Origin of the sequence: Pedobacter rhizosphaerae (genome assembly GCF_900111155.1) — a bacterium.
Taxonomy (GTDB): Bacteria; Bacteroidota; Bacteroidia; order Sphingobacteriales; family Sphingobacteriaceae; genus Pedobacter; species Pedobacter rhizosphaerae.
In genome coordinates this window covers 1-43,973 of record NZ_FOGG01000039.1, presented here as the reverse complement: position 1 = coordinate 43,973, position 43,973 = coordinate 1, and the positions used below count along the sequence as shown (strand labels likewise).

The 43,973-nt window shown below is 38.9% G+C and carries 41 protein-coding genes and 1 riboswitch; of the genes, 20 read left to right on the top strand and 21 right to left on the bottom strand.

Going from position 1 to position 43,973, the window contains the following annotated elements; all coding sequences use genetic code 11:
* A partial coding sequence (locus BMX11_RS20940) for a transposase (protein WP_139180240.1) occupies positions 1–334 on the top strand: 334 nt, incomplete at its 5' end.
* 225 nt (positions 335–559) lie between these two features.
* Here the strand turns inward: BMX11_RS20940 and ruvC are convergent.
* Entirely contained in the window at positions 560–1,147 is a 588-nt protein-coding gene (ruvC, locus tag BMX11_RS20935) for a crossover junction endodeoxyribonuclease RuvC (protein ID WP_090888428.1), read from the bottom strand.
* A 43-nt stretch (positions 1,148–1,190) separates the two neighbouring features.
* Here ruvC and BMX11_RS20930 point away from each other — a divergent pair, with 43 nt between their 5' ends.
* The 3 genes from BMX11_RS20930 to BMX11_RS20920 are packed head-to-tail and all read left to right on the top strand — an operon-like array spanning position 1,191 to position 4,421.
* The gene (locus BMX11_RS20930; RefSeq protein WP_090888425.1) at positions 1,191–2,168 is read left to right on the top strand and encodes a lysylphosphatidylglycerol synthase domain-containing protein; all 978 of its coding nucleotides are present in this window, start codon (positions 1,191–1,193) and stop codon (positions 2,166–2,168) included.
* Positions 2,146–3,279, top strand: a complete 1,134-nt coding sequence (locus tag BMX11_RS20925; RefSeq protein WP_090888422.1) for a glycosyltransferase family 2 protein — start codon at positions 2,146–2,148, stop codon at positions 3,277–3,279. Before BMX11_RS20930 ends, BMX11_RS20925 begins: the two co-directional genes overlap by 23 nt.
* A complete protein-coding gene (locus BMX11_RS20920; RefSeq protein WP_090888419.1) occupies positions 3,279–4,421 on the top strand; it encodes an ABC transporter permease in 1,143 nt (380 codons plus the stop codon). The genes BMX11_RS20925 and BMX11_RS20920 overlap by 1 nt, the downstream gene beginning before the upstream one ends.
* On the opposite strand, the gene BMX11_RS20915 is transcribed toward BMX11_RS20920, so the two are convergent.
* Positions 4,411–4,758 (bottom strand): TfoX/Sxy family protein, encoded by a 348-nt coding sequence (locus tag BMX11_RS20915; RefSeq protein WP_090888416.1) that lies wholly within the window; start codon positions 4,756–4,758, stop codon positions 4,411–4,413. The genes BMX11_RS20920 and BMX11_RS20915 overlap by 11 nt on opposite strands.
* A 425-nt stretch (positions 4,759–5,183) precedes the next feature.
* Here BMX11_RS20915 and BMX11_RS20910 point away from each other — a divergent pair, with 425 nt between their 5' ends.
* The 4 genes from BMX11_RS20910 to BMX11_RS20895 all read left to right on the top strand — a co-directional run bounded on the left by BMX11_RS20910 (position 5,184) and on the right by BMX11_RS20895 (position 9,082).
* Positions 5,184–5,792, top strand: coding sequence for a ribonuclease HII (locus BMX11_RS20910; RefSeq protein WP_090888413.1), 609 nt, complete (start codon positions 5,184–5,186; stop codon positions 5,790–5,792).
* 21 nt (positions 5,793–5,813) lie between these two features.
* Positions 5,814–7,016, top strand: coding sequence for a glycosyltransferase (locus BMX11_RS20905; protein ID WP_090888410.1), 1,203 nt, complete (start codon positions 5,814–5,816; stop codon positions 7,014–7,016).
* A 200-nt stretch (positions 7,017–7,216) separates the two neighbouring features.
* Positions 7,217–8,296, top strand: a complete 1,080-nt coding sequence (gcvT, locus tag BMX11_RS20900) for a glycine cleavage system aminomethyltransferase GcvT (protein ID WP_090888408.1) — start codon at positions 7,217–7,219, stop codon at positions 8,294–8,296.
* 69 nt (positions 8,297–8,365) lie between these two features.
* Positions 8,366–9,082: a 2-phosphosulfolactate phosphatase gene (locus BMX11_RS20895; protein WP_090888403.1), complete on the top strand. Its 717-nt coding sequence runs from the start codon at positions 8,366–8,368 to the stop codon at positions 9,080–9,082.
* A gap of 3 nt (positions 9,083–9,085) precedes the next feature.
* Here BMX11_RS20895 and BMX11_RS20890 read toward each other — a convergent pair whose 3' ends face one another.
* The 4 genes from BMX11_RS20890 to gldB all read right to left on the bottom strand — a co-directional run bounded on the left by BMX11_RS20890 (position 9,086) and on the right by gldB (position 13,029).
* On the bottom strand, positions 9,086–9,994 hold the full coding sequence (locus BMX11_RS20890) for a hypothetical protein (RefSeq protein ID WP_090888400.1): 909 nt from the start codon (positions 9,992–9,994) through the stop codon (positions 9,086–9,088).
* A 74-nt stretch (positions 9,995–10,068) separates the two neighbouring features.
* Positions 10,069–10,872, bottom strand: a complete 804-nt coding sequence (locus tag BMX11_RS20885) for a M12 family metallopeptidase (protein WP_090888397.1) — start codon at positions 10,870–10,872, stop codon at positions 10,069–10,071.
* Positions 10,873–11,161: 289 nt separating this feature from the next.
* The gene (locus BMX11_RS20880) at positions 11,162–11,932 is read right to left on the bottom strand and encodes a patatin-like phospholipase family protein (RefSeq protein ID WP_090888394.1); all 771 of its coding nucleotides are present in this window, start codon (positions 11,930–11,932) and stop codon (positions 11,162–11,164) included.
* A 62-nt stretch (positions 11,933–11,994) separates the two neighbouring features.
* Entirely contained in the window at positions 11,995–13,029 is a 1,035-nt protein-coding gene (gene gldB, locus BMX11_RS20875) for a gliding motility lipoprotein GldB (protein ID WP_090888391.1), read from the bottom strand.
* A 25-nt stretch (positions 13,030–13,054) separates the two neighbouring features.
* Between gldB and BMX11_RS20870 the strand changes: the two genes are divergently transcribed.
* Together BMX11_RS20870 and BMX11_RS20865 are read left to right on the top strand one after the other, a co-directional pair.
* Complete coding sequence (locus BMX11_RS20870; protein WP_090888388.1) at positions 13,055–13,729, top strand: porin family protein; 675 nt, start codon at positions 13,055–13,057, stop codon at positions 13,727–13,729.
* 50 nt (positions 13,730–13,779) lie between these two features.
* Positions 13,780–15,420 carry an NAD+ synthase gene (locus tag BMX11_RS20865; protein ID WP_090888385.1) on the top strand — a complete coding sequence of 547 codons (1,641 nt, stop codon included), beginning with the start codon at positions 13,780–13,782 and terminating at the stop codon, positions 15,418–15,420.
* Positions 15,421–15,823: 403 nt separating this feature from the next.
* Here BMX11_RS20865 and BMX11_RS20860 read toward each other — a convergent pair whose 3' ends face one another.
* The 5 genes from BMX11_RS20860 to rsmI all read right to left on the bottom strand — a co-directional run bounded on the left by BMX11_RS20860 (position 15,824) and on the right by rsmI (position 19,906).
* The gene (locus BMX11_RS20860; protein ID WP_090888382.1) at positions 15,824–16,240 is read right to left on the bottom strand and encodes an OsmC family protein; all 417 of its coding nucleotides are present in this window, start codon (positions 16,238–16,240) and stop codon (positions 15,824–15,826) included.
* A 79-nt stretch (positions 16,241–16,319) separates the two neighbouring features.
* On the bottom strand, positions 16,320–16,862 hold the full coding sequence (lspA, locus tag BMX11_RS20855; RefSeq protein WP_090888379.1) for a signal peptidase II: 543 nt from the start codon (positions 16,860–16,862) through the stop codon (positions 16,320–16,322).
* A gap of 9 nt (positions 16,863–16,871) precedes the next feature.
* The gene (gene lnt / locus BMX11_RS20850; protein ID WP_245738732.1) at positions 16,872–18,497 is read right to left on the bottom strand and encodes an apolipoprotein N-acyltransferase; all 1,626 of its coding nucleotides are present in this window, start codon (positions 18,495–18,497) and stop codon (positions 16,872–16,874) included.
* An 11-nt stretch (positions 18,498–18,508) separates the two neighbouring features.
* Positions 18,509–19,153 carry a PH domain-containing protein gene (locus BMX11_RS20845; protein WP_090888373.1) on the bottom strand — a complete coding sequence of 215 codons (645 nt, stop codon included), beginning with the start codon at positions 19,151–19,153 and terminating at the stop codon, positions 18,509–18,511.
* Positions 19,154–19,192: 39 nt separating this feature from the next.
* Positions 19,193–19,906 (bottom strand): 16S rRNA (cytidine(1402)-2'-O)-methyltransferase, encoded by a 714-nt coding sequence (gene rsmI / locus BMX11_RS20840; protein ID WP_090888370.1) that lies wholly within the window; start codon positions 19,904–19,906, stop codon positions 19,193–19,195.
* A 116-nt stretch (positions 19,907–20,022) separates the two neighbouring features.
* Here rsmI and serS point away from each other — a divergent pair, with 116 nt between their 5' ends.
* On the top strand, positions 20,023–21,294 hold the full coding sequence (gene serS / locus BMX11_RS20835; protein ID WP_090888367.1) for a serine--tRNA ligase: 1,272 nt from the start codon (positions 20,023–20,025) through the stop codon (positions 21,292–21,294).
* A gap of 425 nt (positions 21,295–21,719) precedes the next feature.
* Here the strand turns inward: serS and BMX11_RS20825 are convergent, their stop codons facing one another.
* From BMX11_RS20825 to fabV, 5 genes are all read right to left on the bottom strand, one after another.
* The gene (locus tag BMX11_RS20825) at positions 21,720–22,034 is read right to left on the bottom strand and encodes a hypothetical protein (protein WP_090888361.1); all 315 of its coding nucleotides are present in this window, start codon (positions 22,032–22,034) and stop codon (positions 21,720–21,722) included.
* Between the two features lie 95 nt (positions 22,035–22,129).
* Positions 22,130–22,825 (bottom strand): SIMPL domain-containing protein, encoded by a 696-nt coding sequence (locus BMX11_RS20820; protein ID WP_090888358.1) that lies wholly within the window; start codon positions 22,823–22,825, stop codon positions 22,130–22,132.
* Between the two features lie 285 nt (positions 22,826–23,110).
* Positions 23,111–23,563 (bottom strand): cold-shock protein, encoded by a 453-nt coding sequence (locus tag BMX11_RS20815; RefSeq protein ID WP_090888355.1) that lies wholly within the window; start codon positions 23,561–23,563, stop codon positions 23,111–23,113.
* 102 nt (positions 23,564–23,665) lie between these two features.
* Positions 23,666–24,199 (bottom strand): GNAT family N-acetyltransferase, encoded by a 534-nt coding sequence (locus BMX11_RS20810; RefSeq protein WP_090888352.1) that lies wholly within the window; start codon positions 24,197–24,199, stop codon positions 23,666–23,668.
* A gap of 66 nt (positions 24,200–24,265) precedes the next feature.
* Positions 24,266–25,456, bottom strand: a complete 1,191-nt coding sequence (fabV, locus tag BMX11_RS20805) for an enoyl-ACP reductase FabV (RefSeq protein ID WP_090888349.1) — start codon at positions 25,454–25,456, stop codon at positions 24,266–24,268.
* A 214-nt stretch (positions 25,457–25,670) separates the two neighbouring features.
* Here fabV and BMX11_RS20800 point away from each other — a divergent pair, with 214 nt between their 5' ends.
* A complete protein-coding gene (locus BMX11_RS20800) occupies positions 25,671–26,375 on the top strand; it encodes a DUF2490 domain-containing protein (RefSeq protein ID WP_090888346.1) in 705 nt (234 codons plus the stop codon).
* Positions 26,376–26,460: 85 nt separating this feature from the next.
* Entirely contained in the window at positions 26,461–27,348 is an 888-nt protein-coding gene (locus BMX11_RS20795; RefSeq protein ID WP_245738731.1) for a hypothetical protein, read from the top strand.
* 148 nt (positions 27,349–27,496) lie between these two features.
* On the opposite strand, the gene BMX11_RS20790 is transcribed toward BMX11_RS20795, so the two are convergent.
* The 4 genes from BMX11_RS20790 to BMX11_RS20775 all read right to left on the bottom strand — a co-directional run bounded on the left by BMX11_RS20790 (position 27,497) and on the right by BMX11_RS20775 (position 33,844).
* On the bottom strand, positions 27,497–28,228 hold the full coding sequence (locus tag BMX11_RS20790; RefSeq protein WP_090888439.1) for a head GIN domain-containing protein: 732 nt from the start codon (positions 28,226–28,228) through the stop codon (positions 27,497–27,499).
* 209 nt (positions 28,229–28,437) lie between these two features.
* Positions 28,438–30,093 (bottom strand): M1 family metallopeptidase, encoded by a 1,656-nt coding sequence (locus BMX11_RS20785; RefSeq protein WP_090888436.1) that lies wholly within the window; start codon positions 30,091–30,093, stop codon positions 28,438–28,440.
* Between the two features lie 4 nt (positions 30,094–30,097).
* On the bottom strand, positions 30,098–31,966 hold the full coding sequence (locus BMX11_RS20780; protein ID WP_090888339.1) for a CocE/NonD family hydrolase: 1,869 nt from the start codon (positions 31,964–31,966) through the stop codon (positions 30,098–30,100).
* 6 nt (positions 31,967–31,972) lie between these two features.
* Positions 31,973–33,844 carry a CocE/NonD family hydrolase gene (locus BMX11_RS20775; protein ID WP_090888337.1) on the bottom strand — a complete coding sequence of 624 codons (1,872 nt, stop codon included), beginning with the start codon at positions 33,842–33,844 and terminating at the stop codon, positions 31,973–31,975.
* Between the two features lie 199 nt (positions 33,845–34,043).
* Between BMX11_RS20775 and BMX11_RS20770 the strand changes: the two genes are divergently transcribed.
* From BMX11_RS20770 to BMX11_RS20740, 7 genes are all read left to right on the top strand, one after another.
* Positions 34,044–34,889 (top strand): DUF6515 family protein, encoded by an 846-nt coding sequence (locus tag BMX11_RS20770; RefSeq protein WP_090888334.1) that lies wholly within the window; start codon positions 34,044–34,046, stop codon positions 34,887–34,889.
* 643 nt (positions 34,890–35,532) lie between these two features.
* Positions 35,533–36,717: an esterase-like activity of phytase family protein gene (locus tag BMX11_RS20765; RefSeq protein WP_175474635.1), complete on the top strand. Its 1,185-nt coding sequence runs from the start codon at positions 35,533–35,535 to the stop codon at positions 36,715–36,717.
* A 595-nt stretch (positions 36,718–37,312) separates the two neighbouring features.
* A complete protein-coding gene (gene lpdA / locus BMX11_RS20760) occupies positions 37,313–38,719 on the top strand; it encodes a dihydrolipoyl dehydrogenase (protein WP_090888434.1) in 1,407 nt (468 codons plus the stop codon).
* Positions 38,720–38,889: 170 nt separating this feature from the next.
* Positions 38,890–40,413 (top strand): choice-of-anchor I family protein, encoded by a 1,524-nt coding sequence (locus BMX11_RS20755; protein ID WP_090888328.1) that lies wholly within the window; start codon positions 38,890–38,892, stop codon positions 40,411–40,413.
* A gap of 252 nt (positions 40,414–40,665) precedes the next feature.
* A riboswitch (TPP riboswitch) is annotated at positions 40,666–40,761 on the top strand.
* A gap of 49 nt (positions 40,762–40,810) precedes the next feature.
* Positions 40,811–41,758, top strand: coding sequence for a bifunctional hydroxymethylpyrimidine kinase/phosphomethylpyrimidine kinase (gene thiD, locus BMX11_RS20750; RefSeq protein ID WP_245738730.1), 948 nt, complete (start codon positions 40,811–40,813; stop codon positions 41,756–41,758).
* Positions 41,755–42,408: a TenA family protein gene (locus BMX11_RS20745; RefSeq protein WP_090888325.1), complete on the top strand. Its 654-nt coding sequence runs from the start codon at positions 41,755–41,757 to the stop codon at positions 42,406–42,408. The genes thiD and BMX11_RS20745 overlap by 4 nt, the downstream gene beginning before the upstream one ends.
* A gap of 107 nt (positions 42,409–42,515) precedes the next feature.
* A complete protein-coding gene (locus tag BMX11_RS20740) occupies positions 42,516–43,718 on the top strand; it encodes an MFS transporter (protein WP_090888322.1) in 1,203 nt (400 codons plus the stop codon).
* Between the two features lie 58 nt (positions 43,719–43,776).
* Here the strand turns inward: BMX11_RS20740 and BMX11_RS24570 are convergent.
* A partial coding sequence (locus BMX11_RS24570) for a hypothetical protein (RefSeq protein ID WP_217643890.1) occupies positions 43,777–43,973 on the bottom strand: 197 nt, incomplete at its 5' end.

Sequence of the window (43,973 nt, the reverse complement as noted above, 5' to 3'; positions counted from 1 at the left end):
CACTAATATCCTAGACTTAAGTGCAATAGATATTACCCTGTTATACAAAAGCAGATGGGATATTGAAGTCTTTTTCAAATTCCTCAAACAGGAATTAAATTTCAGCCATCTAATAAACAGAAGTGAAAATGGCATCATGGTAGTACTTTACACTACCATGATTGCCGCAACACTCCTATTAACCTATAAAGAAATTAATGGGCTGAAAGGATATAAAATAATGAAACAACACTTCTTGAATGAGCTGGAAAAATTATTGATGAAAGATATTGTGGCCTTATGTGGTGGTGATCCTAATAAAGTAGATTTATTACTTAAAATTCCCCCAAAGTGATCTTCCGAACACTTATGGTGTCCCACCGACCGAAACGATCGCCCTGATTAAAGAATCCTGTAGGCCTAGACTCCAACTATAAGATAGTGTACAGACCCTGAAATAAATTCAGGGTGACGAGTGTATTAGAGGTCTATATTCAGGGTGACGAGCGTGTTAGAGGTCTATATATCTATCGGCTTGTGTCCCACCGACCGAAACGATCGTCCTGAGCTACGCAGTAATTTATTTCTTCACCTTAACAGGTAGCCCTTTTACTTTGGTTTTATTGTCGCTAACAAAAGATTCCCAGCCCGAGTAGGTTTTTGATTTTCCTCCTGTGGTAATTTTCTGAAAAGAATGGCAAACTGCAACAGCTAATCCATCGGTAGCATCCAGGAATTCTGGAGTTTCCTTAAAATTAAGCAGTCTTTGCAGCATGGCAGCAACCTGTTCTTTAGTGGCATTACCATTTCCGGTTATCGATTGTTTAATTTTTCTAGGCGAGTATTCCGTTACCGAAATATTTCTCGATAGGGCAGCGGCAATAGCCGTTCCCTGCGCGCGACCTAATTTCAATAGTACTTGAATGTTTTTACCATAAAAGGGTGCTTCAATGGCTAAAACATCAGGTTTATATTGGTCTATCAGTACTACAGTTTTTTCGAAAATACGTTGGAGCTTTAAAAACGGATCATCTAAATGGGTCATTTTAACCACACCTAAACTGAGCAGTTCGGTTTTATTCCCCTTTTCTAAAATCACACCATAACCCATCACTGCGGTTCCCGGGTCAATACCCAAAATTATCCGTTCCTTTTTTTCGCTCAACATTTACAGCAATATTAAGCATATTTGCAAACTAAAAAAGATAATCTTGACAGGTAAGCAAAAAAAAATATTCTCTTTACTTATTAAAGCGGCAATTGTTGTATTTGCTTTCTGGTTTATTTATCATAAGCTGGTTTCTAATAAAAATCTGCAAAACTTTAAAACACTACTGGCAGATATTCCTCGCCTTGAAATTATCACTGTAATTGGGAGTGTATTTTTACTCATGTTTGTCAACTGGTTTTTAGAGGCTGCAAAATGGAGAAGGCTGATAGAACATATTGAAAGTATCAGCTTTTATCGGGCAATTGAATCTGTTTTTTGTGGTTTAACCTTAGCCATATTTACACCAAACCGCTTAGGCGAGTACGGGGGGCGGGTTTTCTTCCTCTCTCCAAAAAGGAGAATTGTTGGAGTGGTTGCCATGACTGTTGGTAATATCGGGCAATTGGTACTCACCAATGTATTCGGTGCCATAGCGTTGAGCATTTTTCTCTACCGTTTCATTAATCTGGATTACAGGCTGTTTTTTGCCATTCAAATACTCGTATTTGCCTTCTGCCTGTTTTTTATTGTTTTCTTTTTTAACATCAGGTGGTTAAATGGTATTCTGCTCTCCATTAAATTTACTCGGAAGTACAAGAAGTTTTACAGCATTTTAGGAAGATATAGAAAGAATGAGCTATTTAAGATTTTGATGTTTTGTTTGGCCCGTTACGCTGTATTTAGTTCGCAGTACTTTATTCTTTTTACCTGGCTAATTCCAGGCCTGCATTATGCAGATATTATCATGATGATTTGCATCTTGTTCTTCGTTCAGTCAACGCTTCCATCATTAGATTTATTCGATGTTGGCATTCGAAGTGTTACTGCATCTTACTTTTTTAGCTTCATTACCAGGCAAGATGTAGCAGTAATTGCTTGTACAGCCAGTATTTGGCTAATAAATATTATTATTCCTGCTATATTAGGCACTTATTTCGTTTTTAAACTCAATTTTTTTGGAACTTCTAAATCTAACTAGTCTATTATCCGCTGCGCTGACCTTAATTTATGGTTTCCTCGTTATTAGCTTTATAAAAGGCTGGCATAAACTTAAATATTTTACTCCGAAATTTTCTGAGGCTAAAACAAAGGTTTCTGTTATTGTGGCTGCCAGAGACGAAGAACAAAATATTGGCAAAACGATTGACGATCTTCTTGCACAGCGTTATCCAAAGGCACTTACTGAGATTATCATTATTGATGATCACTCTACCGATAGAACTGCGGAAATAGTACTGAGTTACCCTGCTCCGGTTAAACTGATAAAATTAAATGAGGCTGATGCCTTAAATTCTTATAAGAAAAAGGCTATTCAAACAGCCATTGGTACTTGCTCTGGTGATTTAATTATTACGACCGATGCAGATTGCAGAATGGCTGAAAATTGGTTGAGTACCATAGTTTCGTTTTATGAGGAAGGAGATTATAAAATGATATCTTCTCCGGTAGCTTATTTTCAGGAAAAAAGCTTCTTTGAACGATTACAGTCCTTAGAATTTTTATATCTGATTGGCCTTGGCGCTTCAACTATTGGAAACAAACAGCCCTCTACATGTAATGGAGCTAATTTAGCCTATGAAAAGGCTGCTTTTTATGAGGTTGGAGGTTTTCAGGGCATTGATGATCTGGCTTCTGGCGATGATGAATTATTATTGCATAAAATTGCTGCAAAATACCCCAATCAAATTGGCTTCCTGAAAAACAGCGCTGCCATTGTTTACACCCATGCTAAAGAAAATTTAAAAGCATTTATTCAACAGCGTAAGCGTTGGGCATCTAAAAGCACACGCTATAAGAATAAAGCGATTATTGTTTTGGGAGTGCTCATTTGGCTGTTTAACCTGAGTATGCTGCTGAATTTCGTAGTCGGGATTTTTATTCCTGAATTTTTAACCATTACATTTTACCAGTTATTAGTTAAAATGCTATTGGAAACATTATTTTTATGGGATGTAACAGGTTTTGCTAAAAGGCGAAGTTTACTCTTATTGGTGCCGGTTTTGAATGTACTTCACATCATTTACATGGTATACATTGGCATTGCGGGCAATAGTGGAAAATACAATTGGAAAGGTAGAATGGTTAGGTAATGGATAATAGCCCGTCGAAAAAAGTTTGGTTGAAATTTAAACGCAATAAACTGGCCTTAGCTGGTTTGGCTTTTATTTCACTCTTAATGTTGATGGGGATTTTGGGTTATCTGATTATGCCAGATGATTCTCCTAATGCCAATATTATGCATCTTCAGCTTACGAATAAAAAGCCGGGCAGAACTTTTAAGTTTTTGATTACCAGTAAAAATCCCAATATCAAGAAGGTCAATTTTTTTGAAAGGATGCTTTACGGGCAGGAGCCCAATTTTAAAAGTATTCCCATTACCGATTACCGTTTTGTGAAGGATAGCATTGTGGTTCGGGAGTATATCGGCGATGATGAAAAAGCTGAGGAAGTACGGTATAGTCTGAATGAAATATTCAGCCATAGGGTTCCAAAGATAAAAATGCCTCACCAGCCGGATGAGTTAGCACACATGCTGATTTATAAAAGAAAATTTCTTTTAGGAACTGATATTTATGGGAGGGATTTGCTCAGCAGATTAATATTGGGTATTCGGGTATCTTTATCTGTAGGCTTAATGGCGGTATTGATCTCCTTATTTATTGGAGTAGGATTAGGTGCTGTAGCCGGGTATTTCGGTGGAAGGATCGACGCAGCCATCAGCTGGTTTATGAACGTTGTATGGTCGTTACCCTCTTTATTATTGGTGATTGCAATTTCTTTTGCTCTAGGTAAGGGCTTCTGGCAGATTTTTATTGCTGTAGGTCTATCTACCTGGGTTGATGTTGCCCGTCTTGTGCGAGGGCAGGTAATGGCCTTAAAAGAAGTAGAATTTGTAGAGGCAGCAAGAGCTTTGGGTTTTAGTACCAGCCGAACCATTGTTAAGCATATTTTACCCAATATAGCCGGACCAATTCTGGTGGTGGCATCTTCTAACTTTGCCTCGGCAATATTGCTGGAAACTGGTCTGAGCTTTTTAGGGTTCGGGGCACAACCGCCTATGCCAAGCTGGGGGAGTATGATTAAAGAGCATTATGGGTATATTATTATGGACGCGGCGTACCTTGCTGTGTTACCTGGTTTAGCCATTATGCTCACTGTTTATGCCTTTAATGTACTGGCTATTGGCTTGCGCGATGCATTCGATGTGAAAGGGCAGAACGTTACGGTTTAGCTTTCTTTTTAGAAGCCTTTGCAATGGGGTTGTAAGTTAAGGCCAGGTTAATCCAAAAGTCTAGTTCTGTATTTTGCTGGAGCACATCCTCTGATACCAGAATATAACCTTTCATAGGGCGCGTGCCGCTCCACATCTGCTCCCAACCATCTTTATCGGCTAAAGTGTCTAATGTGTCAGGGTCAATTCTGAGCATGATTTTATCTTTCATTACACCAATGCATAGTTTCCCATCTACCATGTAAACCAAACCACTAAACATAAATTTTTCTTCTACATCTAAAAGATTCATCAATCGTTCGGCAATTCTATTGGCTAGTATTTCGTTGTATTTCATTCGTTTATTTTGTTTGTTCCATATATAATATCGGCAGCGTTAAAAAATTTGCTGAGCATATCATATTTCTGATTACAGAACTCGCCTAATTTTATATTTTCCGAGCTCACCTTTCTTTGGTGGCATTCAAAGCATATCTCTATATATTTCATTAATAAATTCTGATCATCTAAAAAGAGTATTGCGTTGCGTGGATTGTAGCAATTATAACCGGTTTCTGTAATTCGTAGACCCTGATAGCTTTTTGTCGATTTGTAGCCAAAATTATAGCGTATGTTGGTTAATTTATCAATTCCCGAAGATGATAGTGTTCGACGTTAGTTTAAAATTGTGCATAAGGAGTTCATTCTTCCTAAATCTAGTATTTTAATAGATGTTGAACAAAATATTTTACATAAAGGATTGTAATTCTGTAGTTTTGCAATATGTTATTGAATTGCTATCAGGAAGAGTTTTTAGAGGCTGGATGTGATGAAGCGGGGAGAGGTTGCCTGGCCGGGCCGGTATTTGCAGCAGCAGTTATTTTACCCAGGGGGTTTGTATTGGAAGGATTAAACGATTCAAAGCAATTATCTCACGGGCAAAGAGATTTGCTGCGTCCGATTATTGAAAAGGAAGCCTTAGCCTGGGCGGTAGCTTCAGTAGATCATGAGGAAATAGATCGCATAAATATTTTAAATGCCTCGTTTCTGGCTATGCACCGGGCCATTGAGCAATTACATACTAAACCCGAATACCTGGTTATTGATGGAAACCGATTTAAAACCTATCCACGAATTCCGCATAGCTGTATAATTAAAGGGGATGGTAAATACCTGAATATTGCAGCAGCATCAATTTTAGCGAAAACACATCGTGATGAATACATGACTAATTTACACCATGATTTTCCACATTATAATTGGCTCAGTAATAAAGGTTACCCTACCATAGCACACCGCAAGGCAGTTTTAGAAATTGGTTTGTCTCCTTTTCACAGAAAAACCTTCAATGTTAGCGATCCACAGCTAGATCTGTTTTCAAAAAACGCCTAAATTTCGTAAATTCACAGCATTGTGAAAATTCTGTTAATTACTAAGCGGATTCCCTTTCCGCCAAACAGTGGTTACCCAATTGTGGTGTACAATACCATAAAAGGTCTACTTCAGCTTGGTGCAGATATTACTTTGTTTAGTCTCAACCCTTCAAAGGGCAAGGTAGATGTTGATGATATTTACGATCCCGTTTTTGAACAAATTAAATTTCACACGCATGAGCTTGATACCGATGTCAATGTGTGGTCGGCATTCTTTAATATTTTTACCAACGAATCTTATAATGTTTCCCGGTATTACAGTGAAGATGCAGCCAAACAATTGGAAGGTTTACTGAGAGAGAATAGTTTTGATATTATTCAGTTTGAAGGCCTTTTTGTAGTTCCATATCTGGATATAGTAAAAGCCAATAGCAGTGCTAAACTGATTTACAGAGCGCATAACATTGAGTTTACCATGTGGGAGCGGCTTTCACATTCGGAAAAATTCCTGGTACGCCGGAAATATCTTGCTTTTTTAGCTCAACGATTAAAGGCCTACGAAACGGATCAGATTAATCGATTTCACCAGATTTTTGCTATTAGTGAGCCAGATCGGCAAAGTATTTTAAGGTTTGGCTGCAAAGTGCCGATGTCGGTATTTCCGGTAGCCATTGATTTAGAAAAATATAAAGTAGATAAAAGTAAAACCAGCTTTCCAACCCTATTTCATTTAGGGGCTATGGATTGGCGGCCGAACCAGGAAGGATTAGAGTGGTTCCTGGACGATATTTGGCCAGATATTGAAAAGCTAAATAAAGATCTTCGGTTTTACATTGCAGGTAAAAATATGCAGAAGCATTTTTTTGAGTATGACTCTGAAAATCTGATTGTAGAGGGAGAAGTTTTTGATGCCGTAGAGTTTATGAATTCTAAAGCCATCATGATTGTGCCCTTAATTTCAGGTACCGGAATGCGGGTAAAAATTATAGAGGGAATGGCGATGCAGAAATGTATTATCGCTACCACTACTGCTGCAGAAGGGATTAATTGCCGGCATGGTCATGATATTTTGATAGCAGATTCTGCCGATGAATTTTACCGCTCAATCTTGCAATGTATCATCAACCCTAAAAGGTGGGTAGAGATAGGTGATAATGCCAGAAAAACTGTTGAAAACGATCATGGCGTACACCTTATTTCTTCTAAAATGTTGAAAATATACGAGGAGTTGCTCAGTGCGTAATACATGGTTCCTGTCTAACGAACGTTATTAAGCATCTGGTTACTGATCCCTGAGTTACAGCCCAGGTAGGATGAATTGAACTGTTAGTCTTGATCCTCATCCTAATCAAACGTTTGAGTTTTTCTTTCCAAAAACAGATTAAATTAAGCCCAAAACATTGCCTTTTTCTTAGTATTTTTGCCGCCAACTAAAAATTAAGCATGAAAAATACCGCATTAACAGAAAAGCACATTGGCTTAGGCGCAAAAATGGTTCCATTCGCAGGTTATAATATGCCTGTACAATACGAAGGCATTAATGCCGAACATCAAACAGTAAGAACAGGTGTTGGTGTTTTTGATGTAAGCCACATGGGCGAGTTTATTCTGAAAGGTGAAAATGCTTTAGATTTAATTCAACGCGTAACCAGTAACGATGCCTCTAAATTATACGATGGCAAAGTTCAATACTCGTGTTTACCGAATAAAGATGGCGGCATAGTTGATGATCTTTTGGTTTATCGTTTAGATGAAAAAACTTACATGCTAGTGGTTAATGCTTCTAACATCGAAAAAGACTGGAACTGGATTCAACAGTTCAATACTGCTGGTGTAGAAATGCACAATATTTCTGATAAAACTTCACTTTTAGCTATTCAAGGCCCTAAAGCTGCAGAAGCTCTACAAACCTTAACCGATGTAGATTTAGCTTCAATGGAATATTATAGTTTCAAGAAAGGCACATTTGCCGGTGTAGATAACGTTGTAATTTCTGCAACAGGTTATACCGGTGCCGGAGGTTTTGAAATCTATTTCGAAAATCAATACGCCGATCAAATTTGGGATGCCATATTTGAAGCAGGAAAAGCACATAACATTAAACCTATTGGTTTAGGTGCGAGAGATACCCTTCGTTTAGAAATGGGATTCTGTTTATATGGAAATGATATTGACGATACCACTTCTCCAATTGAGGCTGGTTTGGGCTGGATTACCAAATTCTCCAAAACTTTTACTAATTCTGAAGCATTACAAGCTCAAAAAGAAGCTGGTGTGGCCAAAAAATTGGTAGGATTTGAAATGGTCGACCGTGGTATTCCCCGTCATGATTATGAAATTGTAGATGCTGAAGGTAACAATATTGGTAAAGTAACTTCTGGCACACAAGCACCTTCTCTTCAAAAGGCAATTGGAATGGGCTATGTGGCTAAAGAATTCACTAAAGAAGGTACCGAAATCTTTATCAATATTCGCAATACGCCAATTAAAGCTAAAATAGTTAAGTTCCCTTTTTATAAATAAGATTTTTCGTTTAGTTATGCGCCTGACCTTTTAGCAAGCGCATAACTATTATTTTATTCTCCCTATAATATGTCAAAGAAGATAGAAGTTTGTTTAACGCCCGCATTGATTGATTTATATGATATTGAAAAAAGTATTGTTGTAGTTATAGACATTTTGCGTGCAACATCTTCCATCACTTATGGTATAGAAAATGGTGCCACTGCTATCATTCCGGTGGCAAATGTTGAAGACTGCCTTAACTACAGTAATAAGGGCTATTTATTAGCCGCCGAACGCAATGGTGAAGTGGTGGCAGGTTACGATTTCGGAAACTCTCCTTTTTCCTATACCCAAGAAAAGGTAGGTGGTAAAACAGTTGTGTTAACTACAACCAATGGCACAAAAGCTCTACACCTGGCCCATAAAAGAGCCGCACAAGTCGTAATTGGCTCTTTTCTGAATCTAGATTCGCTTTGCGAATATCTGGAAAGCCAAACCCATAACGTCTTGTTGCTTTGTGCGGGCTGGAAAGATCAGTTTAATTTAGAAGATACACTTTTTGCAGGCGCTGTAGTAAATAAATTGCGCAAAGGTTTCGAACATTTCGACGATTCCAGTGTAGCCGCGGAAGACCTGTACCTTTTAGCTAAAGATAATTTAAGAGGCTACCTTCATAAATCTTCCCATAGCCATCGCTTAGCACAGCTGAATATTGAGGAAGATGTGGTATTCTGCCTTCAGTTGAATATTTGTAAAGCCATTCCGGTTCTGGAAGGGGAAAGCCTGGTTGCATTAAAACGATAAGGTTTAGAACTTAAAGCTTAGGCCTAACAGGAGGGCGTTCGTATTAAATGTTGCTCCATTAAATAGCGTTTCTTCTGGAGGTTGATTCACATAAAAAGCCCTGTCTACACCCGAATGGGTATCGATCCTATTAATTTTGTAGCTTAATTCCAGGCTTAAATTTTTATTTAAAGGGACGGAAAGGTTCAGGTTTCCTGCTAAACTAAATGAATTGGCTTTGTGTGTAAAGCTTACCGGCTTTTCAAAATCCGGGATAAGATTCCAATTGGCTTTTGCAGAGTATTTATAAAAGCCTGCCAATACCTCTGCACTTATTTGGAAAGATTTAGTGTTGAACCTGAATTCAGCCCCAAGATCGATCCCAGTATAGGCAGTTTTGTAAGTAGACTTTAAACCTGCCGTATTCGCATTGCTCAGGCTTTCCAATAGATAAAATTCCTGCTGCCTGTATGCAACACCAACTGTTGGATTTACACTGAATTGATCCATCCTTAAAGCCTGATAAGACAGCTGTAAGTTTGTTTTAAACAGGTGGCCTTTACCTGCGTTAAGTACATCATTGTAAAATGCACTTTCTCTGTTGTCGTCTGCATAATCTGTATCTGTTGCTTTACCAGAGCTGATATTGTAGTATTCGCTGCTGGTTTTAAGAGTCAGATTTTTAATCACCTTATAGCCGATATCCAGGCCCAATCCTAAGCCTTTAACATCCTTCCATATTAATTCGGAAAGTATGTTGGGAGAGGTACCTGCGGCATTGCCTGCAATAGACCAGTCAAAATTAGATTTCTGAAAACCGACTGTTGGTTTAATACTCCATTTCAGGCTGTCTGTTTGGGCAATAGCTTTTAAATTCAAAAGCGTAAAAAGAAACAGGGGTATCAGTAGGTAATTTCTAATGGATTTGGACATATCTTGAGCTAACAGTAATTATATACACCTGACAGGTTAATTAAGTCCTGGCAGGTGTAAAATACTATATTTTATTAAAAAGGATAAACTGAAGCAATGAAAGATTTGTCTGTTGCCGATAATACCGTGTTCCATCCCACCTGAAAATCGCCGATGGTAAGTTCATTCGGAACCGAGTAATGCATGATTGATGTTTTATCATAAGCACTATAATTGGTTTGTGTAGTGCTGTATTTCGTAAAAAGATTATTATCTACCTGCGCTTGTGTCCAATAATTTGGTGCAGCGGCATAGTAGGCATAAACAGCTGGTTTGTCCCAGGGAATGGCCACTAATGGATGCTGATGTTCATGAATCATTCCCAAAGCATGGCCAAACTCGTGAATCACAACTCTGCTGTATTCCGAATCTGTAGTAGTAGAAGTAAGCCAGCCAAAATTCATAGTCGCATTGGCTCTGGAGATTGCATTGGCATCCGTACCAATGTATGACCAGGAGCCATCGCCACTCACAAAACTTACTCTGATGGCAGCGGTTCTATCATTAGTAACAAAATTGAATTTAATGTTGGCATATTTTTCCCATTCTTTAGCGTATTGAATCACTTTATTGCGGATAGCCAGCGTGCTGCCATTTAAACTTACTTTAAGCGTAGCTCCTGGGGTCCATTTTTTAGCCTTAAGTACCGCACCTCTCGGGGTTGTGCCATCTAAAGATCTTTCTGTACAAATCTGAATATCGCCAAGCGGATTCACACTTTGTAATTCCGGAGTTTCGAGTGTTTCAGATTCAACTGGTTTTTCTTTTTTACAAGAATATAAAATAGTAGTTAATGTTAGGCCTAGAAACAGAACCTTGGTTAGGTGTAGAGTTTTCATGTTTTTGATTTAAATTAATTAATGATTAGTAATTAGGTGATTACAAAAACATTCAGAATATCGTAAAAATGGGGATTCTTCTTCCCTGGAAGAAGTTAGTAAAAGTTAAAATCATAGATAGACACTTAGGGTTAACCTCGCTTTACTGCAAGTTATAACCCTAATTTAAATCAATGTCTGTGATTTATCAAGAGAAATGTAATATAAATTTTACTTAGTGTAGTTTTTACAGTTGTATTTTGTGTAGATTTAATATATTTAAATGTGTGTATTATAATACATTTTAGAGTTATCTTGTTATTAAATTTCTGATTGTAGGATTATTCTTGATGGTAATAAGCGCCTCTTCGTGTGCCAGCCAATAAATTTCCTCTGCCCGTTTCATATCAAACGTGCTTATTGCGCCTAAACCTTTTGGTTCAATCAATACATTACAGAATTTAGCCTTACGCTCCATATCATGGTTAATAGACATGATGCCGGCACGCCCCATCAGGTTGGTGATTCCGGTAATTTTATCTACAGGTTTCAAGTGGTTACATGAAGATCCAATAATGAAGTCGCATTCCTCCATTAACGGTTCTACAGGAAAGTTGTTCAGGATGCCACCATCTACGTACATCTGGCCTTCAATCATAATGGGCCTAAATATTCCGGGGATGCAACTTGAGGCATGTATGGCTCTGATTAAAGGACCTTTGGTGAAATAAACTAATCTGCCTTCGCTAAAATTTACAGCAGCAATGGTTAATGGAATTTTAAGTTTCTCTATAGCATCTTCAGGGAAATATTCTTTTAAAATTAGCGAGGTGTTTTCAATATTGATCAGCCCCAGTGAACCCACCGCAGGCCTAACAAATTTCCAAAGCTTAGTTTTAAGGAAGATATTTAATCCTTCTTCCGGATCGATACCGGCAGCAAAAAATGCTCCTGCTATGGCACCCGCGCTGGTGCCACTAATGTGACTAAACGTTATTCCTAGATTACTAAATGCCTTTAAAACGCCTAAATGTGCTATGCCTCTAATGCCACCTCCTGATAATACAATGCCAACTTTCATAAAATGAGAAATAGTTTACTGTTTGAGAAACTGTTAATGTTCGATGTTTGTTTGAGATACGCTTACTTAGGCTTCGGTTTATACCGGGATTGGTTTAAAATTTTCTGCGCATCATGATCGGCCATCAACTGCTGCAGCGTAACTTCAGGATGCTCTGCCATATATTTCTTGACCATTTGCCAACCCGTCCATACACCTAATTTTGGTGCCGACTCCCTGTTTTCACCAAGTCCTGGCGTAAATGGGCCTTCTGATAAGAAAACCTGTATCTTTTGGTAATCGGTTTCGTACAGGAAATTATTTTCTAAAAAATATGCCCATATATTTCCCTCGAAATTTTGCGCCCATTGCAATTGATCGGAAGTATATCCGATTTTTATGGAGTCTGGGGTGTGCTCAGGTAAAACCTGATCGAGAAAGTATAAGATCTTTCCCTGGAAAACCATCTTGGCTAATAACGACTTATTTTCGTCAGGTTCAGGAAATAATTCTTCATGCGCATAGGTTTCTGTTACACGTGGAACAATGTATTCTGGTGTAAAGCGTCTCGATAAATACAATGGAACACTTTGAATAATGGCTTTGTAAAATTTGCTGTCTTTACCTAAAAACATATCCAGGCCAATGCCTAAATACTGATCGCCAACAGGCATTTGATAGGCAAATCCTGAAACGAAGGAGATCATTCTCGGAATCCTGGCTTTGGGATAGTAATATTTGATGTATTTAAAAGTTTCTGTTAATCCAGCTTCCTGCGTTTTAAGATTGGGATAAACGCTGTCTACATCATGCGTCAGATCGGCGTAAGCCTTATCTTTAAACAGGATTTCCAGTACTTGCTGGTTGCTGTAATTGGGAGAGCCAATCATTTTATGGATATAGTCATCGTAAAACAATCCATACTTTTGGTTCAGGTTCAAATCAACCTGTGCCAAATCGTTTTGCCGAGCTTTGGCGAGCTCCTGATCAAAGCGCTCGATCTTAATATCTACATTAATATTACTTACATCGGGGCGCTTACTTTGCTTACAGGAAATAAATGCGATGGCGAAAAGAAAAATTAGATAAATTTGCCTCTGTTTTACGTTATACATCATGTAGAACAAATATATCACATAAAGCATGAAAAGACTAGCTACCATTTTAATTTTATCGTTTACAGCAATAAGCGCCTGGGCGCAATATAATCCACTTACTAATTACGGCTTTAGATTGGGCTTAACCGCTACGCCTACCATTGGCTGGCTAAAACCCGAGCAGGGAAAAACCAACGGTGTGGCCTTAGGCTTCTCTTATGGAATAATGGGCGATTTTAACTTTGCCCCCAATTATAGTTTCGCTACTGCATTAACAATTACCACTATTAATGGAAAAAGTACAGAAGTAAATGTATCTCCATATACTGCAAGTCAGAATAGTACAGATCCTACAGCTTACGATCTAAAGTATCGCTTGCAATACATAGAATTGCCATTAACCATTAAGTTAAAAACCATCAAGGAAGATGGTAAACGCTGGTACGGACAGTTTGGCTTGTCGAATTCTTTTATGATTGGTGCCAAGCAAGATGCAGTAAGAGGGAATACAACGGTTGCTGATAATTTAAATGTATCAGATTATGTTAAATTTTATCGTGCAGGTTTGGTTATTGGCGGTGGCGGTGAGTTTGATGTTTCCGGCAATACCAGTATTATGGCAGGTTTAACTTTTAACAACAGTTTTACTAATATTGTAACCGATAAAAACAGGAATGTGAAAAATCATTACCTGGCCCTTAATTTCGGATTTTTCTTTTAAGCCGAGGGAATATTTTTGACCATTAACTAAACAAATAAATAAAATACCTGATGAAAATAGCTCTAGCGCAACTCAATTATCACATTGGAAACTTTGAGGCCAATACCCGGAAAATTATTGATGGAATTCAATTGGCTAAAAGTAAAGGTGCTGATTTAGTTGTGTTTGCCGAACTGGCTATCTGTGGTTATCCTCCCCGCGACTTTCTGGAATATGAAGAGTTTATTGCGCTATGTGAGCAATCTGTTTTAGAAATTGCTGCACATTGCAATGATATCGCTTGTATTGTTGGTTCGCCGGTTAAAAATGATATCCTTCAGGGGAAAGATTTGTTTAATGCAGCTTATTTTATTGAAGCGGGAAAAGTTAAAGCCATTACTAAAAAGGCGCTGCTTCCAACCTACGATGTTTTTGATGAATACCGTTATTTTGAACCTGCCACTAATTTTGCCTGTATAGATTTTAAAGGGAAAAGAATTGCCTTAACCATTTGTGAGGATCTTTGGAATATTAACGATAATCCTTTGTATGTTTCTAACCCAATGGATGTGCTGATTAAGGAAAAGCCCGATGTGATGATCAACATTGCAGCATCGCCATTTTCTTATACCCATGATGATGAACGCATTAAAGTTTTAGGCGATAATGCCAGTAAATATCAGCTCCCGCTTTTTTATGTAAACCAGGTAGGTGCACAGACCGAAATTATCTTTGATGGCGGTTCATTGGTTTTCGATGCCGATGGTTCAATGAAAGCAGAGATGAAATATTTTGAAGAAGATTTACAAGTATTTGATCTGGCCGAAGTAGAAAATGTTAAAAACAAATATCCTGAACAACAACGGGCCAATGATATTGAACAAATCCATGATGCATTGATTTTAGGTATTCGGGATTACTTCCAGAAATCGGGTTTTAGTAAAGCTGTATTGGGTTTATCGGGCGGAATCGATTCTGCAGTGGTGTGTGCTTTGGCTTGTCGTGCGCTGGGAGCCGAAAATGTAATGGCCGTTTTAATGCCTTCTAAGTTCTCTTCAGATCATTCTGTGCAAGATGCCTTAGGTTTGGTCAATAACATCGGCTGCATGCATGAAATCGTTCCTATTAAGGAAATTGCCGAAGCTTTCGATGAAACTTTAGCCCCTGCCTTTAAGGGTTTGCCTTTTAATCTGGCAGAAGAAAACATTCAGGCCCGTATTCGCGGAATCATCAATATGGCCATGAGTAATAAGTTTGGCTATATTTTGCTCAATACCTCCAACAAAAGCGAGTGCGCTGTAGGTTATGGTACGCTTTATGGCGATATGTGTGGCGCTATTGGGGTAATTGGGGATGTATATAAAATGCAGGTTTTTGAACTCGCAAGATACATTAATAAAGACGAGGAAATTATTCCGGTGAATACCATTGTAAAACCACCATCTGCTGAGTTAAGGCCAGATCAAAAAGATTCAGACTCACTTCCTGAATATGAAGTTTTAGATAAAATTCTCTATCAGCATATCGAAATGAAACAAGGTACGGCTGCAATTATTAATCAAGGTTTCGACGAAGCCTTAGTGAAACGTATTTTAAGAATGGTTAATATCGCTGAATTTAAACGCTATCAAACGCCACCTATTTTAAGGGTTTCGCCAAAGGCTTTTGGTATGGGTAGAAGAATGCCTATTGTGGGGAAATATTTGATTTAGTTTTTTTGAAGGGCTTATTGGCCACGGAAACACTGAAAGCACGGAATTTGAAGAAGATTGGTTCAAGCGCGAAAATTATGCTGTTCAATTTGAGTTTTTTTACCACCAAGACACAAAGAGTTTATTATTTTCTGCTGGCAAATTTCGTCATAGCGAAGCTGGGATAGGGGAGCTGAAGCAAACTCATTCAGGAACATAGTTCCATGAGCTTAATTTGTCTTACAGGGTGGAGAAACTTTTACCATATAACCATTTAAGAAAATATAAGTATGTAATGGCTTTGTTTTGGTGTGAGGCAAAACACTCATTATCAATAAGATATAGAGGTGTTAGTTCTTGTAATAAAATAAAGAAGCTGCATCATCAATACAGCTTCTTTACGCGTATAAGCTTTTTAACGTGATTATGCTAAAGTAGCATCAACAGTAATTTTAGTATTCAATAATTTAGAAATCGGGCAGTTTTGCTCTGCATCAGCCACCAGTTCATCAAATTTTTCTTGTGTTAAATCCGGAACAGAAGCTGTTAAAGTTAAGTGCGATTCTACGATTTCACCTTTAGACGGATCTAAGTTGATTTCGCATTTTGTTTCTAATTTTTCTGCTGTAAAACCTGCTTCTGTTAAGTTGGCAGAAAGTTTCATTGTAAAGCATCCTGCATGTGCTGCGGCAATAAGTTCCTCAGGATTAGTACCTACACCTTCCGCAAAGCGAGAATTAAAAGAATATTGTGTGTCGTTTAAAGTTGTACTCTGGGTAGTGATTTTACCATTTCCTTCTTTAATAGAACCTTGCCATACGGCTGTTGCATTTCTTTTCATGTTGAGATTTATTTGAGTTGATTAAGGGTTTTAACACCTAAATATAACGATATGTTTGTTTCATTGGATTAATTGTGCATTAAGATTGATGTTCAACATTCGTGATTACATCCTCTTCTTGCTTTTTATTGTTTTTAAGGTTCTTTCTGAATGATTGCACCAACAAGATGCCAACCCCAATCATAATAGAAATATCGGCAAAATTAAATACCCCGGTTTGAAAAATTCCGAAATCCATGTGCATGAAGTCGGTAACGGAGCCATGTACAATCCGATCATACAAATTACCAATTCCACCACCAATTAAAAAGCAGATGGCAATCTGCATACTTTTAGGAAGGTTTTTGTGTGAAAACAGGTAATAAAGGCCAAATCCTAACACAATAATGGGTAAGCCTGATAAAATAACCAATCGTAAAGCGTAGGGCATATTATCTCCCAAAGAGAGAAAAGCGCCTGTATTCTCTACTTTTGTGAGGGTAAAGAAATTTTTAATAATAGGGATATGCTCGTAGTAGGCAATCTCTTTCCGCGCGATTAGTTTAGAAATCTGGTCGACCACAACATTCAAAAATAGAATCAAGACTAAAACGCGCTGATTTTTAATGTTTTTTATACTCATATCTCGTTCTTATTTTTTTATGGGCTTAATCCATTTTCTAAACGGAATAATTAGCGCAAGGATAATAGCCACTACAGAAAGCAGTTTAGCAATAATATCACCACTTTTAACATAAAAGGTAATTTCATCATTAAGGTGGATATCCGCTTTAATAGCGGTTCTGGTCCACCATTTGGTTTTTTGCACTACATCTCCACGCTGATTAATGAAACATGAAATCCCTGTGTTTGCAGAACGAACCACATCACGATGTGTTTCGATGGCCCTTAATTTTGCGTAAAGCATATGCTGATCTTTCCCAGAGGTATTTCCCCACCAGCCATCATTGGTAATAATGGCGATAAATTGTGCGCCTTCTTTAACAGATCTGCCTATCCAATCGCCCCATAAGCTTTCGTAACAAACCACAGGTGCAGCACCGATACCACTTTGTGCATAAAGTACACCAGGCTCATCTTGCCATCCCCAACCCCCAACAGCTCCGCCAAGTTGGGCAAAAACGCCATCTAAAAATGAAAATACTTTAGGGAAAGGCATTTTTTCTACACCGGGAACCAGTTTAGATTTATGATAAAACTGCACATTCGCCGAATTTTCTATCTGCATGGCCGTGTTAAAATGATCTACATAAATGTTTCTTTGGTAATCGTATTGGGCAGAAAGTGTCTTCTTTTCAGGGTAGAATTTGATGCTCTCAATTCCGGTAATTAATGTTCCGTTTTTATACTTGCTGATAAAATTTTGTAAGGTACTATAGGTAGTTGATTGATGAATGCGTTCTTCATCATCATAACTGGGAATAGCAGTTTCAGGCCATATAAAATATTCTGTATTCACCTGTCCAACAGAGTCTGATAAGTGTTTGAGGATATCGATTTGTTGTGCAGGAGGAATAAATTCCAGCTTTTGATAAGGATCAATATTAGGCTGTACCACCACTACATTGCTAGGGGTACCTTTTTCTTCCGAATGGTAGTATTTGGTCAGGGAAATTCCAATTGGAATGGTTACAATCAAAATCCAGACAGCCAATGTCTTAAACTTAACTAATCCTGTGTGAGACCTCAACTGTTTAATGGCCTCAAAAGCAAAAATATTGCTCAGTAAAATCCAAAGCGAACCACCATAAATTCCGGTGTGGTCATACCATTGGGCCAATTGATGCATATTTGCAAAACCGTTTCCGAGTGTCATCCAGGGAAAGGCTAAATCCCAGGTTTGTTGCAGGTACTCGAGGGCGATATAGAACGCAATCAGTCCTGAATAGGCTATGGTTTTGTTCACATAATTGCCTAGCCGGTAATAAAGCCAAAAGGCAAAAGTCATGAGCAGGGCACCTAACCCGAATGGGATTAATGACACTGGCAATGCTATAGCTGCACCATTATAGGCACTTATGGCATTATACACCCAATATATGGAGGCCGTATTCCAAATTAAAAAACACAAACCCGCTGTTAAAAAGATACGCCTGCCTTTCTTCCGGATGTTGCTTTTAGCAATGTCTTCCATGGCAAACAGCAATGGAATTAAGCCAACGAGCAGCAGTGGGGCGGTAAAGGGCATAGGCGGCCAGGCCAGCCAGAGTAAAAATGCGCTCAGTAAGGCAAGCGAATACGTTTGTATTTTGTTCAACGGTTTCGTGATTACAGGCTATCTAAAATATTGGCTTTTTTGGCTTCGTATTCTTCCTGCGTAATGAGGTGCTTATCGTATAAAGTCTTCAACTTACGCAATTTCAAAGTCGTTTCATCTTCAGGTTCCTCAATAACTTCAGCAATTTGAATCGGCTCTGGAGCTACAGGCTCAATAACCGGGATTTCGACAACAGGTTGGGCATTCAAATTAATAGGGGAGGCTGTTGCGCGATTTTCCTCCAGCTTTTGCTGACGAACTAACTCTTTATACTCTTCTAATTGCTGATTTGCTGCCTGATGCAGTTTTCTAGCCTGAACTTTTGGGATAAACTCCGTGACAATATTTTCTCCATGTTGTGGTACACAGATGAATTTAGAACCAAAAAACTCTTCTTTAAAGGAAACTTCTTTAACGCTTTTCCAGGAAATATCTTTAAAGTTCATAGTTAAGCCTAAATTTCCAGGCTCACAGTAGAAAATACGCTTATTGGTAATGGCAATGCAATCGGGCAACAAGTTTACCGCAGGCTTTTTTTGTACTGCTAAATATAAAATTTCTTCACCTGTGGTTAAAAGGTCATTTAGTTTTCCAATAACTTTTTCTACAGCTTTTGGATCTTGTTCGTCGCTTAAAAATCTATCTATGCTAATCATAATGGCAATTTATATTGATGTGTTGTTAATTTAGGGATGTTATTCATCTACATCCGCATATTTGTTTTTGCTTTTAATGTGGGGTTTACCCGATATGCAAATTACAAATTCTCCTTTTAAAGTATTGTTTTCGAAATGTGATTTTATCTCTAATAAAGTACCCCTAACGGTTTCTTCAAACATTTTGGTTAACTCTCTGCTCACCGACGCTTCTCTGTCTCCCCCCAAATATTGTGCAAATTCTTCTAAGGTTTTCAATAAACGGTGCGGACTTTCGTAAAGTATAATGGTGCGTTCTTCCTCAGCCAATTTCTTGAATTTGGTTTGCCTACCTTTTTTTACAGGTAAAAATCCCTCAAAAACAAAGGCATCAGCCGGAAGGCCAGAGTTTACCAATGCAGGTACAAAGGCAGTTGCTCCGGGCAGGCATTCCACCGCAATCTCATTTTTAATGGCTTCACGAACCAACAAAAAACCCGGATCAGAGATGGCGGGTGTTCCTGCATCAGAGATTAAGGAAATTTTTTGTCCTTCCTTTAAAAACCTGATAATTTCTGCAGTAGCCTTATGCTCGTTATGCTGGTGGTGCGCATATACCTTTTTATCTATGCCGAAATGTTTGAGCATAGGGGCGCTGGTACGCGTATCTTCAGCAAGGATAAGATCACATTCCTTTAAAATGCGGATCGCCCTGAAGGTCATGTCCTCTAAATTGCCTATTGGTGTAGGTACCAGAAATAGTTTGCCGCTCATATTTTTCAATTCTCGTCATTGCGAGGAGGAACGACAAAGCAATCTTTTTGAGAGAGATTGCCGCACTGCGTTCGCAATGACGACTTAATTATTATCTTTGCTTAAAAAATTAAATAATGCTGCAAGTTAATTATATCCGCGAAAATAGAGAGAAAGTTTTAGAACGTTTAAGTATCCGTAATTTTAAACAGCCTGAGTTGGTAGATGAGATCATCAAAGTTGATGAAGACCGTCGTTCCACACAAACTTCCTTAGACGCTATCTCCGCTGAAGCGAATGCAGCAGCCAAACAAATTGGCGATTTAATGCGTAGTGGTAAAAAAGCAGAAGCAGAAGAAATTAAAGCGAAAACCGCTGGTCACAAAGAGCAGATTAAAACACTTGGTGATAAACTGACAGCGCTGGAAACAGCACAGCATAATCTAATCGTTCAATTACCTAATTTACCATATGATTTGGTAAAACAGGGTTCTACGGCCGAAGAGAATGAGGTGGTATTGGTTCATGGAACCCCTGCTCAACTTCCTAGCAAAGCACTACCGCACTGGGAGCTCGCTGCAAAATATGATATCATCGACTTCGAATTAGGGGTTAAAATTACTGGTGCAGGTTTTCCTGTTTATAAAGGAAAAGGTGCGCGTTTACAACGTGCATTGATTAACTTCTTTTTAGATCATGCCATTGAAGCGGGATATAAAGAAATGCAGGTGCCGCATTTGGTTAATGCAGCTTCGGGTTTCGGAACCGGACAACTGCCAGATAAAGAGGGACAAATGTATCACTCTACAGTAGATGATTTGTATTTAATCCCTACGGCAGAAGTACCTGTCACCAATTTGTACCGGGATGTAATCGTAAAAGAAGAAGATTTACCCATTAAGAATACGGCTTACACCCCTTGTTTTCGTAGAGAGGCAGGATCTTATGGTGCCCATGTTCGCGGTTTAAACCGTTTGCATCAGTTCGATAAGGTAGAGGTGGTACAGATTACGCATCCTGATAAATCTTACGAAACATTGGAAGAAATGAGTGTGTACGTACAATCTCTTTTACAGGAATTGGGTTTACATTATCGTGTTTTACGTTTATGTGGCGGTGATATGGGCTTTACTTCAGCCATGACTTATGATATGGAAGTATGGAGTGCTGCCCAAGAGCGTTGGTTAGAGGTATCATCTGTATCTAACTTTGAAACGTATCAGGCTAACCGTTTAAAACTACGCTTTAAAGGTAAGGAGGGTAAATCTCAATTGGCTCACTCTCTAAATGGGAGTGCTTTGGCTTTACCGCGTATCGTAGCTTCTATACTAGAGAATTATCAAACTGAAAATGGGATCAGGATTCCTGAAGCATTGGTGAAATATACTGGTTTCGATCTGATTGATTAATCTTGTCCGGTCGGTGGAGACTTCACCAGTAGATAAAACGGGTTACGAGTTGCGGGCTGTGGGTTACGAGACAGGGAGGCGCTACCAATGCTATTAAGTTAAGGAGAAAATTAAAATGTGTTGTCAATCCTGAGTTTGTCGAAGGGCAATACATTTTAATTTTCGATTTATCAAGAAGGTCTTCGGCTACTTGTCCCGGTTTCACATCGGGAAGCTCAAGACTGACAAAGCTTAACTTAATAGCATTGGGGACGCTATAACCAGAAAAAGAAAGCAGGGTAAGTATTCCTATCGCATTAAGATTTCCCCCTGCGGGGGAATGACGACCACCAAGATATAAGAATTGAAAAAAATACTGTAACAAAAAAAAGCTTTGCAGCGATGCAAAGCTTTTCGTTTTTTATAGGTAGATGTAAATGTTGTGATTATAAAATCAAGATCAATAATAAGATGATGATGATAATTGCACCTACAGAAAGATAAACGCCACCAGAAATTGCACGAGCCTGGTTTTTCATCTCTTTCAATTCTTTACGTAAAGCCTTGCGTTCAGCTTTAGTCAAGTTAGATTTATCCATCTCTCTGATTTCTTCCACACGGCTTTTGATTTTTTCCAATTGTTGAGCTTGCTCTGCGGTTAACTCAGTAGGATTTTTCGCTGGCTTATCAGCTGCTTGCGCTGTATTGAAGCTAATTCCTAAACAAAAAACAAGGGCTAAAGTGTAAATGAATTTTTTCATAATATTAAATTTTAGATTTCAGATGTATGCATAACAAAAAACCTACCAAAATGTTCTGGTAGGTTCGCGAGATTGTTAATTTATTGTTAAAACGTTTATTTGATCTCAAAAACTGCATTCACACTGAAGTTGAGTTTTATCTTTTTGAAATCAATTTCGGCCGGAGCAGCGGCATCGCTCATTTCAGCTTTCAACATGTAATTTCTGTATACCGGCTGTATCGCATTATCACCACCATCTTGAATGTCTATCACATTGCCAAGTTTATCGCCCAATGCCTCAACCATATAGGTTGCTTTTTCTTTTGCAGCAAGGAGCGCTTTAATTTTTAAATCTCTTTTTAAACTTTCAATTTTAGAATAGTCATAGCTTTCAATGTTGGTGTTTGCTATTCCTTTTGGATCAATTGAAGCAATGATTTCATTGAATTTATTTAAATCACTTACTTTTAAACGATATTGTTTACTCGCTAAGAAATCTGGATTTTTCTTTTTCTCTGTAGTGTAATTCCAGCTGCTTAGGTTACTAACTGTCAAGTTTTCTTTGGCAATTCCTGCTTTTTGGACAGCAGCAAACAATTGATTTTCTAAATCTGTAATCTCTACTTTTTTCTTACTGTTGTTGTCTTTTAAATACTCTTTTAAAGAAATTCCGATGTAAATAATATCGGGAATAACTTCTGTTTCTGCAGTACCACTTACATTGATTTTTCTACGAAGATCTACTTGTTGTGCCTGTACAGTACTTAAACCTAAAAATGCGACTAATGCAATTGCTATTAACTTTTTCATAATACTTAATTTCTTTGTGTGTTTGCTTAATGATGTAAACTGCGCACAAATTCCACACCGAGATTAATAAAAAAAATAAATTTTCTTCAAAAAATCCAGATGTGTAATGTCTAATTTATTAGTAGACAGTCTTTTGCGTAAGAATGTTTTCTGGTGGAAAATAACTTAAAAAAGCTATTGAAAGTTTTGGAGTAAACCAAGCGGAAGGTTTTATGTAACAGTACAATATTATAGTGATCGATAAAACCTTACGCGAATAGCATTTTCCTGAAAAGGAAAGAGGAATTATACTTTAGAAACTTTTACTGCAGTTGGGCCTTTTTGTCCCATTTCTACTTCAAAAGATACTTTGTCGCCTTCTCTTATTTGAGTAACCAAGCCATTTGCGTGAACGAAAATGCTTTCTTGGGTATCTGTATTCTTGATGAAACCATAGCCTTTGCTATCATTGAAAAAAGTAACTGTACCTTTTTTAACAGGGTTTTCGTCAACGATGTCTTCTTGTCTGGAAATACCAATTTGGATATCTTCAGTATTGATGACTTTCTTTTTCTTAGGATCTGGAGGTGTAGAAGAGATATTGCCGTTTTCATCCACGTACGCCATCATATCTTCGAGCGCTAAACCTTTTTTAGCATTGGCCTGACGCTCTTCTTTTCTTTCCTGTTTTTCGTTTCTTTTCTGTTGCTTTTTTTTCTCGTTTTCTTTTTTACCGAAAGTTGCTTGAGATTTAGCCATATATTATTATTTTGTTTTAGTGGGATAAGAGAAAGGAGAATTAGGCAAAGATAATAAAACTGGAGCAGAAATACGATTTTATTACCAATAACAAAATTTATATTATCCTTTTAACCAGCTGTTTTTCTCTATTTTATATCCAAAATTCCATTTAACAGGTTCGCCGTAGTAGGCTACTTCAATTTCTTCAAACTTATCTGCCCCGAGTTTCTCTATGGCTTTTTGCGAGCGAAAGTTAGTGGCCCCAATATGGAAAATTACACGATCAACAAATTCGAAGGCATGGTTAATCATGAGCTGCTTTAAGGCCTTGTTATGGCCCTTACCCCAAAAATCTCTGCCCAAAAACGTATATCCGATGGCCACCTCATTGTTGTCCTCATTCAAATCATAAAACCTCGAACTTCCCACTACCTGATTAGTTGCCTGATCATAAACAATAAATGCCCCTGCAGACTCGATTGCTCCCTTAAAGAAGTTTTCGAAAACCTCCCTCTGGTACCGGTTTTTATTGGGATGTTGCTCCCAAACTAAAGGGTCTGAGGCAACTTCGTATAATCGCTCAAAGTCTTCCTGCTTAAGCGGAACAAGTTTAATTAAGTCGTTTTCAAGATGAGGTTGGAGTTCAAAATTCATATTGCAATTTAATAAAAATGGCCAGCGATATCGCCAGCCATTTGTTTTATTCTTGTATTTTCTTCACTATACCAAGCCTTCAATTTCTACTACTTCGTTAGCTTCTTTTTGATAGTCTACGCCATCAATTTCGAATCCAAAAAGGCTTAAGAAATCAGCTCTATAGCCTGGTAAATCGCCTATGGCAGGAAGCGTTTCTGTAGTTGCTTCTTCCCAAAGCTGGGCTACCCTGGCTTGCACATCTTCTCTCATTTCCCAATCGTCAATTCTGATTCTTCCTTTATCATCCAAAGGAATATCTCCTCCCTGGTATAATCTTTCTGCAAAAAGACGTTGAATTTGTTCAATGGTGCCTTCGTGAATTCCTTCTGCTTTCATCACTTTGTACAATAGTGAAATGTAAAGTGGAATTACCGGAATAGCAGAACTGGCTTGAGTTACCAGGGCTTTATTTACCGAAACAAAAGCCTTTCCATTCAGGTCTTTCAATTTATCGGTAATGGTGAAAGCTGTAGCTTCCAAATCATCTTTTGCTCTTCCAATTGTTCCTTTACGATAAACAGGTTCTGTTAAAGCCGGGCCGATATAAGAATAAGCTACTGTTGTAGCCCCCTCGGCAAGTAGATTTTCTGCTTTTAAAGCGTCTATCCACATCGACCAATCTTCTCCACCCATAACGGCAACTGTATTGGCAATATCTTCCTCGTTAGCAGGTTCAATAGAAATTGTAGAAACATTGCCCGTGTGGAAATCTACGGTTTTGTTGGTGTATGTGCCACCGATAGGCTTTAAGGTTGAACGATGTAAAACTTCAGTATCCGGATGCTTTCTTACCGGAGAAGCCAGACTATAGATCACTAAATCAATTTGGCCTAAATCAGCTTTAATTAATTCGATTGTTTTATCTTTAATCTCTTTAGAAAATGCGTCGCCATTAATGCTTTTGGCATATAAACCCGCCTGGTGTGCTTCATGATCAAAAGCAGCACTATTGTACCAACCCGGCGAAGCAGTTTTGCCTTCTGATGGTGCTTTTTCGAAAAATACCCCAATGGTAGCAGCGCCCGAGCCAAATGCAGCTGTAATTCTGGATGCTAAACCGAAACCGGTTGATGCACCTATAACCAACACTTTTTTAGCGCCATCAATTGCGCCTTTTGATTTTACATATTCAATTTGGTTCTTTACATTCTGTGCACAGCCATCTGGATGCGCTGTTAAACAGATAAAGCCCCTCATTCTAGGTTCAATAATCATTTCTTCTTTTAATTGATATTTCTGAATTAATTATGGGCAAATGAAAGTGCCATCTGCTCTAAATCTTTAACGAAGATAGATTTTTAATCGATTGGAGTTAAATCAAATTTAACAAAACCGAAATTGTTGCCGCTGATTACCACTGAGTATGAGATAATATTATTGGCTTTGTTAATTTTATTTTAATTTAGCAGCACACAGATATGAGACCTTTATGAGAAAAATTACACTGGCATTGCTACTATCTTTGTTAGCATTCGGGAAGCTATATGCACAAACCCAGCATCAGAATACAGGATGGTTTATGTTCCTGAATAACACCAGGTTTAATGATAAATGGGGCTTGCAGTTCGATGTGCAGCTTCGCTCTGTAGATGATTGGAAATATGTTCGGAATACCTTGGTTAGGCCAGCAGTACAATACTTCATCAATGATCACCATAATGTTGCTTTAGGTTATTTGTGGCAAACCACTTACAACAAACCAGATGCTGCCGAAAGCACAACCCTCAATGAGCACCGTATTTTTGAACAGTACATTTATACCCATAAATTTTCTTCCATATTTGCCAGCCACAGGTTTAGGGTAGAGCAGCGCTTTATAGGAACAGCTGGAGAGGATATTTTTGCCCAGCGTTTCCGTTACTTTTTTAGGTTCATTCAGCCTTTGCAAAAGCAGCAGGCGGCTTTCACCAAAGGTGCATTTGTGGCGCTTCAGAATGAGGTGTTTTTGAATGTTCAAAATAAAAAGGCACTCAATAATAGTGTTTTCGATCAAAACAGGGTTTATCTCGCCGGAGGTTATCGTTTTTCGAAGAAGTTAGACCTAGAATTAGGGTACTTGAACCAGGCAGTTAACGGCGCTAATGCAAACACATTAAATAACATTATACAGTTTGCCGTATATACCAGGTTTTAATGATTTAAAGTCATTTTTTGTAGTTTAAGAAATACGAACTGTTAAAACCTTTGTAAATGAGGCTGCTTTTTGCTCAATTTGCGCCGTGAAAAAGATCTCCATTTTATTTATAGCGCTTCTCTTCGGCAAGCGGATGCAGGCCCAGGAAATAAAGACACAAGCCAACAATACGCCACCCTCAAAAAGTATTTTTAACCCTGAGCACAAAAGGAATTTTTCGAGAAAGGGCGATTTCTACTTTCATTGGGGATATAACAATTCCTGGTATGGAAAAAGTGATATTCGCTTTACCGGGCCTAATTACGATTTTACTTTAAAGGATGTAGTTGCTCACGACAGGCAATCAAAGTTGAGCTGGGATTGGCTAAACCCTGGTTTGATTACCGTTCCGCAATACAATATTCGCGTGGGATATTTTATTAAAGACAATTACAGTATTTCTATTGGCTGGGATCACATGAAGTATGTAATGGATATTCCTCAAACAGTTGCCATTACAGGCCATATTGGTTCGAATATCTCACACGATAATATTCCTACGGGTACATTGGCAGGCGATTATAATGGTCAGATGATTAACGTAAAGGAAAGCATGTTAACTTTTGAGCATACTGATGGATTTAATTATGCGAATGTAGAGGTAGAACGTTATGATGATATCTGGGTAGCACCTTCGGGTAATACCTCTCTGACCTTAGAAACCGGTCTGGGTGGTGGAATCGTAGTTCCCCGTTCTGATGTGCGCCTGTTTGGTGCTGGCAGAAACAACCACTGGAATGTTTCGGGTTATGGTGTTTCGGCTAAAATAGGATTGAAATTTTATGTTTGGAAGAATTTCTACATTCAAAACTCCACAAAATTCGGGGCTACGAACTTAACGAACATCCATACCACAGGTTGGGACGATTTGGATAAGGCAAGTCAAAAAATCAACTACATAGAGAATTTGTGGGTGATTGGGCTGCAGTTTTAAGTTGTAGGTTTTAAGTTTTAGGTTTTAAGTTGTAGGTTATAAGTTAGTTCCTTCACTACACCCTGGATGAAAAAATCGCGCTCTGGGTAACAGATAGTGCTATTGATAACGAGAATGTAGCGAAGGATAACATGACGGTGATTACCAGTTAAATTTTATTTACTCTTCCAGAGCCCACAACAGTTTTTTCTACCGTTGCATTTCCAGAATAGTTAACGCTGCCCGATCCGCTAATCAAAGCATCGATTTTCTTATCTGCTTTAATCGTAATATTTCCTGATCCGCTGATGCGGGTAGAAAGATCATTGGTAGAGAATCCTTTTCCGGCGAAAACGCCTGATCCGCTGATGGTGATATTGGCATCATCTGTTTTGCCTGTAATATTAAGCGTTCCTGATCCACTGATTACACCGTTGAAATCATTTACGTTAATGTTAGCTTTAATGCTTCCTGAACCACTTAAAGTAGTGTTCAGTTCGGAAGAATTGATTGCTCCATTTACGGTAATACTTCCGTTGCCACTCATGGTTAAGCTTCTAATGGTTTTAGCGGTAACATGAGCGATAATTTTTTTGTTTTCATATTTTCTCTCCCAACTCTTCCAGCTATTTTGCGGACGAATAATTAAAATGTTTCCTTTTACTTCTGTAACCAGGGTCGAAATTGCATCTGCATCGCCTTCAAAACGACAACCTTCCTTGTTTCCTAGAGTTACAATAACTGTTATTGGTCCGCCTGCAGCTACACCGTTAAAGTTCTGAACGTCCCTTTCATCATCGTCATTTTTTGATGAACTAATGGTAAGCTGTTTTTCGGTTGCTGCATTTAAATTTGTTGTCAATGTTAAAGCGGCAAATAGAAATAGAAATATTTTTTTCATAGCGATTAAATTTATTGCTGTTAAAACCAGCGTTAAAGAAATAGATAATTTTCTATTCAATAAGACGATCATTTTAATGAAAAGTTGCATATCAAAGCAAAATCTTACTGAAAATAATCGCTTAAAAGGCTAAGTTGCTAAATGGAAGGAAAATAAAAACCCAGTGCCTTTTAAAACACTGGGTTCTTTTTATAAACTTAAGTCCGGTTCTAGCCTGCTTTTTTGGTGTCGATATAGAATTGTGGGTCAGTTTTAAAGTTATCCCCATTAATACTGGCAGCAACTTTGATCGTTTTCCACGCGTTGGTTGGATAAATTAAAGTATATGAATCTGGATTTAAACTGACCCTAATGGGCATATCAAAGCCTTTTACATCGGTTACCCAACGGTATGATAAGCTGCCATTAACAATTTTGTATTCTAATAACGGAATTTTAGTGTACCGTAAATATTGGTCGAAAACTTTATTGAGCTTTAAGCCACTTTCTTTACTGATATAATTTTCAATCTGTGCCGTAGTTACCGTTTGGTGATAAAAAGTTTTGTTCAGTCCGCGAAGGATTTGCCTGAATTTTTCGTCGTTATTTACCAACTGACGGATAGTGTGAACTAAGCTGGCCCCTTTAGGGTACATATCTCCTGATCCTTCCTTATTTACTCCGTAAGGACCAATTACCGGAATATCATTATTGATAATTTTATGCAGTCCCATGGCGTATTCGTTACCTGCTTTTTTGCCGGCTGTACATTCTGTATAGAGTACCTCTGAGTAATTGGTAAAGCCTTCATGTATCCACATATCGGCAATGTCTTTCGAGGTAATGTTGTTTCCGAACCACTCATGTCCGCTCTCGTGGATGGTAATAAAATCCCATTTGAGGCCATGGCCTGTTCCACTTAAATCTTTCCCCAAATAGCCCGGCTTAAATTGATTGCCATAGGCCACAGCACTTTGGTGCTCCATACCTAAATGCGGTGCCTGAACCAACTTGTAACCATCCTTATACCAAGGGTAGGGGCCAAACCAGTACTCGAAACACTTTAGCATGGGTTTAACATCGGCATCCCAATGTGGGCGAGCCTTGGCACTATCGGTTTGAAGTGCCCAATAGTCAATGCTCAACTTACCGTTTTCACCCTCGTAGCTATCCGTCCAGTGTGCATATTTTCCAATATAAAAGGTAACATCGTAATTGTTAATCGGGTTGCTTACAAACCAATTGTGTTGTTGGTAACCATCAGGTTGATCAACGGTGTTTCTTAATCTGCCATTAGAAATTTCCTGCAAGGCCTTAGGGGCACTAATACTGATTAACATACTGTCTACTTCGTCGCTTTGATGATCCTTGTTTGGCCACCAGCAGCTGGCACCAAATCCTTGACAGGCGACCGATACAAATGGATTTCCTGCGCTATCTTTCTTGAAGATGAAACCTCCATCCCAAGGTGGATTACGGGCTACAACCGGATTGCCAGCGTAAAACACTGTGAATTTATCTTTGGTTCCTTTTTTAATTGCCTGAGGAAAGGTTACAAAAACCGCATTGTATGCTCTGGTAAAAGGAATATTAGCTCCCTTATACACTACTTTTTCTACTTTCAAGTTAGCGAAAAGATCGAATTGCAGTTTTGTGAAATCCTGCGTTGCCGTAAAAGCGAATTCATTACTGCCGCTGATGTATTTTTGATCTATGTCTATTTTAACATCTAAGTGGTAATAATTGAGATCATAACAGCTTCGAAGTGCTGTGAGTGTACCTCTGAGGCTATCTGCCCGAGAGTTTACCTGGTTTTTGCCTAATATTTGTGCATTGGCTGATAAAATACCCAGCGTTAACGCCAGTGATAATAATATTTTTTTCATGGATTTATTTAATAACATCAACCTCAATAAAACTATCGTTAAAAACGGTTTGAGTAGCTTTAATGTAATCGGCTTCAGTAGCTTTATACGGATTTTCTACAAACTTTTGAGGATTGCGGGCGAATAAGGGGAAGGCAGTACTTTGAACCTGAATCATGATTCTATGTCCTTTCTTAAAAGTATGCAACACATCTTGTAGCTTCACATTAACATCTGTTTTCTGATTGGCAACCAAGGCTTCAGGTTTTTCAAAGCTGTTTCTAAAACGTGCCGGCATTATTTCCGAACGTACCATTTGCCAGTAATTGCTTAAAATAATGTTCTTGTTTGGCATGTAGGCATTGTTCTGTTCATCTGCAGGGTAAACGTCAATCAATTTTACAATAAAATCGGCATCGGTACCTGTAGTCGCAATTTTGAGGTGCGACATGATTTCTCCACCCAGTGTAATATCATTATCTAGTATTTCCGTTTGATACACCAATACATCTGGTCTGCGGCCTGCAAAGCGCTGATCTTCGCTCATGTAGTTGTGTGGTGTAAAACCAGTAGTAGTGCTTAAATCTTCGGTATAGGGAACAGGTTTAGCCGGATCGCTGATGTAGCTGGTAGAACCGGTAGCTGATGGTTCTGTTAGGCTTAATTTGCCATCGGCACCCAGGTAAAATTTCTGTTTGCTTACTTTTTCAGCAGGCCATTTGGCGAAGGTTTCCCATTCTTTCTTACCTGTATCGAACATATAAGCTTCAGGTAATCCCGAATTTTTATCGCCATTCCCTTTTAAGAAGTGGTGAAAGAATTTAGCTTCGATTTCTTTCTGATAGAATGTGGCAATGCTATCGCCAAAATATACGTTGCTATGCATGGTATGGCCAGTTTCGCGGCTCCATCTTCCATGGCCGAATGGTCCCATTACAATCGTATTGTAAGCATTTGGATTTTTTTTCTCGATGGTTTTGTAGATGTTTAAAGGTCCCGATAAATCTTCAGCATCATACCAACCGCCTACTACCATAATAGCTGGTTTAACGGTGTTGTAGTGCTTAAGTAAACCACGTTTTTGCCAGAACTCATCGTAGTTCGGGTGGTTAACGGTTTCTTGCCAGAAAAAGTTGTCTTTATAATATTTATCGGCATTGGTTAAGGGCCCCAAATCTAAGGCGAACTGATATCCGTCTTTGGTTTTAGGGTTAATCATTTGATTATTGTACCAGGCTTTAGAAGTCGTATCCGTTTTTTGAACCCCAAAAACCGGGAAAGTGAAGAAATAGCTCTGTAAGAAAGATCCATTATGGTGGAAGTCATCAAAAAAGAAATCGGAGATTGGTGCTTGTGGCGAAGAAGCTTTTAGTGCAGGGTGGTTACTTAAAATACCCGCTGCGGTGTAAAAACCAGGATAAGAAATTCCCCACTGACCAACCTTGCCGTTGTTGTTGGCTACGTTTTTAACCAACCAGTCGATGGTGTCGTAAGTATCAGAACCTTCATCTACATCTTTTTTACTTTTTTTATTGTCGATAACCGGTGTCATGTTGGTCCAGGTACCTTCGCTTTTCCAACGGCCACGAACATCTTGCATCACTACAATGTAACCCTCTTTCATCATCAGCTCTGAAGGGGCTAATCTTGCAGGGAATTTACCTTCACCGTATGGTGCAATGCTGTAACAGGTTCGCTGCATCACCATAGGATATTTCTTTGTTTTTGAAGCATCCTTAGGCGTGTAAATGGCTGTAAATAACTTTATACCATCGCGCATGGTGATGTAAACCTCTTTTTTAGTATAGTTTGCTTTTGGGTAATTGGCATCGCCCTGCGCAAAACCCGCAAAAGACGAAATCAATAATAAAGCGCTTATTTTAAGGGATTTCATTGTATATTATTTTAAAACTGAAACGGTAATGTACGAACTGTTAAAAGTATCGTGGTAAATTTTATGGGTGGCTTTCTGGAAATCCTGAGGTTCTGCCTGATAAATATTCATAAATTTCTGTGGATTTCTGTCTGCCAGCGGAAACCAGCTATTCTGAATTTGAATCATGATTTTGTGCCCCTTTTTGAAAGTATGTGCCACATCGGGTAGTGGATAATTCACTTTTGTAATTGCTCCAGGTACAAATGGTTCTGGTTTTTCGAAACTATTGCGATATTTTCCGCGCATAATTTCAGCACGAACCAACATTTGATAGCCGCCCATAATTAGGTTTTTAGGGTTAGGTGTCGGATTTGGTGCATCTTCCGGGTAAACATCAATTAGTTTAACTACATAATCGGCATCAGTCCCTGTAGTAGAAACCACTAAATTGGCTAATACAGAACCGGCTATAGTGATATCTTCTGTTAAAGCATCCGTTTGATAGGTTTTAACATCTGGTCTGCGGGCAGCAAAGCGCTGATCATCTATCATGTATTCGCGTGTACGTCTTGCCTGAACACCATCCTGATAAGGCACAGGGCTGTTTGGGTCGCTCACATATTCGTCCCAGCTATCTGTTCTGCCTACTTTTTCAAAACCCAGTTTTCCATTAGGCTGGAGGTAAAGGTTTCTCATTTCTGTTTCTTTTGGCGGCCAGGTATCAAACTTTTTCCATTCGTTACTTCCAGTTACAAAGATGTTGGCCTCTGCGGGGTTAAATTCACCTTCACCTTTTAAATAATATTTGAAGAAAGGTAATTCATATTGCTGTTGATAATCGATGCTGGTGGTTTTTCCGAAAGGGATGTCTCCAAAATAAGAGCCATCGCTACGCACCCAACCTCCGTGAAACCAGGGGCCGGCAACCAAAATGTTTTTAGCACCCGGGTTTTGTTTTTCAATGGCCTTGTAGGTGTCAAAAGTTCCATAAGCATCTTCTGCATCAAAAAAGCCGCCCACAACCATCACTGCAGGTTTTACCTGAGTTAAATGAGGGGTAATTAAGCGGGACTTCCAAAAGGTATCTAAATTTGGATGTTTGAATAAATCGTTCCAGAATTTAATACTGTCAACAAAATATTTGTCTTTCAGATTTTTAAGTGAGCCGGCCTCCAGGAAAAAACGGTAATTATCCTGGATAGGGAGTTGTAACCCTTTAGGGCCTTTGTCTGGGGTGATGGGTTTTGGCCGTGGAACGCCGAAAGTGCTCATGAAGTTAAAGGCATCCATTAAGAAAAGTGTTCCCCTATGGTGGAAATCATCTCCCATATACCAATCGGTAACGGGTGCCTGCGGAGAAACGGCTTTAAGTGCGGGGTGTGCATTGGGTAAAGCCGTAGTAGAGTAGAAGCCTGGATAGGAAATTCCATATATACCCGCTTTGCCGTTATTGTTTTTAATATTTTTTACCAGCCAGTCGATGGTGTCATAAGTATCTGTACTTTCATCAATAGCCGTTTTGCCTTTTTTCCCAACCACTTGTGGACGGATATCCTCAAATATACCTTCGCTCATCCATTTTCCACGTACATCCTGGTATACGAAAATGAAGCCTTCGCGCATCATGGCAGGGAAATTACCTAAGCCGGTTTTGTATTTATCTTCCCCATAAGGTTGTACTGTGTATGGCGTACGATTTAGCAGGAAAGGATATTTTTTAGTTTGATTTTTTGGTATGTAAATTGAAGTAAAAAGCTTAACCCCATCTCTCATTGGGATTTGCCTTTCTATTTTGGTGTAATTCTCTCTTACATAGGCAGAATCCGTTTGTTGGGCGAATAGTGAGGAAGAAACAAACAGACAAAATAATACGCTGAAAATTCTGGTCAGGGTCATTTGAAAAAATATGGTTATTGGATTAAAATTTAAAGATAGAACATTAAGCAGGGATTAGAAAAAAACATCCCGTAAAAGGTTTGTTAGCATTTAGTCCTGACTGTGTCAACACATTATCAAAATTTAGTTAAAAAATGTGAAGGAGTAATCTTTTTAACTTTTTTACCGTCATATATGTATTCGATTTAAACACAATAAAATGAAGAGGTTATTCAATAAAGGATTGGTTGTTTTTGCTGTGGCAGCAATGGTAACAACCTTAGGGGTAGATCAGGTTTTTGCACAACGTCCTAGTAGAGCAGGAGGCTCAGCAGGTGGTGGCGGTAGACCAAGTATTTCTTCACCATCGAGGGGCGGTTCTTCAAGAGGTCCGTCTATGCAGGCCCCTTCTGGCGGGCGTTATTCTGCTCCCTCAAGAATAGGAAGGTCAGAACGGAATGCCTATAATAATACCCGCCCAGGTTATCGTCCGGGGCCAGGCTACCGTCCGGGCTATGGTTATAGACCAGGTTACAGGTCTGGATATGGAAGGCCTTATTATAGACCATATTATAGTTATTACAATTTTTACAGACCATTTTTAGGTTTCAGAATCGGGGTGTTGCCTTATGGTTATTATCCATTTTATTTTGGGGCTAATCAGTTTTATTACTCGGGCGGATTGTTTTATCAGCAAAATGATAACCAGTACGAAGTGGTTACACCTCCTGTTGGTGCTGAAGTGCCAAGCCTCCCATCTGAGGCTAATTTGGTCACCATTAATGGTCAGGATTACTACGAGTATAAAGGCGTTTATTATACACAAACCACAAATGAAGATGGGAAAACGGTTTATGTTGTCGCTGGAAAAGATGGGGTTTTGAATACGGGAGACAATCCGGTAGATTCACATCAGATAGGGGATATTATTGATCAGTTACCTGAAGGATGCAGGGAGGTTACCATTAAAAATGAACAGTACTTTGTTTCTCCGGATGATGTGTATTATGAACAAGTGACTGATGGGGATAAAACTGGTTACCGGGTGATAGGGAAGCTTTTTTAGTATCGAGAATTTAGTATCAAGAATCAAGATTTGGTTTGTGGAGGAATGATGCTAAAACATTAAGGAGTTAAGGTTAGTTAAGACCGGTTTGATTTTATCAAAATGGTTCTTAACTTCTTAATGTTAGAAATACTATAGCATTGAGCAAAAAAACGTGTAGTAGTTAGGTTTAGTTAGATTGATTTTATCAAAATGGTTCTTAACTTCTTAATGTTAGTAATACTATAGCATTGAGCAAAAAAAACGTGCAGTAGTTAGGTTTAGTTAGATTGGTTTTATCAAAATGGTTCTTAACTTCTTAATGTTAGAAATACTATAGCATTAAGCAAAAAAACAGCCATTAGTTAAGTTTAGCTAGATTTTATCTTAACTTTTCTTAATTCCTTAATGTTAGAAATACTATAGCGTTGAGCAAAAAAACTCCAGTATTTAAGGTTAATTAAGATCGGTTTGATTTTATCTAATGGTTAACTCCTTAATTTTAGATGTATTCTAACATGGAGCAAAAATAAACTTCAGGGTAGTGAAGGGTGATTTTCCTAATTTCTGAGTGACTTAATTTCTAAAGATTAACATTGTCGTAACAATCCACGGAGATTGGCAATGTATATTTTTCCTATGTTTGTAGTTTAAATTATTGGACTTGAGATCAGCCAGAATTACATTTTCAGCATTCTATATAGCACTTCTTCTACTTTTTGCTTCCTGCTCAACAACCAGGCTGGATATCTCCAAAAAGGAAAGCAAAATCTCTTCCCTCAAATTTTTAAGTGAATATATTTTACCACTCAATCAAAAGTTCGAAAATACGGTGGTTGGTGGTTTATCGGGGATTGATTATGATGTTAAAAACGATCAATACTACCTCATTAGTGATGACCCTTCTCAGGTAAGTCCAGCACGGATATATACTGCTAGGATTGAAATTAATCGGGGTAAAATAGATACCGTACAAATTACAGGGCTCATTCCAATTCTTCAGGCTAATGGGAAGGAGTACCCTAAACTCGGAACAGATAAAACAGTAAAACCAGATGGTGAATCTGTACGCTATAATCCGCTCACAAAGCAACTGTTATGGAGCAGTGAAGGAGAAAGGCTATTTAAAAATGGAGATACGACTCTCGTTCAACCTGCATTAACTTTAATCAGCGAAAAGGGGGCTTACCTGGATACCATTCCCTTGCCAGCAGCATTTCATTTTACCAGGCAGGAGAAAGGTGTACGAAAAAATGCTTTTTTTGAAGGTCTAACCTATGCAGATGATTATAAAACCCTTTATGCCAGCTTAGAAGAGCCTCTTTACGAAGATGGCAAGCAAGCAGCATTTGGCTATGATAAAGCACTAACCCGAATTCTGCAGTTTGATGTCAAAACAAAGAAAAATACTGCTCAATATGCTTATAACTTAGGGGAATTGCCTGTTCAGCCCACGGTAGATATGGATTGGAACGTAAATGGTATCTCAGAGATTCTGGCCATTAACAAACATACTTTGTTGATTATGGAAAGAGCCTGGGCAAAAGGGCACGACGATCATACTTTCGTTAAACTATATCTGGTTAATTTGAATGGTGCTGAGAATGTAATCAATAACCCCTCTTTTGTACAAAATCCACCAAAACCATTAAGTAAGAAATTATTGTTTGATTTTGATACCCTAAACAGGCACATTGATAACTTTGAGGGCGTTACTTTCGGTCCGAAATTGCCTAATGGAAATCAATCATTAATTTTTTGTGTAGATAACAACTTTGGGAAAACACAAGTTCAACAGTTTTTTTTGTTCGAGGTAGTGACGGAGCAAGTCTCTAGTGCCAAGAATTGATTATCAAGAATCAAGTATCGAGAATCGAGAGGGGTGATTTGGTTAGGTGTTGAGTTGGTGAGTAGGGTTCTGCGCCTAAGACTCCACACTCCAAACCCTCAACTCCAAACTTGTTAATAGATTAGGTGATGAGTTGGTTAGTTGGTGAGTAGGGTTCTGCATCCAGGCCTCATGACTGTGGACTGCAGACTGATGACTTGTATAGTTGGTGAGGTAGTATCAAGTATTGAGAATTGAGAGGGGTGATTTGGTTAGGTGTTGAGTTGGTGAGTAGGTTTCTGCATCCAGGCCTCATGACTATGGACTACCGACTGAGGACTTATTTAATAGGTTAGTTGGTTAGGTGATGATTTGGTGAGTTTGGTTTTGCGCCCAGACTCACGACTATGGACTGCGGACTCCGGACTTGTAAATAGAGTGAATTGGGTCGTTCGCCCGGGACTCCATACTCCAAACCCTCAACTCCAAACTTATTTAATCATTATTTTACATCGCGCTGATCTTTAAGCTTTAGTCTTTCAGCATTAAGGGCTATCTAACTTTTACCTTAAACCTTTTTTCCCTACATTTGGGCAATCAAAATTATCAAGAAATTATGCAATACGACGTCGTTGTTATCGGTTCTGGTCCGGGCGGTTATGTAGGCGCAATTCGTTGTGCCCAATTAGGTTTAAAAACTGCTGTTATCGAAAAATATAAAACTTATGGAGGAACTTGCTTAAACGTAGGCTGTATTCCTTCAAAGGCATTATTAGATTCTTCAGAGCATTTTCACAATGCAGCACATACCTTCACTACCCATGGTATTAACCTGAAAGACCTGAAAGTAGATATGAAACAGATGATCGCTCGTAAAGACGACGTTGTGGCACAAAATACGGCAGGTATCACTTACCTTTTCAAAAAGAACAAAATTGATGCTTTTGAAGGTGTGGGTTCTTTCGTAGATAAAAACACGATTTTAGTTACCAAAGGTGATGGATCTACCGAAACCGTTACTGCAAAAAATGTAATCATTGCAACAGGTTCAAAACCTACAGCATTGCCTTTTCTCCCTATCGATAAAAAACGTATCATCACTTCAACAGAAGCATTAACACTTAAGGAAGTGCCAAAAACCATGGTTGTAATTGGTGGTGGGGTGATCGGTTTAGAATTAGGTTCTGTTTATGCCCGTTTAGGGACTAAAGTTTCTGTGGTAGAATTTTTACCATCTATTATCGGCACAATGGATGCTGGTTTAGGTAAAGAACTTCAACGTGTTTTAAAGAAAACTTTAGGCATGGAGTTTTACATGGGGCACAAGGTAACCGGTGCTACTGTTAAAGGTAAAACCGTAACTGTAACTGCAGACAATGCAAAAGGTGAGCCGGTAACTTTAGAAGCTGATTATTGTATTGTAGCAGTAGGAAGAACAGCTTATACTGAAGGATTAGGCTTAGATAAAATCGGTATCACAGTAGAAGAAAGAGGAAAGAAAATTCCGGTAAATGAGCACTTAGAAACTGCAGTGAAAGGTGTTTATGCTATTGGTGATGTGATTACCGGTGCAATGTTGGCACACAAAGCGGAAGATGAAGGTACTTATGTTGCAGAAACCATTGCCGGACAAAAACCACATATCAATTATAATTTGATTCCCGGGGTTGTGTATACCTGGCCAGAAGTTGCTTCAGTTGGACAAACGGAAGAGCAATTGAAAGCAAGCGGTGTAAAATACAAAGCAGGATCATTCCCATTCAAAGCCAGTGGAAGAGCGAAAGCGAGCATGGATACCGACGGTTTCATTAAAGTTTTAGCTGATGCTACAACTGATGAAGTTTTAGGTGTTCATATGATTGGTCCACGCGCTGCGGATATGATTGCAGAGGCGGTAATTGCGATGGAATTCCGTGCATCTGCAGAAGATATTGCACGCACCTGCCATGCTCACCCAACCTATACAGAAGCTTTAAAAGAGGCGGCATTAGCGGCTACTGATAACAGAGCGATTCATATTTAAGGTTGTAACGCTGATCATTCAGCACCCTATATGTTTAGTGATTTAACCCTGATTTTATATCAGGGTTTTTTATGCCTGATAATTGACGATTTCTTAATCAAATCATAACATTGGCCGACTGAATCCGGTTGCGCGGTGTTTTATTTTTGGATCATCAGATTTAAAACCAAATGAACCGAAAAAAATTGTTTGGAGCCTTGTTCCTGGCTTCTATGGCCCTGGCCGCTTGTAAAAAAACAGACCCTATTGATGAAACTATTCCAGAACCTGTTGTCGCAGAAAATATTTCCAGCTTTAAGGAAATCGCTTCAGTAGATTTAGGAAATACCACTGCTGCAGAAATTTCTGCTTACGATCCTTCAACCAAAAAACTATTCGTAGTGAGTAATGATGGGGGGGCGAAAGTGGAAGTATTGGATTTAGCTACCTATCCAACAATTTTAAAACTCAGAACTTTAACCTATCCGAATAATGCAGGTATCAACAGCGTTGCCGTAAACAGTGGTTTGCTTGCCATTGCTTTGGATGGTGCAAACAAACAAGGTAATGGCGATATTGTGGTTTTAAAAACTACAACATTAGAAGAGGTAAAGAAAATTACGGTTGGTGCCATGCCAGATATGGTTACTTTCAGTCCTGATGGAACTTATATCATCAGTGCCAATGAAGGTGAGCCAAATGACGAATACACTGTAGATCCGGTTGGTTCAATCTCCATTATCAATGTAAAAAATAATTATGCGGTGAAAACCTTAGATTTTTCTGGATTTGAAAGTTCAAAGGCTGCATTGGTTGCTGCTGGATTAAGAATTTATGGTCCAAATGCAAGTTTCGCACAAGATATAGAGCCAGAGTATGTTGCCGTTGCTGCCGATTCTAAAAAGGCTTTTGTAACGCTACAGGAAAACAATGCAGTGGCAGAAGTAGATCTTGTTGGGGGTACGATTACCAAGATCATTCCTTTAGGTGTAAGAGATATCAGTTTGGCTGAAAATGCCTTTGATGTAAGCGATAAAGATGGTAAGATTCAGTTGGGTACCTGGCCAATCAAAGCCTTTTACTTACCAGATGCCATCTCATACTTTTCGGTAGGTGATGCAAATTACCTTGCGTTGGCCAACGAAGGAGACACCCGTGCCTGGAAAGGATATGATGAAGAAGCAAGGGTAAAAAGCTTAAAGCTGGATGCAACTAAGTTTCCAACTGCCGCTACCTTACAACAAGATGCCAATTTAGGTAGATTAACCGTTTCAAAAGCTTTTGGTGATACAGATGGTGATGGTGATTATGACGAACTTTACGCTCCCGGAGGCAGAAGTGTAAGTATTTTAAATGCAAGCACCGGCCAACTGGTTGCTAATATTGGTAAGGATTTAGAGCAACGCGTGATTGATGCCGGAAAATATGATGACGAGCGTTCTGACAATAAAGGTGTTGAAGTTGAAGCAGTGACTGTAGCACAGGTAAACGGAAGAACATTGGCGTTTATCGGTATGGAACGTGTAGATATGGTTGCCACGTATGATGTTACTATTCCGTCTGCACCAAAGTTTGTACAATTATTTGCCACAGGCGATGCCCCGGAAGGCGTTTTGTTTGTGAAACCTAAGGATAGCCCGAATGGAAGAAGTTTGTTAGTAGTATCAAGTGAGGAAGATGGAACGGTAAGGTTTTATCAGCCGGATAGGCTTTAGTGTTGGGTAGTAGGAATCGAGTATCTAGTATCTAGAATCAAGTATCTAGTATAAAGTAGCAAGACAGGGTGCCAATGAGTTTGGTGCCCTGTTTTTTGTTTAAAAAGCCGTTAGTGTATAATGCAAATAAAAAGTACAGGATTTCAAGTATAGGCACCGGATAGCTATGCGCCTTGTCTAATTACTAACTACTCCATACTTTATACTAAAACCAGTATTTGTGTATTTAAAATTAACTCCTATATTGCAGACATAAAACTTTAGGGGTGCCGTCAATAGATGGCTGAGATTATACCCTCATCACCTGATTCGGTTAGTACCGGCGTAGGAAATAGTTTGTCGATCTTATCGTCCCCCTGGGGGATTGGAAGACTCCTAAAGTAATTAATCTAAAATTATGGAGTCTGTTATCATTGAAAATTTATTGTCGCCTGGCGAGAAAAATACTTCTGAACTTCGTGCTGCCGGGAGGAACGAGCAGCGTCATGTTCCTATAGCTGACCTTCAAAACGGGGCAAGCGCTAAAATGGAATATGTAAAAGTGCTTACCATAGCCGGTTCGGATAGTGGGGGAGGCGCAGGCATACAGGCCGATTTAAAGACTTTTTCGGCCTTGGGTTGCTTTGGTACTTCTGTTATTACCGCTGTAACCGCACAAAATACTCTGGGTGTTAAGTCTGTGCACGCTATTCCGGTTGAAATGATCAGAGATCAATTGATAGCCGTACTGGAAGATATTAAGCCCTCGGCGATTAAAATTGGGATGATCAACAAACCTGAAGTAGCCAAGTTAATTAAGGATGTTCTGGTATCGCAAGTGCCTAAAATTCCGGTCATTCTAGATCCTGTAATGGTAGCCACCAGTGGGCACCGGCTTATAGAGACCGAAACAGTTGATACCTTGCAGCACGAATTATTTCCTTTGGCTACCTTAGTTACGCCCAATATAGATGAGGCTGTTATTCTGGCGAAGCAGAAGATTGCTAATGTGGAAGAAATGATCGAAGCGGCCTACGCCATCATTAATCAGGGTGCCCATGCAGTATTACTCAAGGGAGGGCACTTGATTGGAGCAACCATTTATGATGTATTTGTAGCTAAAGGTGAAGCCCCGATTGTATTGGAAAGCCCCTATATCCATTCTGCCAATTTGCATGGTACAGGCTGTACACTTTCATCAGCTATTGCAGCCGAAATGGCGAAAGGAAATGATTTGATTCATGCGATCAAATTTGCTAAAAACTACATTGCTTCGGCATTGCGTGCGGGCGCAGGTGTTAAAACAGGGCAAGGAAACGGTCCCCTCAATCACTTTTTTGAACCTTTAAAACTAATAATGAAATGAAATGGAGTGATCAGGCCTGGGAAACGGTAAACTCAGTTTACGAGCAGATAATTGCCATGCCCTTTAATCAGGAATTGAGTGATGGTACATTGAGCCCAGATAAATTTGTTTTCTATCTCGCCCAGGATGCATTTTACCTTTTAGAATTTGGTAAAGCATTGAGTGCTATCAGTAGTCGGTTAAAATCGGCAGATCAGGTTTTGGCCTTTGCCAATTTTTCTTCGGGAGCCATATTAGCTGAACGTGCTTTGCACGAAAGCTACTTTGTAGAGCTGGGTTTACCCCATGAAATAGTGGCAACGCCAACTACGCTTTTATACACAAATTATTTGCTCAATCAGGCAGCCTATGCCAATGTAGAAGTAGCAGCTGCTGCGGTTTTACCATGCTTTTGGATTTACAAAAAAGTAGGCGATTATATCTTCTCAATACAAAAAGGAAGCAATAACCCTTACAAACGTTGGATTGATATGTATGCAGGTGAGGCCTTTGCTAAATCGGTTAAGCTGGCGATAGATATTACTGATGAACTTGCAGAAAAGGCAGGAAAACAAACCCGGATAGACATGATTACGGCTTTTGAGCAAGCGACAAAATTAGAATGGATGTTCTGGGATAGTGCCTATAATTTAGAAAAATGGAAAATATGACCCCAAAAGTCTAATTTATTTGCAAAAATGTGAATATAAATGAGAAAAAGTATCGGTATTAAAAGCAGAATTAAGACCTTTGTACTTTAATCTCTTATTATCATATTTTGGAAGAAGCAGCTGAACATCAGGAAAACACAAATCAATCTATCAATCAACCTGCAGTTGCGCAAAGTAGTCCAAACCGTATTCGCCTTGCTGTGTCCCTATTTTATTTTGGACAGGGAATTGCATTCGCTTCCTGGGCAAGTCGTATCCCGGATATAAAACATGCCTTAAGCCTCTCGGATGGCGAGTTGGGAAGTATTTTATTAGCGCTCCCGCTTGGGCAGTTGTGTACTATGCCTATCTCTGGTGGACTAGTGACAAAATATGGTAGTAAAGCTATTCTAACACTTACGGCACCACTTTATGTATTAGCCCTTAGTAATTTGGGCCTGGCGACCGCGCCATGGCATTTATTTGCCTTTTTATTTCTATTTGGTGTAATTGGTAATATGTGCAACATTGCCGTAAATACGCAGGGTGTGGAAGCAGAAAAGCTTTTTGGGCGTCCTATTATGACCTCTTTTCATGGTGCATGGAGTATTGCCGGGTTTTCTGGGGCATTAGTAGGCCTCTTAATGGTGAATTTACATATTATTCCCTTATATCATTTTTTAGTTATTGTAGCACTCATCTGGATCAACGTCTTATTAAACTATAAACATTTAGTGCCAGGAAAGGGCGCACAAACTGAGCGTAAACCAAAGTTATTTGTGAAGCCTGAAGGGGTATTATTACAGCTTGGGATTATTGGTTTCTGCAGTATGGCTACAGAAGGGGCCATGTTTGATTGGAGTGGGGTTTATTTTAAGGAAATCGTTAAAGCACCCTCTTCTCTGGTCATATTAGGATATGCTTCCTTTATGGTGATGATGGCTACAGGCAGGTTTGTTGGCGATTCTATTATCCAAAGAATGGGAAGAAAGCGGACCATTCAAATCAGTGGTCTTATCATCTCAACAGGAATGTTTTTATCGGTGTTTTTACCTTATATCATTCCATCAACTATTGGTTTTATGCTGGTGGGTATTGGTGTATCAAGCATTGTTCCAACAGTTTATAGCGTTGCAGGTAAGAGTGGTAAAATTGCTCCGGGAATGGCCATTGCCATGGTGTCAAGTGTGAGTTATCTGGGCTTTTTAATGGGTCCACCCCTTATCGGATATATTTCAGCATTATCCAGCTTGCGTTATTCTTATGCGGTAATTGGTTGTTTCGGGTTGTTTGTAAGCTTTATCGTTGCCAAGATTAAGGCGATGGATTAGCGGGCAAAATGGTCTTCTTGACGAGTCTAAAACTCTCTTTTCTAGTTGTAGCATCTCGCTAAGACTTAATTACTTCTTTTTTCCTCATCGCCGGAAGGGCTCTTACCTTTTTCTTGAGTGGCCGTTGCACAACTAACAAGGGTTGATAACTTAACTTTATTTTTTTGTTATTTCTTAATATTTTGAAACATGCAAGGGAAGAAACACTTTCAGGAAAAACTATTTGTAAGTTTCCAGCTGTCAAATGCCGTTCCT

Bases quoted from the DNA above. Each gene is read 5' to 3' on its own strand.
- ruvC (WP_090888428.1), bottom strand. From the start codon at position 1,147: ATGTTGAGCGAAAAAAAGGAACGGATAATTTTGGGTATTGACCCGGGA.
- BMX11_RS20920 (WP_090888419.1), top strand. From the start codon at position 3,279: ATGGATAATAGCCCGTCGAAAAAAGTTTGGTTGAAATTTAAACGCAAT.
- BMX11_RS20915 (WP_090888416.1), bottom strand. From the start codon at position 4,758: ATGAAATACAACGAAATACTAGCCAATAGAATTGCCGAACGATTGATG.
- BMX11_RS20910 (WP_090888413.1), top strand. From the start codon at position 5,184: ATGTTATTGAATTGCTATCAGGAAGAGTTTTTAGAGGCTGGATGTGAT.
- gcvT (WP_090888408.1), top strand. From the start codon at position 7,217: ATGAAAAATACCGCATTAACAGAAAAGCACATTGGCTTAGGCGCAAAA.
- BMX11_RS20895 (WP_090888403.1), top strand. From the start codon at position 8,366: ATGTCAAAGAAGATAGAAGTTTGTTTAACGCCCGCATTGATTGATTTA.
- BMX11_RS20890 (WP_090888400.1), bottom strand. From the start codon at position 9,994: ATGTCCAAATCCATTAGAAATTACCTACTGATACCCCTGTTTCTTTTT.
- BMX11_RS20885 (WP_090888397.1), bottom strand. From the start codon at position 10,872: ATGAAAACTCTACACCTAACCAAGGTTCTGTTTCTAGGCCTAACATTA.
- BMX11_RS20880 (WP_090888394.1), bottom strand. From the start codon at position 11,932: ATGAAAGTTGGCATTGTATTATCAGGAGGTGGCATTAGAGGCATAGCA.
- gldB (WP_090888391.1), bottom strand. From the start codon at position 13,029: ATGATGTATAACGTAAAACAGAGGCAAATTTATCTAATTTTTCTTTTC.
- BMX11_RS20870 (WP_090888388.1), top strand. From the start codon at position 13,055: ATGAAAAGACTAGCTACCATTTTAATTTTATCGTTTACAGCAATAAGC.
- BMX11_RS20865 (WP_090888385.1), top strand. From the start codon at position 13,780: ATGAAAATAGCTCTAGCGCAACTCAATTATCACATTGGAAACTTTGAG.
- BMX11_RS20860 (WP_090888382.1), bottom strand. From the start codon at position 16,240: ATGAAAAGAAATGCAACAGCCGTATGGCAAGGTTCTATTAAAGAAGGA.
- lspA (WP_090888379.1), bottom strand. From the start codon at position 16,862: ATGAGTATAAAAAACATTAAAAATCAGCGCGTTTTAGTCTTGATTCTA.
- BMX11_RS20845 (WP_090888373.1), bottom strand. From the start codon at position 19,153: ATGATTAGCATAGATAGATTTTTAAGCGACGAACAAGATCCAAAAGCT.
- rsmI (WP_090888370.1), bottom strand. From the start codon at position 19,906: ATGAGCGGCAAACTATTTCTGGTACCTACACCAATAGGCAATTTAGAG.
- serS (WP_090888367.1), top strand. From the start codon at position 20,023: ATGCTGCAAGTTAATTATATCCGCGAAAATAGAGAGAAAGTTTTAGAA.
- BMX11_RS20825 (WP_090888361.1), bottom strand. From the start codon at position 22,034: ATGAAAAAATTCATTTACACTTTAGCCCTTGTTTTTTGTTTAGGAATT.
- BMX11_RS20820 (WP_090888358.1), bottom strand. From the start codon at position 22,825: ATGAAAAAGTTAATAGCAATTGCATTAGTCGCATTTTTAGGTTTAAGT.
- BMX11_RS20815 (WP_090888355.1), bottom strand. From the start codon at position 23,563: ATGGCTAAATCTCAAGCAACTTTCGGTAAAAAAGAAAACGAGAAAAAA.
- BMX11_RS20810 (WP_090888352.1), bottom strand. From the start codon at position 24,199: ATGAATTTTGAACTCCAACCTCATCTTGAAAACGACTTAATTAAACTT.
- fabV (WP_090888349.1), bottom strand. From the start codon at position 25,456: ATGATTATTGAACCTAGAATGAGGGGCTTTATCTGTTTAACAGCGCAT.
- BMX11_RS20800 (WP_090888346.1), top strand. From the start codon at position 25,671: ATGAGAAAAATTACACTGGCATTGCTACTATCTTTGTTAGCATTCGGG.
- BMX11_RS20790 (WP_090888439.1), bottom strand. From the start codon at position 28,228: ATGAAAAAAATATTTCTATTTCTATTTGCCGCTTTAACATTGACAACA.
- BMX11_RS20785 (WP_090888436.1), bottom strand. From the start codon at position 30,093: ATGAAAAAAATATTATTATCACTGGCGTTAACGCTGGGTATTTTATCA.
- BMX11_RS20780 (WP_090888339.1), bottom strand. From the start codon at position 31,966: ATGAAATCCCTTAAAATAAGCGCTTTATTATTGATTTCGTCTTTTGCG.
- BMX11_RS20775 (WP_090888337.1), bottom strand. From the start codon at position 33,844: ATGACCCTGACCAGAATTTTCAGCGTATTATTTTGTCTGTTTGTTTCT.
- BMX11_RS20770 (WP_090888334.1), top strand. From the start codon at position 34,044: ATGAAGAGGTTATTCAATAAAGGATTGGTTGTTTTTGCTGTGGCAGCA.
- lpdA (WP_090888434.1), top strand. From the start codon at position 37,313: ATGCAATACGACGTCGTTGTTATCGGTTCTGGTCCGGGCGGTTATGTA.
- BMX11_RS20755 (WP_090888328.1), top strand. From the start codon at position 38,890: ATGAACCGAAAAAAATTGTTTGGAGCCTTGTTCCTGGCTTCTATGGCC.
- thiD (WP_245738730.1), top strand. From the start codon at position 40,811: ATGGAGTCTGTTATCATTGAAAATTTATTGTCGCCTGGCGAGAAAAAT.
- BMX11_RS20745 (WP_090888325.1), top strand. From the start codon at position 41,755: ATGAAATGGAGTGATCAGGCCTGGGAAACGGTAAACTCAGTTTACGAG.